Genomic DNA, 57671 nt, shown 5'->3' on the forward strand with positions numbered 1-57671 from the left:
ATCGGTGAGGTCTCCACGCGCCATGACGATGGCCTACCAGGACGACAAACCACCGCGCAGGCAATCCCGCTGATCTCAACCCCGTACAGGCCCTAACCCCGGCCTGACCTACCGGCCCAGTGCACCCGATTGAGCACGATCAGGCATCCGTCGCGCACTGCGCGAAACACTCGCCGCTCCGTGCGGGTCACCGACTGCACCGCGTCGCAGTTGGGGATAGGCTCCTCCACAACAGGCCTTTACCATGGGGCTCGCGATTTTCTACGCGCTCGCCGACAGATCCCCGGACGTCTGGCACTGGCAAGGTGTCATCACCAGCGTGCGGGTGGTCGCATCCAGGTGCGCCACCGTCTGCGCCCCCAGGCAGTAGCGGCACCCCAGGACGGCGGCGGCCGCGGAGCCGGACCAGATGCGGTGTTCCCAGGCCGGGGGTGGCTCGGTGGGCGGCGGGGGAGGTTCGGCGGGCTCGTGCTCGGCGCCGACCCAGCCACGGCCGTGGCAGAATCGGCACGCGACCCGCAGACGGCCCAGCCGCTGGCCACCGTCGCCCTTGCATTCGGGGCAGGTGATCGGGTCACTCATCGCCGCCCCGTCCCCGCGCACGAGGTACACGTCACCCAGACGCTCTGCTTGGCGCTGCTGCCGTTGCGGTCGATCCATTCGCCGCCCGCGCCCAGGCAGGTGCCGCAGATCGGCGCTTCCTGTTGCTTCTCGGCCTTACCTCGACGCTACGCCGTCCCGAGAATCCCGTCAGGTCCTTCCTGGTCACCTTGCCCGCTTTCCTCCCCGCGCCTTTGCGGCGTAGATTTATTTCCTCGTTTCGGGTCGCGTGGTCGTCGTGGTGGCCCGTAAGGCTGTCGGTGATTGCGGCGGTCAAGGCCAGGAGTTGAGCGCAGCGAAGGTCGTGGCCTTGAGGGCCGCGGAGCCGACGGCCATACTTCGGGCCGCGACGATCACGCCCCTGCCCCCACGCTCACATACGCAGCCCCGGGCCGGGGCCCCTAGCGGTGGGCGGGCGACGGGAGTAGGTCCGCTCGGCGGCCTGGGCGGCCTGGGCGGCCTGGGCGGCCTTGCGTTGTTGCGCTTCGGTGCGCGCACGGGCCTGCTCGTTTCGGGTACGGACCCGCTTGGCTGCGGCCGGATCTTGGCGGGCGCGGTCTTGGCCGCGCCGCACATCCTCGCTGAGCTGGCCGCGGTGGTCGCGCTCGGCGACCAGGGAGGCCAGCAGACGGGTGGCGCGCTCGCGCTGGCCGGCAGGGGAGTCGGCGATGGTGTGGAAGCTGAGCCGGGCGGCCGCGACGCGCTTCCGGTTGGCCAGGCCCGGCATCACCTGCTCCACGCGGTCAGCGATCGTCTTGTTCAGCACCTTGGCGAAGGACGTCGAGCCGGTTAGGAGGCGGTGGCGCGTCTGCAGGTCGGCCGCGCTCGTACACGAGGGGGAGGCCTGGCGGGCGGCGTGCAGCGCGGCCTGCTCGACGCGGGCGGCGGCCTCAGCCCGGCGGGCGGCTCTGGTCATCGCCTGGGAGGCCTCCTGCAGCTTCTCCTGCAGCCGGGTGCGCTGGCTGCTGGGCAGCAGGGCGCGCAGCCCGCTGTTCTTCTCGGCCAGCGCCGCCTGCAGCCGGGCAACGCGCTGCTGGACGCGCTGGTAGGTACCCCGGGCGTCGTGGCGCCGGTCGCCAGCGGTGCGGGCTTGGTCCAGGGCGTGGGCCAGGCGGTCGCGCTCGTCGACCAGCTCGGTCTTCACCTGGACGCGGATGGCGGCGATTTGCTCGGCCTCTTCGCGCTCGTTGCACCGTTGCTGGGCGACCTGCTGGGCCAGGGTCGTCGCTTGGGCGGCGATCGTCTCGATGCGGGCGTGCAGGGCCACATCGCTGAGCAGGCCGTGTGGGCGATCGGGGCGGGTGACCTCGTTCAGCGCCACGCGGGCGGCTACCACCCGGGCGGCCTCGGCCTTGATGGCCGCCAGTTCGCGGGCCTGGGTCACGACCTGGGTGGCCTCGGCTTCGATGGTGGCCAGTTCGCGGGCGCGCACCGCGGCGATCGGCTCAGGCTCAGGGGTGAGGAGATCGTCGGCGCGGTCGCCGTGCAAGGTGGCGGCGTAGGCATCCAGCGCGCGGTGCAGCTCCTCGGCCGCATTACGCGGCTCACCGTGGCGAGCCCGATCAGCATCGGACTCCAAGACGTTACGCGGCAGGTACAGGTGCGCCGACAGACGGTCGCGGCTCATCGCCGCATACAGGGTGTGGGGGTCCAGGCCCATGCCGTAGATGAGGGTATGGTGACTGGTCAGTCCTTGGGCGGCCGCCACCGTCATCGCGGTGCCGTGTGAAAGGCCTCCGGCGGCGATGTAGGCGGGCGTCACCCGCTCGACGACCGGGGCCGGGCCGTCAGCGCCGAGCCGTCGCCACTGCACGCTCACCGACCGGTCGCGGTGAATGGCGGTGACGATGCCGCGGTAGCCGTTGAGGACGTCCGCACGCCGCCCCTTGCTCTTGCGGGAGCGGTAGTCGTTGGCCCGTACCCGCACGTGGTCGCCGACCGCCAGCTCTAAAGTGCGCCCGCCAGGAAGCCGGTACCGGACATCTGGGCCCGCCAGCTCCCCGGCCGCGCGGCGGATCGCGCGCGCGGCGGCGTTGAGGCGTTCGGCTTCGGCGTTGCTGCCGGCCAGCACCAGGACCGCGGCGAGCTCGCCGTGCACGTCGTCGCGGTAGCCAGTGCGCACCGTGGCCCAGTGGGCCAGCAGCGCACCGAGGGTGTCGGTGGCGTCGCGTCCGGCGTGCACGCGCCCGCCGCGACTCCACGTTCGCAGCGCCTCGGTGCGGTCCCCATCGCGCCATTGGGCCAGCGCTTGGCGCTCGATCGGGTCACGCTGGCGCCGGTTCTCACTGAGCACCAGGCCGTCGACCTGGCGGTGGAGGGCGGCGAAGGTGCCGCCGACGCCGATCGCGCGCAGCTGCAGCGGGTCGCCGATCGCCACCACCTTCGTGCCGGTACGGTGCGCCTCGCCCAGGACCACCGCCAGGTCTCGGTCATCAACCATCGCGGCCTCATCGATGACCAGGACGTCGACGCCATCCAGGCCACGGCCGCCGGGGCCCTCGGGGTCGGTGATGCGCTGCATCCAGGTGGCGAAGGTGTACGCGCCGATGCCCGATTCGGCGGTCAGGTTCGCGGCCGCCACCGCGGCGGTCGCGGCGCCGGCCACCACCAGGCCGCGACTTTCCCACCCGGCCCGGGCAGCGGCCATCAGCATGGTCTTGCCCGCACCCGGGACGCCGATGAGCGCATCAACGCCATGGCCGTCACCGAGCAGGCGCTCCAGGACGGCGCGCTGGGAGGGGGAGAAGGTGACGCTGTGGGCGACCTCGAAGGCTTCTCGCGACAACGCAATCGCCGCGGTGTCCAAGACGGCGGCGCCTTCGGTGTAGCGCTGCCGGGTGAGGTGCAGGACCTGCTGCTCAGCTTCGAGGATGTCGGTGGAGGTGTAGCGGGCGGAGTTGACCAGGTGCCGCGCCCCAGCCTCAGCCAGGCGCACGGCGGGCTTGTGGGTCAGCACCGCATCCGTCAGCACCTGCAGGTCAGCCAGATCGGCGACACCGTCGGGGCAGGCATCAGCGACGGCGGCCAGGACATCGGCGTGGCTGACGGTCTTGGTGTGCGCGGTCAGCCCGCTGCCAGGGCGCCAGATCCACTCCGCGATCTGCTGCGCGCCAGGCCGCGGCGGGAGGCCTTCGCCGGGGTGCAGGCAGGAAGTCATGACGGCGGCCGCGTCAACGCCGTCGGCGGCGCACTGGGCGTGCCAGTCGCCGCGCCGGTCCCCGTCCAGCAGCTGGTGTTTGGCCTGGCGGCTGGTGGCGCTGGCCACCTTGCGCGCGTGCGGGTGCGCCTCGTCGTAGGCCAGGCCGTGTTCGGCGAGCAGTTCCTTGATCTGGCCGTCGCGTTTGGAGAAGCGGGTGCGCATCGTCTCGTCGATACCGACGATTTCCCACGCGCCGGTGTGCGCGTCGCGCTCCCAGCGCAGCCCGAGTTCCTCGGTTAACCGGCGCCGAAGGCGGGCCTTGAGGAAGGCGTCGGCGGCGTGGGCGTGGCGGTGCAGGTCCTTGCCGCCAGCTGCGATGGCCGACCATTTGCCGTCGACTCCGCGCACCATGTTGGCGATCTGGACGTGGGCGTGCAGGTGCGGATCGGGGACTTGGCCATCGACGGGGCGGGCGGTCTGGTGCCACATCACCCACCCCAGCAGGCCCCCGGTGGCCGCGCGGCCAGCAAGTCGGCCGTCGCCCTGGTGGCCGCGCTGGCCGTAGGCGACCCACCCCTGCACCGCATCAACGGTCTCGATGACCGACGCGGTGAACTCCTCGTCGACGACGGCGGAGACCGCCGCATCACCCAGGCCGTGCAGCACACTGACGCTCTTGGCGAGGTCCAAGGTGAGGTCATAGCCGCGGTTGCCGACGCGCACCCGGGCCTCGCGCCAGCGCCGCGCCTCAGCCAACTGGTCGGCGTCGTAGACGGCCGCCAGGTCCAGCCCGGCGGCCTTGGCGAGCCGGCGCGCGTCGTCGTAGGGGATCACGTAGGCCTCGCCCTTGCGCCGCACCCCGCGCTGCAGCCGCACCGCACGCTTGGCCATCTCCTCGTTACCGGCCACCAGCGCGGCGACGTCGGCGACGCCGCGCTCAGCCGCGGCCTTCTCCAGCGCGGTCAGCAGCGGGCCGCCGGGCAGCATCGCGCGCGGGTCAACGGCCCGTTTCGCCTCCATCAGCACCTGGCCGGTGTGCGGGTGACGGCCGTCCATGAGAGCGCGGGCCATCTCGTGCTGGTCGGCGGTGAGCGGAGTACCGGGGGTGAGGCCGACCTCGCGCAACCCGTCACCGATCCACATCAACGGGCGATCCCCGGCCAGCCGGTAGGAGATCTGCCCATCCTCCTGACCGCGCACCAGGTGGTGACTCTGACAGCCGGCGCCTTCCTGCAGGCGGTAGTCGACCTGCGCCATGGACGGCCCCAGCGTGCTCACCCACGCCACCAAAACCACCCCCTTCACGTCCGCGCAGCTCAGCGCCGGTTCCTGCGGCCGCAGGCCGTCCGTATCGCCAGATACCTTGGGTCCAAAACTTGAATTGATCTTGTAAGGAATTATGACATATTGTGTTGATATTAGGTAGATCGTAACTAGAGCTGGTGATAGCAGCGTTGAAGTAGTGGTTTCTAAAAGATCTTGCTTGAAGGTTGTTGCGCGTGGATTTGATGTCAGTAACTGGCTGCCGATCACCTTGGGCGGCCGGGGTGCTCGCTATCGGCTCAGGTGGTCGTGGAGCATCCGGTCGAAGGTGTCGCGCAGGTCGAGGTCGCGGGTGACCTCCAGCAGGGCGCGGGCCAGCCGCCGTCACCGCTTGGCGCCGCCACCTACTCGCCGCGGGCGCGTCGCCGGCGACGGTGAACCAGGCGCTGGCCGCAGTGACGCTGCTGTACAAACACGGACCCGCACTACGCTTGGCGGTCAAACGCGCCCGCGTGCCCAAACCCGGCGCCCTGGACGCGTTGTCACGTGCGCAGGAGAACCCGACCCGCCGCACCGCCGACCGCCGCAGCCCCCGCGACGCCGCCCTCATCGCCCTGCTGCTCGGCGCGGGCGCCCGTGCCGAGGAATGCCAACGCCTTCACGTCGGCGACGCGCCGATCACCGCGCGCAGTAGCACCGCCCGCCTGCACGGCAAGGGAGATGAGGTGCGCACCGTCCCGCTGCCGATTCCGGCCCGCGAACGCTTGACCGCCTGGCTGCAGGTGCGCGCCGAACTGCTGGCCGCCCGGCCCGCCCTGGCCAACGCGGTCGGCGAAGGACTGTGGGCCGTCCAGCGCGGACGGCTGACGGTCAACGGCGTCACCGACGTGGTCCGCGCGGTCGGCAAGGACGCCTTCCCCGAGGTTCCCCCTGCCCGCCTTACCGCGCCGATGCGAGCGAATCCGGAAAACCCTCCGAAGCGGCCTCATGAAGGCACCGCCCCGGGCGAGCAGCGCCCAGGGCCCGCGGTAAGGAGAACCGCTCATGATCGACCGCCCGTTACTGCGCCGCCTGGCCCGCGCCGCGCTGGCCGCCGCGGTACGCAGCGCGGCCGCGGCCGCCGCCTCGGCCCCCATCACCCTGGCCATCTGGTCTGCTGATTCACGTCCGAATCGACGCCTACGCGCAAGTGCTGGCCGCGCGCTGCGACCTCGATGCTGAACCCGCTCTCGACCTCGCCGAACTCCTGTCATAGGAGCCTGAGGTCACGCGGCGCAGAAAGGGTCGAAATAGCGCTCGTGACCCCCAGTTGTAGGTAGCGGTTGCAAGCTGACTGATCCACAAAATTATGGAGGTTTCCAGGGATTATTGGCGGGAGTCCCCAAAGGTCCTTGGCGACTGCGTCGGTACGCCTCTATATATCGATGCGGGCCAGCTCCAAGACCTCTCCTGGTGAGATCTCACGATCCCACGGGGTGGCCACCTCGGTCAGGAAGCGCACCGCACCCATCAATGGGTACGGAGCTTCGGGGCGCCCCGCCGCGTGCAGGACCCGCCAGGGGGAACGTACCGTTGTCCCGATCATCAGTTGAGGTTCGTCGCACGAGCCGGTGTCGGTGCTTTGGGTCAGGATGCCCACGTGCTGCCAGAACGCCAGCAGGTCCGCCATGGTCTCCACCTCCGGGTAGCCGCAGGCCTGAACCAGTGCGGAGAATCCGTTGTCCCAGTGGGCCCAGCTGTGCTCATCGCCGATCATCTGCAGCCGCAACGTGTAGATTCCGGGGTATTCGTCCAGTTCGGGCATCTCACCGGCAGCCGGTATGCAGTCCAGGGGCGGCTGGATACCGTCCCAGACGCAAGAGGTCAGCCACTGCTCGCCGTCGTCCCAGCGTGCAGGGGTCTGGGCCACGGCGTGTGCGGCGATCTCCTGCGCCGAGGCGCACGGGGTGTCGAGGAAGGCCCTGATGATCTCACCGGCGCGGGGGCAGATCGTCAGCCAGCCGGTCTCGTACACGCCGATGACCGCGTGCGGCGTATCCGCCGGCTGCGGGACGTCGGGGTGGGTGAGGGTGATCTGGTGCGGTCGCGAGGGCAGGGTGGGCAGTTCCACCCGGTGGGGGCGGCGGCCGTAGCGGTCGAGCCAGTCATGGGCCAAGGTCACTCGCTGGCACTCGATGGCGTCTTCTTCGGCCTGGCGGACCTTGTCGCGGGCGGCGCGCAACTGCTCGCGGCGCTGCTGTTCGGCGGTGGTCAGATGCACGTGGCAGTGCTCGGCGCCGATGCCGGTGAAGATGCGCTTGGCGCAGCGCGCGCCTTTGAGGTTGACGCCGGAGCACTGGGCGTGCGGGAAGAGGTCGGGGCGGGAGGCTTCGCTCAGCGCCTGCAGGTGTTCGGCGGGGATGTCGGGCTTGATGGGGGCATACATCTCCGGGATGACCGCCTGCGGGTCGCTGCCGGCTTCGCGGGCTTGGGCGAACACCGAGCGCGGGCGCGGTACCCCGCTGCTCCAGGAGGGGGCCAAAGGGAGGCGGGATTCGACGATGACGCCGGCGTGCGCGGCATTGATCAACGCTTGGGTCGCCTCGTGCTGGATGGATAGCTCTTCGGTGAGGTTGAGGCGTGCGCCGTGGATGAGGGACAGGATGGAGTTGATCTCCCACGACAGCTGGGCGGCTTGGACGAGCAGCCAGGCGGGTGAGTGGCCGCCGTGGTGGTTGCGGCGCGGTACGGCGACTGTGCGTGCGGAGCGACGCGACTCCGTTGTGATCATGGTTGCCTCTTCAGGTTTGCCGAGGTGAGCAAAGGGGTCGCCGTCAGCTTCCCGGCTGCGCGGGGGCGGGCACTGATCACCCTCCGTGATGTGTACCAAACTTGGTACAGACCTTTGAGGATCATGCACGCCACCGTGAGTAAGTGCCCGCCCCAATCCCGCCACGCCTCGCTGAGCTGCGCAGACAGTTCGGCCTGCGACTGCGTGACGTGCGGGAAGGTCAAGGACTCAGCCAGGAACGACTCGGAGAACTCGCCGAGGTCGACCGCAAAACCATCAACCGTATCGAGAACGGGATGTACAGCCCTCGGCTGGACAACGTCTTCCAGATCGCTGACGCTCTTGAGGTTTCGGTCGGCGAGTTGTTCGACCTCCGACCACGTGCGTGATCGCCCAGCGGGGCGATGGCGATCGAGGGAGTGCGAACCGATCTCCAAAGCCCGGCAGGGCTAGGCACCAGATCGGAGATCGTCCTCAAGAACTCGTCCGCGCAGGGCCTCCAGTTCCCGCCCTAGAGCGCCCGACCCGACAAGCATCAGGGCGTGTACCGCGCTCACCTCCCGGGCGGATGCCCATATGCCCGATCCGCAGGCCTGGAACGGGAGGACCTCGATCGAGTGGACCCGGAAAGCGGCCGGGTCCAGGTATCGCATGCCCCCGGTCCCGCACAGGTAGGTTGTGGCGCCTGTCAGCCAGGCCAGGTCGGCCAGGCGCTGCGAACGTTCACCGGGTGCGAGCAGATCGCTGCTGTGCAGGATCTGCCCCCGCCACCCGACCTCCTCCAGCAACAGGCGCGTGGACAGCTCCGTCACGTCCGCCAGTCGATCCGTGCTCTCAAACGCGGCGAGTACGAGTTCGAGCCCCCTCTTGAACGACGGCCAGTAGGCACTGTGCCGGTAGTGGTCGGCGAGGAGCTGGGCGACACGGCGCCGGCAGCGGGAGGGATCGGCCAGGCGCGCTCCGCGGATGGAGGTGGAGCGGCCGTGCGGCAGATGGGTGGAAATGGAGAGCCACTGCGGCTGCCGCGAGCCGTCGAGCGAGGCGAGGCGCGCGCGGTGCTGGTAGTCCCTGCGTGCGAACTGCACGTCGTCCAGGACGATCCAGTAGTCGGCGGTGAACAGCTTGGCCAGCGTCACCAGCCGGGGGAAGAGGTTGGGCTGGTGGATGGCGCACACCTCGCCGTATGGCAGGTCAGGGCGTAAGGAGCCTGCTGTCGAATCCGGCGCGGAGAAGAGCCTGGTAGGCGTCATGGACCTCTCCTGGGACGGGCTGCTTGATGGCGTAGCCAAGCTTGGGGTACTCGATCACGCGCTGGAGGTCGCCGACGAGCATGTCGATGACCAACTTCGGATCACCGATCGAGCTGACGTAGTCATCCAGCTCAAGCGGCTCGGAGGCGCACACCACCTCGACCTCGGGCCATACCTTTCGTGCCGTGGCGTAGGCCCGGCGCTCCATGTACGGCTTGGAGATCAGGAGCACCGAACCGGGCTGAATACCCGCATCGGCCAGCACCTGGCGGGACAGTGCGATGTTCTGGCCGGTGTTGGTGGCGTTCGGCTCCAGCAGAATCGCCTCGTCGGACATGCCGAGGTCGAGCGCGTGCTCGCGGTAGTGGACGGCCTCGCCTCGGGGGAAGCGGGCCGCGGTGGTGGGGCTGGTGGCACCGGAGAAGACGAGCAGCGGGAACCAACCAGCGCGGTGCAAGTCGACCGCTGCGCGTGCCACCCCCAGATCGTGGCTACCCAGGCCGATAGCCACGTCACACCGGCTCAGGTCGTGGTGCATCTGGTGGTAGTCCCAGATGGTGTAGGCGTGCTGCCACTGCTCGTCGGTGATGACCTGCTGCTTGACACTCACTCGATTGCTCCCTGGTCGCCGTGGCAGAGGAAGGCGGATCTCCCCCTGGATGGTCCGCTGAATGCCCTCGATGCTGCGCAGTTGGTGCGCGAGCCCGTGCTGCGCGGCCTCGCGCGCGGCACGGTCGAGGATCACCACCCCATCATCCACGGTGGCCCGATCCGAAAGCAGGACGTGCCCGTAAGCCGTCTCCAGCCGGACCCGCTGCATGGGCGCATCGGTGACTGCGGTAGCACGAGCGAGGTCGATCAGGCGTAGCGCCTCCGAGAGGTTCCCTGCGCCACGGTGGGCCAGAGCGAGTTTCTGGTGCGCGACGGACCAGTCCTCGGGTTCACCGAGATTCTCGAACTCGCGGATGGCGGTCGTCATCAGGCGGGCGGCGTAGTCGTTCTTGTCGTTCTTGCTCAGGGCGGTCCCCACCCACAGCCGGGCTCGCGCCCTGTCGCGTGGCGAGAGCCGGTCGTCCACCGCCAGCGCCTCATATTCCTTGGCGGCCTCGTCCAACCGGCCCCCCATCTCGGCGACCACCGCCAACGAAAGGTCAAGCTGCGCGATACGACGGGGGATGTCGAGCTGTCCGTAGATTGATCGGGCGTTGAGGTAGGAGCGGCGAGCGGACAATGGGCCGGCGACTGCTCCTTGGTCGCGCTGGAGGTCGCCGAACAGTGTCGTCGATCGTGCGAACAGGTAAAGACCCTTGTCGTCCAACGCGTGCGGGTCGTAGCGGGTGAGCCATCGGTTCAGCAGGTCGGTGGCGTAGCTGAAGCTCTGGCGGCTGAGCGCGACCACAGCCCGGTCAAGGTCGTCCGTCCAGGTCTCGTAGTCCCAGGCTCGTGGTCCCATCCGGGTGACTCTCAGCCCTTGGTCCACGTCCTGGCCGAGTTCCAAGAGCAGCGTCTCGAACCGCAGGTGAGTGGCCGAATTCGCGCGAGCGAGCGCGGTGTCCAGGATGGCTTGGGTATCCGGACGTGGCCGAGTAGCGGTACCGAGCTGGTCCCACTTCGCCACGGTGCGGGGAGCCACGCCGAGGTGCTGCGCGAACACCCGCACGCTCATCCGCAAGGCTCGGCGAAGTGCACGCGCTTCGAGGCCGGTCCACTCATGCACGGTCGTCACGTCGCTGCTCCCTTCCACGGCCATGGAAGCACGTAGAAGTACCGAGGGCTTACGGAAGTGCAACGCAAGTGCGACAGCGGGTCGTATCCAGCGGGGTCGGGGCTGGCCATGCTCGAAGAGCGGGCCATCAGCCCCGACCACGGTAAGGACGGCTACCTTGTGGACACTCACCGAACAACACGATGTGGACGGCCCGATCGTCTACGGGTACCTGCGGCTGCATCGTTCGACGCCCGAGCGGCACGCCGCCCTGACGGTAGCCCTCGCCCAATACTGCGAGCAGCACGAACTACAGCTCTGCGGCATCTTCACCGATCGAGGGGCCGCATCGTCGGACGACCCGGCCTTCGCCGGCCTGCTGGACGTCCTTCTCATGTCCGGCGCCTACGGGGTGGTTCTGCCTACTACGCACCACCTGGGCGAGAAGCTCATCGCGACTCGGCGGCGGGAACAGCTGAACGCGATTGGGGCGCGGCTGCTGGTCGTGCGGGGAGCCCTCCGTACCACTGGCTCTTCCGCCGGCCGACCAGTCGTGACTCTGGCCCGCGCCGTTCCCCATGGCCAGCTCGAACCAACTCGCCAAGGACCCCATGATGATTGACACCTTCGTGGTACCACCGCCTAGCAGCGAATTCAACCCGAACGTGCCAGCGGTAGAGCGCACGTACGCCCCGCTCGCAGGCTCCGACAAGGACGGCTTCGAGGCCGACCGTGCAGCCGCCGGCAGGCTGAAGGGGGCGATTCCTGGGGTAACCGAGGTCGTCCAGGAGAACGCAGCGGCTGTCGCCTCCCCGTACACCTTCGTGAAGTGCTCGATGCAGCCCCGGTATGACCCCGGCGCCGTCGAGGTCGCCAAACTGATACAGGCGCGGGCGCCCCGTTGGGTTGTCCTGTGGCGCCCGTACTGGCGGGTCCTGCAGGCATGGGAGTGCTCCGACCCGCGGCTATGTCGCACCGTCATGGGGCGCAGCGCCGCCGAGCTGTGGCAGCGCATGCAGGAAGCTGAACTTGATCTCTGGCGGGCCTCCCCGCGCGCCATGACCGCGGACCGGCCGCCCACCACACCCGTCCCGGGTGGCCGTGAGGATCTGCCAGAGGCGGCCCCGAGACGATCACCGGACCCGGCAGCACCCCGCCGGCCCGGAAGACCTCGGGGCCCCAGACCACGCCAGGAGGGAGCGCATCGTGTTCACGTACAGTGACGCGTTCCTGGTGGTCGCCGCCGGGTGGCCGTGTTGCTTCTCCTCGTCTTGGCGTGGACAGCCGAGCAGGCTCACAACGTACGGCCGTCCACGTACTCCGGCGCGGGCCCGTGCCCCTACCCAGCACCCATGCTGCCCCGCGCCGCCTACGACGCCGACGGGCGCGGGCACGAGCAAGCCAGCCGAGGCCGGGCCTACCGCGACGTCATCCAGATGTACGCCGCCCTGGTGCGCAAGCACCACCTTGACCACACCAGCCGCGACGAATGGTACGAGGCCGACCCGTACGTGAACCAGGCGGAAGCGGGCTGACTATGCCCCTGCCCGGCTGGCGTGGACACCCCACGTCAGGAACCCGAAACAGGACAAGGAGTAGAGACATGAGCACTCTGACCCCGGAGGAGACGGTCACGGTCGACACGGGAGAGACGTTCGACCCGTTCGCCCTCAACATCGAATTCATCGAGAACACCCCGGCGGCCGACACGGTGCTGATGTGCACCACCGGCGACAACTGCGGAACCTCCTGCCCGAGCGCCTGCACGACCTCGTAGTCCGCGAGGCGCGGGCCCGTACGGACCCGCGCCCCCCTTTTCCCCAGAACGGAGCGTGAGTGATGACGCGGTCGCGGCGGACCCTGTACCGGTGCACGGGCGCCGGGATGCTGCGCGCGGCGGTGAACCTTTCCGCCCCCGCCTTGCCGCAGTGGCCGGGGCCCGCCGCGTCCCCCGAGCAGTGGCGTTCCTGGCTCGGCCCAATCTGGGCCGATGACACGTTCCGGCGCGCGGTCTCCAGTGCCAGCCTGGACCTGGCCCGCCAGGTGGAGGCAGTCCTGGACGGGCGGTTGTTGAACGCTCGCCGGGCGCGTCGCGCCGCGCTCGCGGTCGCCCGGTACGCCATCAGGTATGAGCACCGGTCCACGCCGTTCGGCCTGTTCGCCGGCGTCTGCCTGGTCGACTTCGGCGAGACATCCGCCGTGCTTGTCGGGGATGAACACGAGATCGTTACCCGAGCCGACCCCCGGGCGCTGGACAAGGTGATCAGCGCCCAGGAGGCCGACTGCGCGTCGATGGCGGCCGTCGAGGTGTGCGTCAACAACCTGGCGCACGTGCGCGGCGGCCGCGTCTTCGTGCCGTCCGAGGGCTCGTCGGAGTTCTCCCTCGCACTGACGCCTGCGCTGACGCTCGTTCTCCAGGCGGCCACGTCACCCATCCGGTATGCGGCGCTCACGGGAAAACTCGCCGCAGAGTTCCCGCAGGTGGAGGAACACCGCCAGGCGGCGTTCCTCGCGGAGCTGCTGCGGCTTCGGCTGCTGCTGTCGGCGCTGCGTGCCCCCGCCACGATCGTTGACCCGGCAGCCGTCCTGCCTGCCGTCGCCTTGGACGCCCGCGATCGGGAGGCGTGCGTGGACCTACGGCTGGACGCCAGGGTTCGACTACCAGAGACAGTCGCGGTCGAGATGGAAACCGTGGCAACCGTGCTGGCCAGGCTCGCGGCCAATCCAACCGGCACCCGGGCGTGGCGGCGCTACACCGAGCAGTTCGCCGCCCGATGGGGCGAAGACGCCGAGGTCGGCGTGGAGCAGCTCGTTGACCCGGACAACGGGTTGGGCCTGCCTGACGGGTTCGGCTCGGTGTCCGAGCCGCCACGACCGATGTCGCGGCGCGACCGGCTGCTGTTGGATCTCGCAGGGGCCGCCGCCGTCGAACGCCACCGGACGGTGATCCTGTCCGAGCCGCTCATCGAGGAGTTGGAGGCGGCCGCAGGCGAACCTACCGCCCTGGCCCCGCACTTCGAGGTGTGCGCACAGGTCCAAGCCCGTTCGCTTCCGGCGCTCGACCGAGGCGACTTCCGCGTCCGCGTTCACACCGTCTCCAGGGCGGCAGGCACGATGACGGGACGATTCGGGCACCTGTTCCCGCAGGCCGCCGGGCAAGTGGCCCTTCCCACAGTTGACCCTGTGGCGGAACTGGCTCAGTTGTCGTTCCATCCCTCCCGCGTCGAGGCCGACCTGCTCACGCGCACCCCGCAAGTCTTGCCGAAGCTGGTCAGCGTCGGAGAGCACCGGGGCAGCGGCGCCACGGTGTTCGTCCCCTCTGATCTGGTCGTAGGTCTGCGCGGCAGCCACCTCTACCTCGCGGTGGCCGCCACCGGGGAGCGCCTGGAGCTGCTCGCGCCGACCGCGCTCAACTTCATGTGGAACAACTTCACCCCGCCGCTGGCCCGGTTCCTGGCCGAGATCAGCCGTGCCGCGGCTCCGCAGGTGACCTGGTTCGACTGGGGTGCGGCATGGACGCTGCCGTTCACGCCGGGGCTGCACTGTCGGCGCAGCATCCTCGTTGCCGCCCGCTGGCAGCTTCGGGCCCGCGTCCTGCCCGGCCGTGCGGCATCCCTGGAGGAGTGGGCCGCGCGGCTGCACGCCTGGCGCGGCCGGGCGGGTGTGCCGGAGCGTGTGCTCCTGGCCATGGACGACCAGCGCCTGCTGCTGGACCTCACCAGGGAGATGGACCTGGACGTGCTCCGTACGCACCTGCGCGGCTCCCCCATCGCAGTGCTCTACGAGGCGCCGCCGCCGGACGTGGATGGATGGATCGGCGGGCGGGCCCACAGCATCGTCGTCGCGGTCAAGGCGGGCCGATGAGCCCGCCCACGACGCAGGCCCTGGCCGAGGGCGCGCTGGGGATAGCGTTGCTGCACATCGAGCGCGGCAACCTTGCCGCAGCCCGGCCCCTGCTGGCCGAGGCGGTCGCCGGCGGCGTCAGCACCGGCTCCAACGCTTCTCTGTTCCACGGCGCCCCGGCCCTGGAGTTCGTGCTTGGCCGTGCCGGGCGCGTCGACCAGACCGTTCAGGCGGCCGTCGACCGGGTCGTGGCCGCCCGGCTCGCCGCGGCCCGCTGCCGACGAAAGGCGACCCGGCTCCCGACACTGGCAGAGTTCGATCTCATCCGGGGGCTCACCGGGCTGGGGGTGGTGCTGCTTGCCCGAGCAGGCTCGCCGCCGCCGCTGCTGCAGGAGGTGCTGGCCTACCTGGTGACGCTGGCAGTCCCGGCCGAAGCCGATGCCCAGGTCCTGCCCGGGTGGTGGTCGCCAGACAGCCCCACGCATGAGGAGATCACCGGTGGCCACGCGAACAACGGGGTAGCCCACGGCATCGCCGGCCCGTTGGCGCTGCTATCTCTCGCCGCCCGCCGCGGCCTCCTGGTGGAAGGCCAGATAGGCGCCATCAAGACGTTCACGGCCTGGCTGGAGAAGTTCGGCTCCTTCTACTGGATCACCCTGGACCCGCTCGCCGCTGAGGCGTTGCAGGCGCCGCCCCTGCGCCCCTCCTGGTGCTACGGGGACCTTGGTATCGCCCGCACGCTGCAACTGGCAGCCTGCGCGCTCGGCGACGACGCCCGCAGGCAGAAGGCCGAGGAACTCGCCATCGCCGCCCTCACCGACCCGGCCCGCCTGAGCCGGGTCACCGATGCGTCCCTCTGCCACGGCTGGGCCGGGCTGCTGACCGTCACGATCGCCCTCGCCGCCGACAGCCGTACCTCCGACCGGTTCGCCGAGCCCATCCGGCAGACCCGCCAGAGGTTAGAAGCGGGGATCCCCGCACTGTCCAAACCCGGGTTCATGGAAGGCCGAGCCGGGGCGGTCATGGCGCTGAAGGGCTCCAACGTGACTGGCTGGACCCGCGCCCTGTTGATCAACTGATCCGCCGCCACAACCGAGCAGGAGCGAACCGAGGACATGGACTGGAACGACGAGAACCTACCGCTGCCCGACGAACCAAAGTGGTGGCACGCCACCATCCGCTTTCCCGGCGACGCCGGAGCGACCCCGAAGGCTGCGACCGCACTCGCGGCCGCGCTGTCCGGCTGGCGTTTCCACTTCCTGCGCAAGGAAGGCAATCTCCGGCTGCGCACCGAGAGGCCCGCTGCCGACCTGCTCGATCAGCTCGTCGCCGACGAAGTCGCGGCCGGTTGGGTTGGCGGCATCTACGAACCGGAGATCGAAACCTTCGGCGGCGAGCAGGGTATGGCCATCGCCCACGAGGTGTGGTGCGCCGACAGCCCCGCGGCCTTGGCCGAGACCGGCAGCCCGTACGCCCGCGAGCGGTGCATCCTGCTGCTCTCCACCATGAACCGCGCGGCGGGCCTCGACCCGTTCGAGATCAGCGACGTGTGGGCGACATTCGGCAACCTCCGCCCGGCAATCGACCCACCGCAGGCGGCCTACCAGGCGTCTGCGATCACTGCCATGCGACGCCTCGTGCACGCCGACGCCGCCAAGCGGGACACCACCGAACCCGGCTGGCTTGACCGCGTCGCCGCGTTCGAGGACGCCGGCCGCCGCCTGGCCCGGCTCGCGACCAGTGGGCAACTCCGGCGGGGGCTGCGCGCGGTCCTCGCCCACCATGCGATCTTCGCTTTCAACCGCGCGGCCACACCCGTGGCCGAGCAGGCTGCCGCGGCCTGGCTGGGCTGGAACGTCGCCTTCGGAGACGGCGACCCAGCCACCGTGTCCAGCAGTCAGTCCGCACCCGTAACCCTTGTTTTCAAGAGGATGGAGAGCACCATCACTACGACCGACCTCGCCGAGCTGCGCAACACTATGGTGGACAAGCTCACCGGCTCCGGCCACCTGCGCACTCCCGCGATCATCGACGCCTTCCGGGACGTCGAGCGCCACCGGTTCATCCCCGACGTCGAGGCCGTCGCCGCCTACGTCGATGACGCCGTGTCGGTGAAGAACGACCGAGACGGCGAGATGATCTCCTGCATCTCCGCGCCGTCGATCGTCGCCACCCAACTGGAGCAACTGGGCGCAGAGCCCGGCCACAAGGTCCTGGAGGCCGGGGCGGCCACCGGCTACAACGCCGCCCTCCTCGGGCGGCTCGTCGCCCCCGGGGGCCGCGTGTGGACGGTGGACGTCGACACTGACCTCGTCAACACCGCCGCGAAGCATCTGGCCGCTGCCGGCGCATCGAACGTGACCGCGCTGCTGGCCGATGGCGCGACCGGTCTGCCCGAGCATGCCCCGTTCGATCGGATCCAGTTCACCGTGGGCGCCGGTGACATCCCCCTCCCTGTCCTGAATCAACTGGCCCCGAACGGCCGTCTCGTCATCCCGATGCGGATCCGCGGCAGTATCTCCCGCTCCTTCGCCTTCGAGCGCGACGGAGACGGCGAGACCTGGAAGACCGTCTCCTGCGAGATGGCCACGTTCGTCCCGCTGCGCAAAGGCGTGTGTGATGACGTCCGTACGGTGGTCCCCATGGCCGGGGAGGGCAATGTCCGGCTGGAAACCTACAGCGAGCAGCTCGTGGACCGGGAGGCGATGCGGACCGTCCTGGACGAGTCCTCCCACCAGGTCTACACGGGCGTGAAGTTCCGGCAGGGTTCAGCCTGGGAGTGGGTCTATCTGTGGTTGGCGTGCGTCCTGCCCAACGGCCTGTCTCGGGTACCTGGCCGGCGGCCCGGGTTCACCCCGCATTTCGGGTGGGGTTCGATGGCGGCGCTCGACGGCGACAGCCTGGCCTATCTGACCGTCCGCGAGGGTGAAGACACCGTGGGCCGGTTCTGGGAGATCGGCGCCATCGGTCACGGCCCGCGCGCCGCCTCCCTCGCCGAGCAGGTCGCCGCCGCGATCCAGGAATGGGACCGCGACTACGGCAACGACGCCCCGGCCCCCGGCTTCCGCATGGCCACGGCCGCCAACCGCGACCTGCTGAAGGCCGCTGACTCACGCTTCGTCATCGACAAGACCAACAGCCGACTCGTCATCGACTGGCCGTAGGAAGGGGAACAGCGTGATGAACCCTGCGATCGCCGCCCGTATCCCGCTGGTCTGCCGCCCCAAACCCCCCGGGCTTCCACTGGACAAGCGCATTGCAGAACTCACCGCGCTGACCGCCGAAACACCCGGCGCGGACCACTCCAAGCGGGTGGCCCGCGCCTGCGGTGTCCTCAACTTCTCCGCTCTCATCGCCTCCGACAGCGGCATGCCCGACCTGGCAGCCGAACTGTGCTGGCGGCAGCACAAGGTCTTCACCGAAGCCGAGAGCCTGGACCAGGACATCGCCGTGATGTCGCTGATGCCGCTGGTGAACATCGCCCGACTCCTGATCCGCGAAGGTGAAGGTAGCGCTGCCTTCGCGGTGCTGCAGCAGTTGTACCGGGCCGCCGAGCAGCGCGGCGCCACCGTCATCCGCGATCACGCCGTCGACCTGTCGCCGTTGATCCGGACCGTCGCAGACCACCGCACGATCTGTACGGAGCTGTGGGTCGCCCTGCTGATCGACGGCGCCAGAGCTCTTGCGAGCGTCGGCCGTTGGACCGAGGCGGCCGAATCCATGGCCGCGCACCGCGGCGTCGGCCAGCGGCTTCTCGACGGCCGCCAGCTCACGATCATGTCACTGATGGAACAGGGCCTCCCGCAGCAGGCCGCCGCCATGATCGACTCCAGCGTTCCCACAGAGCCCTGGGAGAACGCCGTCGCCGCCATCCTGCGCGTCTACTGCCGTCCTCCGACCACGCCGACACCACAGAACGAACTGGACCATGCGGGGCGGGAAACTCTCGCGCTGATCACCGACCCCGACCCGATGACCGCAGCGTTCCGGACCCGGCTCGCCCTGACCGTGCTCGACCTGACCGCCGACCGACCCACGGCATATGACTCCGACCTGCGGTCCACTGTCGTCGGCGTGGCCTGCTCGGACGCCTACGCTGCCCGAGAGGTCATGGGGCACCACGGGATGCGCTCCCGCATGACCCCGCAGCAGGAACAGGAAGTCGCCGACGTGCTCACCGCCTCGGGATTCGGCGCCGGACACCTCCCAGCAACCCACCTGGATGCCCTCACTGCCGCAGTCCGTCACGGCGAAGACAACCTGCGCGCCCTGCTTGCCGAGCTACACGAAGCGGCCTGATCCGACCCATGATCGCTACTCCGGCCGTGGTTGCGAACCCCGCACTCCAATCACGGCAACCGCCCGGCGCAGACTCGAACCGGGTTTCGGTCATACAGCCGCCGAACCTCTCCCGCCGTGCTACTCCTGCCCCAGGCACAGCGAAAATCGCCTGCTGAAGATCCCGAACTGGCGGCTGCTGGGGTTCCCCGGCATAGGCGTATGCCACGCTGTTAGACCCGATTCTGTCGAGTTGAGTCCGGGAGTCGCCACCTTGCGCGCTCATTCCGGGCATGAGACGTCCATCCGTGGGGCATCGACCCTGCTCAGGGGATAAGCGAACAGTTCAAGTCCCCCTGCATGCTCCACGCCAAGAAGGTCGACAAGCTCGCCGACGCGACGCAAATCCTGAAACCACTTGCCTGCGGTGACATTGCGGTGTGATCTGGTGACGTGCAGCGATGGGGCAGGTTAAATGATCGTCAGTTGACGGTGTTGCAGCGGATCGGGAAGAGCCAGGAACCGGTCAGCGCAAAGACGCCGGAGCTGGCTATAACGGTGTACGCGCTTCGTGACCGTGGCTTGGTCACCACGCCGCGAAAGGACGGATTCTGGCAGGCCGAGATCACTGAGGCTGGCCGCTTCTATCTGGAGCATGGCCATCACCCGGACCGGCCAACTCCAGGCACAGTGAGCAGTGCCGTCGTTGCCCGTACACCAGGCGCCTCCAGAACACGCGATGCCGGTCAAAGCCCCCTCGGCCTGGCCGAGGAGTTGATCGAACGCCTACAACACAATAGGGGAACCTTCGAGATCCAGAACCCTGACCAGGAGACACGCGCGTCCTACCGGCGGGCGATGCACGCGGCCAAACAACACAGCCTGGTACCCGCAGGTTTCCATCTACGGCACACCGGCCGAAATGGCGGCGATCTGATCATCCGGCTCTTCGACGACGCGCATCCGGACGAGACGGACTGGAACCGCATCCGCCTTAGTGCACGCGACAAGGTCACCGATGCCGACGCGCTGGTCAAGCTGCTTCGGGATCATCCCGAGGTACTGGCCGTCTCCGAGGCACTCATGCCACGGGCCATCGACCTGGTCAAGTCCCTTGCAGAAGAAGCCCGCCGACGCGGCCACAAACTCGCGATGTCCAAGAAACGCAAAGCTCGCGGACTGTACATGCAGGTCGGTACAGGGCAGCACCCGATTGCCGTCAAAGAGGAACAGGACCAGGTGGTCCGCGAGCCAGATCCCGAGGAAAAACGCCGAAGACCTTATGCCTGGCAGCGAGTCCCCGTGCAATACGAATCCGTACCAACGGGACGCCTTCGCCTGGAGTTACCCCAGTCGCCGCATAGCCGACGCGACCAGTGGACGGATAGTTCGCGCTCGCTGGTGGAAAGCAAAGTACGCGAGGTCGTCAAGGAGATCGAGCATCGCGCTGGGGCGGAGGAACAGGCTGCCCTCGCCCGAAGACAGGAATACGAGGAGTGGCTCGCCAAAGAAGAACGAGAAGAAGCCGCGAAGCGGGCGCGCTGGGAGGCCGCGATGGTGCAGGCCCGGAGCCGCGCAGTTGACGACTACCGCAACACGACATTCGCCAATGCCTTGGATGCCTGGGGGGCGGCCAGCGAAATCCGCGAGTTTTGCGCCGCTCTCGACCAAGCCGCGGCCGGCTGCCAGGAGCCAGGGGAAGCCGAACTCCTGCGACCCTGGATCGAGTGGGGACACGCGATCGCCGACCGCCTGGATCCACTCCGCGGTCCATCTCGTCTCGCCCACGCGGGCTTTGACAAGGACCCGGCCCCAGACGACCTGCGCCCTTACCTCGGGGACTGGAGTCCCCATGGCCCCCAAAAGGAGTATTACCGGCCTCAAGCCGAACAGCGAACACAGGTCAGCGATGCCTACCGTGAAAGCTGGTCGTATGGACGCCGAGGTCGGCCTCAATGGTGGCGGCGATAGCGTGACACTTGCGGGCCCTCAACTCCGACACTGCGCGCTGGACCAGCCCACCCAGACGTTCGACCTCGGCTCGTAAGGCCTTGAGCTCATCATAACGGTCGATGGCTTCCTTACCGCACCACTCATAGAGCGTGCCGACGACGGTCTCCAGCCGCTCCAGTTCGCGGTTGGTCTTCTCATGTCCGTACCAGGACTCGCTCCGGCGTTGTGTCTTCAGCGCTTCTTCCTGCTTCGCCATGGCCTTGAGGATGTCTCCACCCAGAACCTGGGCCACTCGCATGGCCACCTGACGAGTCGTCGGCCACGAAGCGACATAGGTTCCGAACCTGTCCTCAAAGGCCAGCGCTTCCTTACGCAGGTCCTGAGGGTCGAGACCAAGCCACGACGCCACCCCATCGAGATCGGCGATCTCCATCACTCCGGCATCCGCGACAGCATGCCGGAGACGAATCTTGTTCTTCGGCCGAACATGACCGAAGAGCAGCTTGGCCACTTCGAATTCCGCGCTACCTCGAACCTCACGTGAGCTTTCAATCGCTGCCGCCCACCGGCGATCGTCATCAAGGAACGCCCCGACGTCAGCCCACGGAGCGACCAGTTGACCACGCGCCACCCACTCCTGCAGCCCGGCCTCCTCGCCATCGAGGAAACGCACATGCAGATCGCCGTGTTTTCGCGGCCCATCGACCCGGACCACCTCCACCTGGTACACCCGCCCCCCGACGGTCTTCGGCTGATCCCTGAACCCCCAGACATCACCGACGTCCATAAGCCTGCTCACCTTTCAAATCCGGCAAATGCTACCCTTTCAAGACATCCACCCTTAGCGCTTTGGTGAATCAGCCCGGTAGCGCACCCTCGGATGAATGTAGCGACAGCTCATGTCAAATTACGGCATGAATGCCCCCGTCAGTTCATCTGAACAGAAATACAGAGCCGCTCGACGAGAAGATGCGAGAGAGAGGCATTCACGGATGGGTGCTATCGCAGGGGCGAGCAGCCTTTGATGATCATTTACTGTGCTGGCATTGATCGTTCCCCCGAGATGGGGGTCAGACTCGACTCCCCTGTCAACATAGCGACACGTGGCCTCGGCGGATCCCGGTGGTGCACGTCCACGCCAACGGGAGCGGACGAGTGAACATCGCCGCCTTGGTCTACTGCAAGAGCGGCGAACGTTCGCGGCTCATCTACCAGCCGCTGAAGGGTTGTATCCCGACCGAATCAGAGCTTCTTCCAGCGCCGGGTAGCTGTAGTACTCACCTTCGCCTTCCAGTGCTCGAACGTTGGTCAGGAACTCGCCGAACACGGGGGCGCGTTGGGGACCGAGGTGTGATGTGCCTTGGAAGAGGAGTACGGCGAGGTTCGGCATGTCTGCCGCGGTCCGGCACTCTGAGTTTTCCCACCAGCCGTTCAAGGCTTCTCGCAAGGTCTCGATGGTCAGGAAAGGAGCGTGTTGGACGAGTATCCGCCCAGCCTGCTCACCCATACGCCAGCTGCCAGCTTCGTCGATGAATTGGACCACCGCCGACACAAAGTACGGGTCGGGATGCATGGTGGCTACCCCGAGGCGATGGGTCCAGGACAGCTCGGTGAACCGCGTTTCCAGTACTGACAATCGTTCGCGCGCGTACGGGCTCCGAACCAGGGCAATGGCAGCAGCCGTCGCCGGGGGAAGCGGCTCCCACTCGACGGGGGTGGACAACTTGGCCACCATCTCCTGAAGCCGTGTGGCCAGCGCCTGGTCCACCATGCTCCAGAAGAAGTCCTGGTCTCCAAACCGCACCGAGGCACGCAGCTGGGCGGCACCTTCGAGCACCTGGAACCTCTCGCTTTGCGCGGAAATGGCCGAGCGGACCAGCTCTCGGTCCCGCTGTGCGAAGGCGATCAGGGCCAAAGCCATCCTGTCGGAATGTTCAGCAGCAGGCAGGCGCCCGTCGGGATCGATTTCAAGCAGGGCATGCTTGGCGGCGAAACTGACGATGGTTTTGCGAGTCGCAGTTCGAACCCGATCGAAAAAGGTGGCCTGCATGTGCGGATACGTAGGCACGAAGAACGGGTCGCAGATGTAGGTGCTGAACTCCTCGACAACCTTGCGGCCCTGCGTTGGAGGATGGGTGAGCAGGGTCGCCAGTGCGACGGCCAGGTGGCCACGGGCGACTTCTGGGCGAGGCTCGTAGACGTCCCCGAGCGTGCGCAGCGAAGGATGCGCGCACAGGTTGCGATCCTCGCGTATACGCTCCAGCTCACGTGACCCGATCGAGTCGATGAGCTCGAACTCCACGGCCTTGTCCAGCAGGCTCGCCTCGATGGCCTGCATGGCCCGTACGCCTTCCTTGCTTAATCCCTTCTTCTGAGCATCGGATAGCGCGGTACGGAACGAGACGGCCTGACTGTCACCGTCATCGGCCAGCCGCACGAGCTTGGTGATGACGTCGGCGGTAATGGCGCTCCACGTCGTGGTGATGCAGGCGCGGATCGCGCCGGCGTTGTAGCAGCGCCAAGCCTCCTCGACCAGCGGTCGAACATCCGGACCCCATACCTGGCCGATCAAGCTCTCCACGTCTGCCACCATGCCATTCTTCACCCAAGCGGACCACACCAAGAACATTTTGGGCATTCCACGCACTTGGACTCTGGCTCGTTGGTACAGCCAGCCCCCGGCTCACCACATCCTTCATCCACTGACGGAACCGTGAGCCGTCATGACTTCTCCGGCAGGTGTCACAGTGACAGCGAACTCGCGCACCGAGTCGCCACGACGTCATTGAGCAGGTTGGTCGCGATAACGGCCAGATTCGGCATCGATCAGTAGTTGCAATGAAGTCTTCATTGAAGTCTGCTGAGGGTATGTCGAGACGTCTGCTGTCCGTTGAGCACACCAAGATCCGGGCGCTGCGCGAGCAGGCTGGACTCACGCCACAAGAGCTTGCTGATCGCGTGGGGGTCACATATCGCCTGGTGGTGTACTGGGAGGAGGGCAGGTATGCGCCCGAAGCCAGAAACATGAGACGTCTCGCTCATGCTCTCGGCTGCGCCACTGCCGACCTCACGGGTACGCGCAGCGGAACCGAGATGTTGGTTGACCTCCGGTATGCCGCTGGTCTCACGGCAGAGGAGGCCGCCACCCGACTTCGCGCCACTGCCGTCGGCGGTGAGCTATTCGTGGACGCCCACAAGATCCGCAGCCTGGAGCGGAATCGTCAGGTGTCTGGGTGGAACTGGAGAAAGCCGGAGTGCACAGGACGGCTTGTACAGCAGTTGGCCGCCTTGTACGAGGTGCCAGTACGTATGGTCATGGATGCCTGGATGCGTACTCGGCCCATGGATGAGCCTCCGAGCCTGCCCGAACATGAGCGGCACGGTCCGCCGACCTCAGCAGTCGTGGGCTGGGACAGTTTGAACGATCGGCAGCGGGTCTATCTCGGTGAGATCCTGCGGGACGACCGGATGACCGAGGCTGAAATGTGGATGCGCCGTCAGAACCAGGCCCGGGTTCCACCGGCCAGGCTGTGGCGGAGGCTACCGTTTTCTCTCGACGCACCCGCCAAGCTGGTCGGTCACACTCGCCTTCAGTTACGCCTGCGGAGCGCCGGCGTTCACGATCAGGGCGCCGGAGCCACTCTCCATGCCCTGGAGCGACTGGGCTTGGTCAAGGTGGCCAAGGACCGAGTGGAGATTCCCGGGGTCGGCGAGGTGGATCGCACTCTGGTGGAGATCACTCGCCGGGGCCGTGCCTGCGCGCGTGCTGGGCTGGGGGAACCTGCAGAGCCGGCGACACCCTCACATCTTCTGTCCGAATGGCTGTGGAGTGTCCTGCTGCGTGTCGCCGACGCCGGCGTGGAAGGTCTCCATGAGAGCGAGTTGGCTGGTAAGTCTTTATTCTATCTGGCTGTCGGTTACCGGCCCAAACGGCAAGCACATCCCAGTAGAGGATTTATCGAACTGCGCCCCCGGATGGCACCAGGTGATACGCACGTCCTTGAATACCGGTGGCACGCTACCGCACTCGGACGACAGCATATTGCGGCTTATCTGCACATATACACAGACATATACCCGAATGTCACACCTCCACCGTAGTGATCATTTAGGGCGGCCCGAAGCTGTTCCGGTTTTTGTCGGCCCCGTGCCCTACGGTGTCTCTGGTGACGACCCATGCCGACGATGACGGCCTGACGTTCTCTCATTTCGAGGCGTTCCGCTTAATCAACTTCACCTTTATCAAAGCCTGCGAGACGATCGCGACCCCGGGCCTGAACCCGAGGCGCCGGGCCGAAAAGCTGATGCAGTATCACGGCGACCTACTCGCCGCGTACGGCCCTGGAGTGCCGTTATCGTTCGGTGAGTTCCGCGAAAGACTGCGCGGTCCGATCGACGGCCTGCTCCCTCCGTGGCTGGACCGCTCCGGCTTCGACGATCTCGATTTCCCTGTTGTCGATGCCGAGGGTTGCGTCACCGCCGACGCCTTCGACCTGCAGTGGGAGATCTCTCAGCTGCACCGGATCTTGAAGCGGCTTCAGAGGACCGGCCGGATGCGATTCACAGAGGAGCAGCTCCAGGACGAGATCGATCAGGATCAGATGTACGAGATACTCAAAGGCCGCGGCGACACCCAGTACGTCAAGGACCGTTCCACACTGGTGGAATGTCCTGCCGGCACGGTCGCTGAGCTGAACGGGCGCGGCCTACCTCTCAACGCGATCGCCTACTACGAGGCGATCCCCTACCACGCCATCTATCGCACCTGGTGGTTTCCCTGCACGGTGTGCAAGTGGCCCATGAAGATCAGCAAGCGGATGAGCGCGGGCCGCGAGTACTATCGCGTCGGTTGTCTCTACGCCCGTCACGCCGAGATCGGTGCCAGTTTCATGTTCCGGCCGACATCCGGAGATGCGCCACAACTGCACTCTGACAGCCCCGACACTCCCGCTCCGCGCGAGGCGGCACTCGCGCTCGGCGCTGTCGGTGCCGTGCCGGAGGCGAAGCCAGTGGAGGGACATCTGGCCCTCAAACGCGGAGTGTGGCGTTACACCTGTGTGCCGGGCCTGCACGAGTTGCGTTTGCACTCCGTCCTGCGTGAGCGGCTGGCCGCCAATCAGGCAGATGTGAACGAGGCCGTCAGGCTTTGGCCGATGAGCGATGCGTACGACCATCGCATCGAGGTCAAAGGCCCCGAGGGGAGCACTCACGTCTTCACCGTGGATGTGAAGGACTACACCCACGGCCGTGTCCTGGCGCAGAGCCTGCATCGCAATGAAGGCGACAAGGGCGGCGCCGAATGGCTCGTCATTCCCGACCACCGGGCCGACCAGATCCCTCTTCTCACTGTGACCTGCGACAAGTACAGAATGAAGGTCGCGACCATGACCGACTTTGCCCAGATGGTCTGCCGGAGCGCCGGGGTGGAGTGGGCATGAGTCAGATGACCGCCAAGGACGCTTTCATCTATGCCGCGCTGACCCTCGCCGCCGAATACTTCCCAGAGCAGGACGACAACGGCAAGCCTGTGGCCTCCTTCCGCCATGCGGCTTTCTTCGCCAGCTGCAAGCCACAGGCGTGGGAGCGATGGAACGAGCTGAGCAATGAGGAACGGCTGCTCGTAGCGGAGGTGATGAACCTCAGCAACCCCGACCTCGTCGACGAAAACCGTTTCGCCACCGCCGCGCGGATTCTCCTGGGAGCCCTGGACTCCGAGCACGAGGATGAGGAGATCCCCCTCAACCTGTTCACCCTGGTCGGGGATCCGCTCACCGCGACAGCGGCCCATCCCCATCTGGGAGCGGACTACCGCGGCTATGCCAACCGCCTTCTCGCTCCCTTCCGTCGACCCAGCAGCCGGCGCAAGCCCCACGACTTCGCAGCGCCGGGCAAGACATACGAGACGAGCGAACGCACCGAAGGCCACGAGGTCGTTCACGGGCGCGTCACCATCCCCCGCTTTCCCGCTTTCACCCAGCCGCTGGGCCACGACTCACTTCCCGCCATCACTACCCGGCCTGGCTTGGATTCGGTCCCAGTGCCCGTTCAGGAGCTCAAGGACATCGCACAACTCCTGGACACCCAGTACAACGGCACGAAAACAGGCCCCTGGTTGTACGAGGTGCTGACGGGGCTGCTCGACCGGCTCAAGGCTCGCGATACAGACAACGTCAACATGCTGGACCTCCTGACTGGCCGAACACAGATCTTCCATGCACCCACGGGAACCGGTAAGTCTGTACTGGTTCGCCTCTTGGGCTCCTGGGCCGCGCTTAACGACTACCGCGTCACTCTCCTCGTCCCCGACGTCAAAGCCACGCTCGCCTCAGCCTGGGATATCAACCGCGACCTCGAGATCCTGCACAGGGAAGCCAAGACCAACCATCTCGCGACGTGCGCCCCACTGATGTCGCCGTCCTCGCGGTACGAGCGGGCCCTCAAGCATGCGTCTTTGGTCAAGGAAAACCCTGAGGCTCCCGGGGAATGGGGCAAGCGAGGGCACCGTGACGTCGATCACCTCGCCTACGGATGCGCACAGCAGCACTGGCTCGAATCCGCCGGCATCTACCGTCCCGGCAAGGAGAACTGCCTCGGCCTCCACAGCGGCGGACAGATATTGGCCTGCCCCTGGATCCCGACCTGCGGCAAGTTCACGCCCGCCTACCAGGCCGCCGATGCCACAGTGATCGTCACGAATCACCATAACTTCATCCAAGGCACCATGAGGGTGGGCATCCAAATCGATGGACGCCCGGTCCGTTCTGTCACCGTCCGCGAGTTCGTGCTCCGCGTCAGTGACTTTGTCATCATCGACGAGATCGACGCCTTCCAGTCCGTCGCCGTAGATCGGTGCGCCACCACAGTCGACCTGCACTCCCGACGCCCGTGGACCGCGGAACCGCAAATTCTCGACACTGCGGCCAAGCATCTTCCCCTGCGATACGAGGACCAGCTCATCGAACCGGTCAGCCACGTCCGGCTCATGGCCGAGTCACTGCTGACCGGACTGTGCACCAAAGTATTCCGGCTCAACCACCGCGACGACTCTAAAGTCGCGAGGCTGCGTCACGAATATGACTACGAAGGATGGCGCCTGGCTCGCGCCAAGGACCGCGAACTCATACGCCTGCTCTTCCCCGAACATCAGGTGAGCGACGGAGAACCGCTTCCGCGCGAGGCTATCGATCGGCTCAACGCTCTCGTCCCGGCCCCCGACTTCGGTGCAGACGACGAGGCGGCTCCCACCCCCATGCTTCTGGACCCCGAATGGGAGCGCGTCGGGCGCATCCTCGAGACAGCCGTGTCACCACGCGGCATCAACCAGCGCGACGAACTCAAACTCAGGCTGCACGAGGCACTCGCACCGATGATCAGTGACGGCCGTGCACGCAGCCGGGCCATCGACCACCTCCTCATCCGCACCTTGATGAGCGAACTGGACTGGTCTCTTGCTCGGCTGCGCGACACCGCCCAGTCTCTGCGCCACTCCGGCCTACTTTCCGCCAACCGCATCATCAATACCATGCAGTCTGGCGGCATCGCCGACGTCCTACCGCATGGAATGATCGGCAGGCCGATCAACGGATATCGGGTCACCGGCATGAAAAACCCGGAAAAGGACGCCAAGCTTTCCACGCAGCATATGGCTGGCGACCCGCACACCTATGTATCAGAGCTCGGTGGACTGGTCTCTCTGATCACTGCCGGCGTGGAGCGGCCTATCTTCGGCCTTTCCGCCACCGCCTACTTCCCGCAGGCGGTCAAGGAACACGTCCACGCGCCCGTCATGTGGTGGATGACCGACGCCCAAGAGGAATCGATCTTGGTCGAGTCCTCAGCTGTCACCTATGGGGATGGCCACAGAAAGGCTGGGGAACGCATCCCGATCGCTGGCCGGTTTCCTTCGGACAAACCCGAAGCCTTGCGAGAAATCGGCGAGCGCCTGTACGAGACGAAATTGTCCAAGAAACTCGCACGCCTGGCCAAGACCGATGAAGATCGTGCACGAGTGATCCTTACAGCCAACAGCTACGAGCAGTGCGGCCACATCGCCACCGGCCTCGCCAAGGCGAAAGGGCTCTCTCACAAGGTGTGCGTCCTCGTCCGGGAGGAAGACCGTCTCAGCAACGTCCGTTATCTCCCCGACCCGTCGCTGGTCCGCCGCATCACGGTCGAAGAGGTCGAGGAATTTCCCCAATTCGGCGACATCTTGATTGCTCCACTGGCTAACATCGCCAGAGGACTTAACATCGTCGTCAATCTTCGTTCAGCAATCCACTCCATCTATTTGTGTGTGAGGCCCCCGCTGATCATCGATGATCCTGCTTGGATGTACGGCAGCGTCAACGCAGCGGGTATCAACTCACTACCCACGTCAGGCGCCGCAGATCCAACTGAGGTTCTACAAACGGCCCGTACTGCAGCACGAGATCACCTGGCCACCATCATGCGTTCCTCTCCGCAGCTGTCGACCATGGACCTCATCCTTCAAGAGCAAATGGTCGCCGGAATGCTGGTGTCCCTCATCCAACTCGCTGGCCGAGCCCGACGCGGCGGCACCAATATGGAACTGCACTTTGTGGACTATGCCTTCCACGATGAGACCTGGAGTTCCGACCTGGCCAGCATCATCGAACGCATGGCCTCACGGTGGCTGCCGGAAGAACGCCGGCAGATGGCCGAACTGTACGGCGAAGCGGTCAATGCCTTCCTAACCTACGCGGGCGTTGACCTCACCCTTTCCGCATAGCCCAGCGCTTTATCCTGAAAGAGTCACAGCATTGAGCGACAGCACTGCTGCCCTTCCGCGGGCCCTCACCTTGCGCTGTACCCCCGAACTCGTTCAGGGTCAGAAGGTGTACGTACGCAACTTCTCGCGGAGCGTGCGTGACGAATGGGAGAAGCTAAGAGGGGACGGGGACGATGAGAAGAGGAACCTGCCTTACTCAACCGCCATCACTTATCTGAAGATCAAAACCGGCGGTTACGTCCACCTCGACCGGGGCCTCGACTTCCTGGTCTCGCTGGAGAAGATCGACGACGACACCCTGCGCCATGTTTTCCGGTGCATCGTCGGCTACAACAAGGGGCTATCCACCGATCAGGCCATCCTCCTAGACGTCCCGCCGGTGGCCGATGCCATCGCGAGCACGCCTGAGGTGGAGTTCGATATGGCACGGTCTCTCAAACCGATGCATGGCAGGCAGCCTAAGTGCCCTGACTGGATGTACGTGGCTGTGCCTTGGGTGGTCTCCAAGAAGCTCGCTGAGCAGAAGTTCACCATCTATGACCTCGTCCCGATCACTAAGCAGGTTCCTGCCAAGGAGACGGACGGCTCTCTCAAATTGGACGCTGACGGCCAGCAAATCTTCAAGAACCGTACGATGGGCTGGAAGGCCAACCCGAACAAACGGGAGGTCACGTACCTCCCCGACAGCAATGGTGGGTTAATCGCGTGGAACCACCCTTTCGGGCGCAAGTACAACATTCGTGACGACGGGACCGTGGTAAACGACGCCACCGCGGCCCAGTACGCGATGTCCAGATTCTCGGTGGTCATGAAGACCGTGCCCAACATCGTCGACCCCGTCATCTTCCTGGACGCGCACGTAACCCGCGTTCACAGCAACATGGTCTTCGCCAAGTCGACGAACATCTACCAGGGCAGCGACGGTCTTCCGATCCTCTACACCGAACTGGTGCGCAGCGGTAGCGTCCGAGAAGTCAACCATCGGGCGCTGGAGTTGCTCGCGCGTGACAAGATGGACGTCAGTCTTTTGCAAGAACTTCAGGCACGCGTCACGCAAGAACGGACTGTGCTCGAGAAGGCCGCCGCCAATGGGGAATTCCCGTCGTTCATCACTCCCGACGCTGGGATTATCCGCCCCCTCATGCCGAAGAACGACAACTTCGCCGTGGGCACGGGACCAGGAACCCTTCACCTGCGGCTTCTAGCCGAGCATGTCACCAAGGTGCTCGGCGAGAAAACCAGCTGGGTGAGCTTTGCGGTGGAACCGATGATCTTTGAGCCGCGCCCCACAGACAAACAGAAGATGTCTCCTCAGGAACGGGCTCAACGGATCGAAGCCGGTGAACTCCTTCACACCATCGGCTTTCCCTCACCCGAGGAGATAGCCGCTTCCGTCAATGCTCAAGGCTTCGATCATCTGCGGATCGTATGCCTCTGGTATCGCCACAGCACCCGCCTGCGCATGATCAATGCGCTGTCCCTGGCCTTCCCTGACAGCCCGTCAATCGGTGATCCGCAGTCAGGCGAGGAGGTTCTCCTCGTTCCCGGCATCAGCGTGGTATTCCGCAAGGCTGAGCGCTTCCTGTCACACGGCGACGACATCAACCGGGTCGAGGAGTTCAGATCCTTCGAAGGCGACTTCGCTGGTGGCGACTCGAACGTGATAGTCGCTGCCTGGTGCGAGACCGAGATCCCGCTTGTGAAGAGAAGAGAAGGAGAAAAGCGGAACGCCTACTTACTCCGCAAGGAGCGGTATGACGGAAAATTCCAAGTCCGCCGCCTTCTGGCCAAAAAGGACTTCGTCTGCCAGTTCACGAAAGGGATGAAGCAGGGGGCGTTCGGAAATCCCAGCACAGAGATCAGCCCGCCGATGCTGGGGAAAGATCACGCCGCTTACATGGCGCTAATGGATCTGTATCGCTCGCTTGGCATCATCGACCAGCGCCTAGCGCGAGCCATCGCCAAGGACAAGAAGGGGAAAGAGGCCGGAAGTATCGTCTACTGCGGTATCCACGTGCGCCGACAGGCAAAGACAGTCGACGACAAACAGACCAAGCGAATTGTCATCGCCACTGCCCTGTTCCCTCCTGAAGAGGAGGGCGGTGTCTGGACAATGCGAGCGTGGACGCCACTAACGGGTTCATGGCTGCCTTACCGACAGGCGATCAACGCTTTCCACGCCAGTGACTACGCACTTCATGTTGATGGAAAGGCCAAGACGGACAAGGAACGCTGGGCAGAGGCAGCGGCCCACGTCGAAGACGCGCTCGCCAGTCTCGTCCGAGACGAATTGGAACCCGACATGAGCTACGTCGTCATGGTCGACGGGCTTGCCTGCCGTCGAATGTGGACGGGCCTGCACAACGAGAACCAGAGCTACAACGAAGACAACATCACCGATCCGCGCACCTGGCTGCCAGGGCATGGCAAGGGCAAAAACGCACCGCGCAAGAAGCCGAGCGCTGTCATCCGGATGAACGTCAAACCCGAAGAGGTGCCTCAGTACGTTCCTGTTGCTCGTGAGAGCGAATCGGACACCGAGCCGGATTCGATCGATTTCACATCGGCCAAGCTGCACCGCGCCGAGGTGGACTTCGGAGACCCCTTCTGGGTCCTCTTCAACATTCCGCGCAACTACCAGGCAAAGGGCGGAGACTTGGGCAGGACCTTCACACGCTGGGACGCAGATCCGGGCCGGGCCGGCGACGTCGGGGAACGGGAGGCTAACCAGCTCAAAACCCCGTGGTATGCCATCACGGCAACCGAGATCTACCCTGTTGGTATCGGCAAGGGCGTCGACAAGGCGATGCTTGCTCGGACGACCGCACGTCTGTGCCACCAGACCATCGCTTGGTCTGACCGTTCCCGCTATCCCGTTCCTTTGCATGCAGCGAAACAGATGGATCTCGACCATCCCCAATACCGACGGTCAGCACCGCCCGAGGAGCAGGAAGACGATGCTGCCGACGAATAGGCTGCGATAGCCCGACTGCCAAACAAGTCACATTCGGAGGACTTGCCTGCGGCTTCGGCAGTCCAGACTGCAGATGAAACAGCCAGATCACACGATCTCGTTTCGACAAAGGCGGGCCGGTAATGACTGATTGCTCGGCGGCTGCTTATTAATGCGCAGTATGGGAATGATTTATTGCGGCCCTGAACCTTGATCGTTTCAGAATGGGAGGCCGCCCGATGGCCGAGCTTTACGACTGGAGGACGGCCTGACCACCCCGTTACCGATGTCCTTTACTACGCGCCACAGGCCTCGCTCGTGCCAGTTGAACGGAGGCCTCCCGGCGGCGGCACGACACTCTCTGAATCGGCCACCTCGGCGATGGCGTGGGCCCGCTCCTTCTCCACCTCGGCGATGATCTCCTCGGCCTCACGCTGTTCCAGTCCCCATCGGCTCATCAGCGGGCGTCGGCCGACCCGCTGATTGCCCTCACTGAGGCTCTCGATATAGGTGAGCCGCGCCGCCTCGTACCGGTCGGTGGGCAGCACCGGCAGCACACGTTCCACCTCAACGAGAGTCTCAACGGGCTGGCACACGTGGTCCTTGGCCGGCGTCTCGGTGGACGGTTGCCGGGTGTTCCGGACGATCCACATGAGCAGTTCGTACGCTCCCGCGAAGGCCAGCGGTGCCAGAGCGCTGACCAGGCGCGATCCGAGTCCGCCGGACCAGCCGTGCGCCACGTTCGCCGCCAGTGTCACCGCCCCGCCCAATGCGAGCGCCACCCATGCCAGCACCGGCACACGTAGCCGACGACGCGAGCAGTAGACCATCACCAGCGACGCCATGACGATCACACCGTCGGACATCGCCGGATACAGAATGGCCATGTCGTGTCGCTCACCCAAAGCGATCGCCAGACCGTAGAAGTGGTGGTACGAGACGTAGGCAGCCGCGCCGGCGACCCCCAGCAGGACAGCCACCGCACAGCCGAGAATGACCCGGTCCCCAACCCGATCTCGCCGAGTACGCTCGACCCAAGCCCCTTCGATCGGAACCACCTCCCCGGCAATTTCTGGTGTCGAGGGGTGGCGCACGGCCCGGCTTCCGGGTTGATCAGGTTGCCGGGATGCAGGAAGGGGTTCGATGCTGCGATCACCGAGCTCCTGCCCCCTTACCACCGCTGCCCTGAGCGCAGTTGAGATCGTCTGCTGAGGATCCTGAACTGGCGGTTGCCGAGCTTCCCCGGCATGAGCGTGTGCCGCGAGGTAGGACCCGATCTCGTTGAGGCGGGCGTGGGCACCGCCCCCTCTCCGCGTGCCTATTCCGGGCATGAGAGGTCCAGCCACGGAGCGTCGGTGCTGCTCAGGAGATGGGCGAACGGTTCAAGTCCCCCCTCGGACACCAGGGAAACCCTGAGTCTCAGAAAGTCGGAGACTCAGGGCTTTTTCGTTTTTGCCCCCGAAACGGGTTCCTGATCCTGCTCCGAATACCTCCGGTCCGCGGATCATGGTTTTCAGGCTTCGGCGACAAGCGACGCGAACCGATTGGACGCCGGGTTCGACGTCGCCCGCATCACGATCCGCAAGGTGACCGCACAGCTGCGCGAGGACGAGCCGATCATCATGACGCCCGGCACGGGCTCGTTCGTCGCACCTCGCGGGAAGCCGGTTGTCGAGTGCACCTGTCCTCATCCGGCCCATGCCCAACGCGTCTGTAACGCCCTCCCCACCCGTCTCAGGCACGTCTCCTGATGTCACCGATACATCACAGACCGAGACGGAGAGTCACATGTCCCACCCACCGGAGTCCGGGGCGCACCACCAGACCCATCCCGGCCATCACCCCTCACCCGGGTACTCGCCGCACCACCATCCCGGCCCGCCGCCGAAGAAAAAGGGCGGCGCCCTGAAGTGGTTGCTCATCATCGGCGCCCTCCTGCTCCTACCGGTCGGGTGCGTCGCCCTCCTGGTCGGCGCCGGCAGCGATCAGGCGGGCACGACGAGCGCAACCCCGGAGAAGCCCGGCGCCGCCGGCGGGGCACGGCAGGATACGCCCCCCGGGATCGGCGACCTCGTGAAGGACGGGAAGTTCGCTTTCAAGATCACAAAGACCGAGAAGAGGACCACGATCGGTGGTGAGTTCCTCAACAAGAAGGCCCAGGGCGAGTTCCTGCTGGTCCACGTGACGGTGAAGAACATCGGCGACGAGGCGCAGGCGTTCACGGGGGGCGCGCAGAAGCTGTACGACGACCGTGGCCGGGAGTTCGAGGCCGACGACGGCGCCGCGATCTACCTTGAGGACTCCAAGTCCTTGTACGAGGACATCAACCCCGGCAACAGCGTGAAAGGCATCGTGCTGTTCGACCTGGCGAAGTCCGTGAAACCGGTATACGTGGAGCTGCACGACTCGGTGTTCTCCGACGGGGTGAAGGTCGAACTGAAGTAGCCGGCATCCCGGCTGTGGCACCCTCCCGCCGGGGTGCCACGGATAGGTTCCGCCGAGCGAAAACCCCGCCGCTTTCCACAGAGTGAGAACGGGGACCCCGGGATCTCGGCTGCGGGCTCGCAGACTGGTGCCCGTGCTTCGATTGCCCTCCGTACTCGCGTGCTGCGCCGTACTTCTCACCGCCTGCGCGACCGCGGACGCCGAAAGGCGCGCCGACGCCGTGGAGGCCGCGGCGAAGGCGATCCTTTCCGGCGGCCACGGCATCCTGCTCTTCGAGCAGGCGTCGTCGGTGGGGCTCGCGGAACGGGTGACAGGGATCCGCCTCGACGCGTCGGGGCGGCCGATCTTCCAGGACGCGGAGGTAGGCGCATGACATGGAACGACTTCGCCGGAGGCCGTGCGGTGGATCCCGCGACCTTCGTCGCCGCCGCGAGCACGCTGCTGGAGTCGGCGGTCGCCGCCGCGGGCGGCGGCGAGGCCACCAAGGCCGACTTCGTCGCCGGGCTCCAGGCCACCCTGAGCACGTCCGGCCCCTATGGGACGCTGCGGCTGGACGCCGGGCTCGCCGACCGGGACGTGCGGGGCGAGCTGCGGGAGAACGCCATCGCGGTGTCCGAGGTGGTCCTGGACCTGGTGAGAACCGTGCCCGGCACGGAAGCGCCCGGCCCGTCGGACATCCACAGCAGTTGCGTGGGGTATGCCTGGATTCCACCGGTGGTCGAACGGCTCATCGCCGGTCCCGGCCTGCACGCCGCACGTAACCTCTACAACGAGTGGCTGTGGCAGCTCGTGCTGCTGCGGGACGCCCTCATCCCGTTCACCGACCCGTCGCGGGTGCGGGTACTCGCCGACGCCGATGGTCTGACCAGGCTCCAGGACGCCCGTGATTGGTTCGTCGTCCAGGTGATGACCCGGCGGATCGCCCACGCGGCGATCGTGCGATTCGCCGCCGAGGCCCTGACGGGCGGGCACGCCGAGGGGGCCTACGGGTTCCAGTACGGCGGCGCGGTGGTCCTGCCGCCGGTGGCCCTCGACGGTGAACTTCTCGGCCCGGCGTACCTGCTCGGCCTGCGCGAGGGGACGCTGGTCGAGCAGGACACCGCGTACTTCGTCCAAGGGCTTCAGGACGACGTGCCGCTGTTCCCCGCCCGAGGCGAGGACGGGCTCGCCGGTCTGGTGTTGCCCGCCGTGACGCTGGCGGTGCCGTCGTCGGCTTTCGTGGCGCAGGTGCTCCTCGAACGACTGACCGTCGAGATGCGGGACGGCAGGATCATCGAGTCCGGCCCGGCGGCCGATGTGCTCGCCGCCCCCGAGGCGCCGTTCACCCGCGAACTGCTGGCCGCCATCCCGGGCGGGCCACCGGTGGGCCGCCGTCCGGCGTGACGGGCATGGTCGTCACCGTCGTACCGGGGCGTGGTGGATGATGTCCGCCACCTCGGCCGGGGCGCCGGCGAAGACCGCGTGCCCCGCGTCGAGGGTCACCTGGACGAACTCGGTCGCGGGGGCCAGCTCGTCGGCGTGCCGGATCATCACGTCCTGGAGCGCGACGGGCAGCGCGCGGTCGCGGGTGGTGCGAACGTAGGTCCGGGGCACGGTCCCCCAGCGCTCGGCCGTGGCCCCGGTCGGGGTGGTGAGGAACGCCATCGGCTGGTCGGGGGTGAGGAGGGCGGCCATGGCCTGGAAGCCGGGGCGGTCGAGGTCGCTGAAGTAGGCCGCGTACAGTTCGTCCTGATAGGCGGGGTCGGTGCTGCGCGGGTCGATTCGCACCGCGCCGACGACCGCGGGATCGCCCAGGTAGAGCCCGCCGCCGAGCGCGCTCCGCGCCTCCGGCAGTGCCAGGTACGCGCCCGCAGGACCCAGCGAGGTGGGGACGAACGCGGTGACGTACACCAGGCCGGCCACCAGCTCGGGGGCGAGTTCGGCGACCCGGGTGGCGACCGTCCCGCCCATGCTGTGCGCGGCGACGATCGGCGGGGCGGCGAACCCGCGCAACCTGTCCACCACGTCCGCGGCCACGTCGTCGAGGCTCAGGTCCGCGAGCGGGGACACCTCCGTAGGCAGCGCGGCGACGTCTCCGCTGAGGTAGCTCGCCGGGAAGCGGGCCCGGGTGCCGTGGCCCACCAGGTCGAGCGCCAGGACGCGGCGGCCCGTGGCGGTCAGCGCCCCGGCGAGGGCCACCAGGTGCCCGGCCCCGTGCCAGGCCCCGTGGATCAGCACCACGTCACTCTTTTCGTTCACGCGACTCGACCTCCCGCCACATCTCCGTCAGCAGCCGCGTCAGTTCGGCGGGGCGCTCCTCCGGCACATAGTGCCCACACTCTTCCACCCAGTGGGCCGACACATCCGCGACGGCCTCCTGGACGGTGTCCAGCCAGCCGAGCCCGACGCCCTGCCGCGCGCCCACCACCAGCGCGGGCACCCGCAGCGGCCCGGCGGCGCACAGCTCCCGATTGTCGGCGATGTCGGTCGGCAGCGCCCGGTAGTAGCCCATGGTGGCACGCACCGCTCCGGGGGCGGCCAGGGCACTCGCGTAGACGTCCATGGCCGCGTCGTCGATCGCCCCGGTCACGTACAGGCCCACCGTGTCACGGCGGAACATGAACTCCAGATAGCCGCGCTCGCGGCCGGCGAGCAGGAACTCCGGCAGGTCGGGCACCATGTTGAAGCCGAAGTGCCAGGACCCGCCGGTCAGCGGGTTCGCCGCCGCGAGGCTCCCGCCAAGCCCGGGGATGCCCGCCTCGACGAACGTCAGGCTGCGCACCGACTCCGGGTGCAGCGCGGCGAGCGGGTAGGCGACCTGGCCGCCGACGTCATGGCCGACGAGGTGGTAGCGGGTCAGCCCGAGGGCGGCCATGAGCCGGGCCAGGGTGCCCGCCACCGTGCGCTTGTCGTACCCGCCGTCCGGTCGCGAACCGGCCCCGAAGCCGGGCAGGTCTGGGGCGACGACGGTGTACCGGTCGGCGAGCAGCGGCACCACCTCGCGCCACGCGTGGGCGGTCTGCGGCCACCCGTGAAGGAGGAGCACGGCCGGCCCCTGCCCCGCGACCACGCAGTTGATCACATGGCCCGGCAGCCGGACACGGATCGGAGAGAACCCTCTTGCCATGGCGACCATGGTGCCGGACCGAGGCCCGCTCGATATGGAGGCGTTCCCACCCAGCGGGAACGCGACATTGGGGCTGGAGCCGTGCGTTCCTACGGTCGCACTGCCGGGTAACCGCTGCTGGGAGGGTACATGATCGACTCGATGAGGGTGCTGAGTTTCTCGCACTTCGTGCAAGGGCCCGCGGCCTCGCAGTATCTGGCCGACCTCGGCGCCGACGTCGTCAAGGTCGAGCCGCCCGGCGGGTCGTGGGAGCGCAGGATCGGCAGCGCGGGGATCCGGGTCGCCGGGCGCAGCGTGACGTTCCTGTCGGTCAACCGGAACAAACGCTCGATCGCCGTCGACCTCAAGCACCCGGATGCCCTCACCGTGCTCCGACCGCTCATCGAGCGGGCCGACGTGCTGCTGGAGAACTATCGGGGCGGCGCCCTGGAACGGCTCGGCCTCGGGTACGAGGCGGTGCGCGCGATCAAGCCGGACATCGTCTACGCCTCGGCCAGCGGCTGGGGCTCTCGCGGTCCGATGGCCGGGCGGCCGGGGGTGGATCTGCTCGTGCAGGCACGCACCGGACTGGTGAACGTCACCGGCGACCACCCCACCGCGGCCGGCACACCCGTCGTGGACCAGCACGGCGCGGCACTGCTCGCGATGGGCGTGCTGGCCGCCTACGCGCGCAGGCTGACCACCGGCGAGGGCACGCGGGTCGAGTCGAGCCTGCTCGGCGCGGGGCTCGACCTGCAGGCGGAGTCACTCGCGCTGTACTACTCCGGCCGCAGGACCGAGGCGGACGTCCGTCGTCCCGCCGAGTCGGCGTGCTGGTCGATCGACGCCCCCTACGGCGTGTACCGGCTGCTGGACGCGTCGATGGTGATCGCGCTGAACGGGTCGGAGGACGACCTCGGCGACACGCTCGGCTCCCCCGCGCTGGCCGGCTACGACCAGGGGGCCAGGCGGTCCAAGCGGGAGGAGTACACCGCGGCGGTGGCCGGGGTGCTCGCCGGGATGACCTACGCGGAGGTGGCCTCCCGGCTGGAGCCGCGCGGATTCTGGTTCGAGCGGGTGGCCACCTACGACGACGTGCGTGACGACCCCCAGGTGGCTGCGGAGGGACTGCTCGCCGAGTTCCCGGTGGGCGAGGAGCGTGCGACCGTGCTGCGGCACCCGGTCCGCTACGACGGCGAGTTGCCCGGCCTGCGCACAGCACCCCCGGAACTCGGCGCGGACACCGTGGAGGTGCTGCGCGCGGCGGGGTTCTCCGCCGCCGAGGTGGACTGCTTCCTGTCTGCGGGCGTCGTGTCCGCCCCCGGGGGCGGCGAGTGAACGGGCGCGCGCTGGTCTGCGCCCGGCTCGGTGTGCCCGAGGACCTTGAGCTGGCCGACGTGGCGACGCCGAGCCCGGGGCCGGGCGAGGTGGTGGTCGCGGTCAGCCACGTGGGGCTGAACTTCCACGACACGCTGATCATCGCGGGCACACACGTGGTGAGGCCGGAGCCGCCGTTCTCTCCCGGTAGCGAGTACGCGGGGACGGTCGTGGCCGTCGGCGAGGGGGTCACGTCCGTGCGGCCCGGCGACCGCGTGGCGGGCAACGAGGAGTACGGGTGCGCCCGCGATGCCGTACTGGTCCGGGCGGACCGGGTCACCACGGTGCCCGGCGGCGTCACCGACCGGCAGGCCGCGGCGATTCTGGTGGCCTACTCGACCGCCTACCACGCACTCGTCCAGCGGGCCGGGCTGCGCGCGGGCGAGACGCTCGCCGTGCTCGGCGCCGCGGGCGGGGTCGGTTCCGCCGCCGTGGACGTGGGAAACCTGCTCGGCGCCCGGGTGATCGCGGGCGCCTCCACTTCGGAGCGGGCGGAGTCGGCCCGCCGACAGGGCGCGCACGAGACCTTCTCCTACGGCGGCGACGGCGACGCCAAAGTCGCGATCAAGGAGCTGACCGGCGGAGCGGGCGCGGACGTGGTATTCGACCCGGTGGGCGGTGCGGTGGCGGAGGCGGCGGTGCGCGCCGTCGCGTGGGGCGGCCGGTACCTCGTGGTCGGGTTCGCCTCCGGCGGCATCCCACGCGTCGGGCTGAACATCCCGCTGGTCAAGGGCTCCTCGGTGGTCGGGGTGTTCTGGGGCGAGTTCGTCCGGCGGGACCGGGCGACCCAGGAGCGGAATCTGCGCCAGATCTTCGACTGGGCCGCGGCCGGTCGGCTGCGCCACCACGTGCACGACGTGCTCCCGCTCGACCAGGGGCCGCGTGCCCTGCGCGAACTGGCCGACGGCCGGGTCCGGGGCAAGCTGCTGCTGCGGGCGGGTGGCCCTGCGGGATGACGAACGCCGTCCGACCGGACCGCGGGGCGACGACGACGCCGGCGGCGCTGACGGCGCTGCTCGCGGGCACCCTGCTCGCCCCGCTCAACTCCTCGATGATCGCGGTGGCGCTCGCGCCCATCCAACGCGATCTCGCCCAGCCGCTGGCCACGACGACGTGGGTCGTCACCGTCTTCTATCTGACCGCCTGCGTCTGCCAGCCGGTGCTCGGCCGGGTGGCGGACCGCGTCGGCCCGCGCAGGCTGTTCGTGGCCGGGATGGCGGTGGCGGCCGTCGCCTCCGCGGTGGCGGCCACGGCCACGTCGCTGCCACTGCTCGTGCTGTGCCGGTGCGTGCAGGCCGCCGGCGTGTCGACTGCGTTCCCGTGCGCGATGGTCGTCATCCGGCGGAACGGCGACGCGACGCGGCTGTCCACCGTCGCGACGGTCAACACCACCGCGGGGGCGGTCGGCCCGGTGCTCGGCGGACTGCTGACGTCCTGGGCCGGGTGGCAGGCCATCTTCTGGGTCAATCTGCCGGTCATGCTGGGAGCGCTGGTGCTCGCCTGGCGCGCGATCGGCCCCGAGGAACGGCGGCCCGCACGCGGAGGCCTGGTCCGCGCGATCGATCCGGCGGGGGTCGTCCTGTTCGCGGGGACGGTGATCGGCCTGCTGGATCTGATGCTCGCCCTCCCGAGGGTCTCGGTTCCCGGCTTGGCGACCGTGGTCGTCGCCGGGACCGCGTTCCTGTTCTGGGAACGGCGTACCGCCGAGCCGTTCGTGGACGTCCGCGCGCTCGCCGCGGCACCCGGGCTGGTGCCGGTGCTCGGCACGTTCACGCTGTTCAACCTGGCCTACTACGGCGCGTTCTACGGGCTGCCGCCGTGGTTGCAGACCGCCCTCGGGTTCGACGCGGCACACACCGGACTGTTGATCATGCCGATCGCGGCGACCAGCGTCGTGGCGACCGTGCTCGGCGGTCCCGTCATGCGCCGGCTCGGCATCGGACGGACCCTGCTGGCCGGCGGCGGACTGCTGCTGGCCGGCGTCGCCGCGATCACCACGTTCGACACCACGACGCCCGCGTGGGCTGTCGTGGTCGACGGCGTGGTGCTCGGCGTGCCGTACGGGTTGTGCAACCTCGGGTTGCAGAGGCTGATGTACGAGCGCGCGCCCACCGGCATGTCCGGCGTGGTCGGCGGTCTGTTCCAGTCGGCCCGCTACGTCGGCGCGATCCTCGCGGTCGGGCTGGTCGGCGCGTCCGCCCCCGGCGACCCCGCCATGCCCGTCGACCCGCGTGCGCTCGCGGTGGCGATGACCGCCGTCGCGACGGCCGTGATCGTCATACTCGCCCTTGACCTGCGGCGATCTCGAAACGATGAGGTACTATCCATGCACCGGACGGCTGATCCGCGATGACTCGACCCACGATTGTCCCCATGAGCGCACCCCGAGACGCCCACAAGCCTGGCCGGACGGTGTCCAGCCGGGTCTTCGCCCTGCTCAACGCCTTCTCACCGGAGCGGCCCGCGCTCCGCCTCGTCGAACTGACCGCCGTCACCGGGCTGCCGGTCTCGACGGTGCACCGTATCGCGGCCGAACTGGTCGAGCTGGGGGCGTTGAAGAAGGAGCGCGACGGCGTCTACCGGATCGGGCTGCGCATGTGGGAGCTGGGCTCGCTGTGCCCGCAACCGCGCACGCTGCGGGACGTGTCGCTGCCGTTCATCCATGATCTCTACGAGACCACGGCGGAGAACGTCCACCTCGCGGTGCTCGACGGCGACGAGGTCCTCTACGTCGAACGCGTGTGGGGGCACCGCTCGGTCGACGTGGTCAGCCGCGTCGGCGGGCGCTCTCCGCTGCACGCCACGGGGGTCGGCAAGATACTGCTGGCCCACGCGTCGCGCGAGCTGCAGCAGGCCGTGCTGACAGCCGGGCTGAAGCGCTACACCCCGCACACCATCGTCATGCCCGGCCTGCTGATGCGGTCGCTCCAGGAGATCCGCGCGACCGGCATCGCCCGGTGCGCCGAGGAGCTGTCGCTGGGCACCGTGTCCGTGGCGGCCCCCATCCACGGGCCCGACGGCAAGGTCGTGGCGGCGCTCTCCGTCGTCTCGCACACCGTCACCCGTACGCGGTCACTGGCGGCGGTGGAACCCGCGCTACGGCTGGCGGCGAAGTCGATCTCCCGTGAGCTGGCCAAGGGCTACACGAGCGGGCAGGCCGGCACCGTCACTCCGATCCGGTCAGCAGCGCGGTAGCCGTCCCCGCCAGGACGGCCGCGGCGTTCCCCGGCGCGAGCCCGAGCGCCGCGACCGTACCGAGCGGGTCGGTGTCGGCGAGTTCGAACGGATAGTCCGTGCCGACGAGCACGTGGTCCACGCCGAAGTCCTCGACGAGCCGTCGCAGCAGCGGGGTCGAGAAGGTGGCGGTGTCGTAGTAGAGGCGGCGCAGATAGTCGCTCGGTGGACGCGGCGTGGTCCTGGCGACCGGTTTGCGCGACCAGCCGAGGTCCAGCCTGCCGAGCAGGGACGGCAGGCACCCGCCGCCGTGTGCCAGGCACAGCGACAGGTCGTGCCTTTCCAGGACTCCGCCGAGCACGAGCCGTGAGACGGCGAGCGCGGTTTCCATCGGGAAGCCCGCGAGCTGAGGTAGCCAGTAGTCGGCGAGCCGCGGGCCGCCGGGGGCGCTGTTGGGGTGCAGGAAGACGAACGCCCGGCGCTCCGCGAGGAGCTCCCACAGCGGCTCGTGCACGGGATCGTCCAGTTCCGCACCGAGGCCGCGGGTGCCGATGGCGATGCCCGCGCATCCCAGCTCGTCCAGACAGCGGCGGGCCTCGTCCGGTGCGGCCGGCGTGCCGAGCGGCACGTACCCGAGCGGGTCGAGCACCCCGCGGTGCCCGGCGAGGAGGTCGGCGAGCGCGTCGTTGCCTCGGCGGACCACGGTGAGGACGTCCCGCTCGTCGGCGACGTCGGCGCATGTCACGAACGGCGGCACCGACACGAGCTGGCGGGTGACGCCCATGCGGCGCATGTCCTCCAGCCGCTCGGCGACGTCGTACTGGGCGGGTGACAGCGGGATCGGCGCGTCCTTCGGTATCCCGGAAACCAGCGGGTCGATCCTGACCACGCCCGCGGCGAGGTCGGACAGGTCGGCGAGGCCACGGCCGGACAGCCAGGTCAGCAAGGACATCGGCAGCGCATGGGCGTGCACGTCGATCACCGGAGCGGGCACCGGCGTAACGTCGCTCATCCGGCCACCTCGGCGAGCCGGGCGCGGTCGAGCCGTCCCATGACGTCGCGAAGCAGCCGCTCGACCGGGAGGACCGCGTCGATCACGACGGGGGCGTCGCGCAGCGCGTCGCGCACGGCCTTCTCCGTCGTGTCCCACGACGCCGTGTCCAGCGACGCGACGTCCTCCACGAGAACGGCGACGCATCCGGGGCCGGTCGGGACGACCGCCGCCGGATGCCCGGTGTGTCGCGACACGGCGGCCTCCAGATCGTCCGGGCACACGTAGGCGTCTCCGATCCGCAATACGTCCTGGACGCGGTTGACGTGGTGAAGGCGGCCGTGGGCGTCGCGCCGGCAGACGTCGCCGGTGCGCAGCCAACCGTTCTCGACCGGCGTGCCCGAAGGGAAGGCGTAGGCGCGCGCGGTGGTCGGGCCCCGTACCCACAGCTCCCCCGCCTGCCCCACCGGGAGGTCACGGCCGCCGGGACCGCACACGCGGACCTCGGTACCGGGGAACGGCACGCCGAGCGAGGAGCGAAAGCGCGGGTCCAGGTGGTCGGCCGGGCGGGTCCACGCGATCGTCTTGGGCACCTCGACCTGGCCGAACACCCCGCACAGCACCTCGCCGAACAGCGCGTGCGCACGGTCGATCTCCTCGCCTGTGAACGAGGCCCCGCTGTAGACCACCAGCTCCAGGGACGACCAGTCGTGCCCGGCGGCACCGGGGTGGGCCAGCAGCGCGCGCAGCGCGGGCGGCATCGCCATCAGCACGGTCGGACGGTGCCGGACGGCGGCCTCCAGCAGCGCGTCAGGGCCGGGACGTTCCGGGACGACGAACGTCCCGCCCAGCATCAGCGTCGGCAGCACCATGTTGCCGAAGCCGCCGGACACCGACTCCGGGCACAGCACGCGCGGCCGTTCCGGCCACGGAAGGGTGTCGCGCAGCACGGTCGCCACCGCGCCCAGCGCACCGCCGGACAGCTCGACGCCCTTGGCAGGGCCGGTGGCGCCGGAGGTGAACGCCAGCCGTACCACCGCGCTCGCGGGCGCGGGCGTGCGTACGGCGATGCCGGGCTCCCCCGCGGCCGTCAGGTCGCGATCGGTCAGCACGCGTACTTCCGGACGTGCCCGCAACCACGCGTCCAGATCCGGGTCGCCCGGCTCGGCGAGCACGGCGTCCGGCGCGACGAGGTCCAGCCGCTCGGCCAGTGCCGCGCCGCGCAGCGCCCCCGGCGACAGCGCGGCCGAACGATGGCCCGCCACGTAGCAGGCGGCGTTCACCAGCCACTGCAGCGGGTCGTTGGGCCGGATCTGCAACACCGTGTCACCCGGCCGCAGGCCGGCCCCGGCCAGCGTGTCCACCACGCCCAGCACCAGCCGCTCCGCCTCGCGGTAGGTCAGCCCGGCGCTTCCGTGCAGGAACGCGACGTGGCCGGGACGCGCGCGCAGCGCGTCGAGCACCAGGTCGCCGATCGCCGTCACAGCCGTTCGTCCGGCATGACCGTGCCGCAGGATTTGCAGGTCCTCGCCACGACGTCGCCGTAGAACCGCTGGTAGGCGCCTGCCACCGGGTCGGTGCGGTAGTCGCTCACGTGGACGGCCTCCTCGTGGAGGAACTCATCGCAGGCGGGACAGAACCAGCGGAAGCGGTCCAGCTCGCCCGGCCGCCGCAGCCGTTCGATGACCAGCACGAACGCGTCCGGCGCGAACCGGGGCGAGTGGGCGATGCCGGTCGGTGTGAAAATGGTCCCGCCCTCGGGGATCACCGCGATGTCCGAGCCACCCTCCGGCTTGCGGTAGTGCAGGTCCATGGAGCCTCGCACCATGAACATCACCTCGTCGCTCGGGTTGAGGTGGAACTCGCTGCGGTATTCGCGGCCACGGGCGAGGAAGGCGAGCGACTCGCTCTCCTGCCACAGCACCTTGACCCGTTTGCCGCTCTCCTGCAGTTCGCCGGCCGCCTTGCGCAACTCGACGATGGGCATCTGGCTGGGGTGCATGGTTACCTCCTGATGTGCTGCTCAGCCGAGCAGGCCGGTGTCGTACACGATCTGGCCGCCGACGACGGTCATCAGGACCTCGGTCGCGCGGAGTTGGTCGTCGGGCGCGGTGAGCGGGTCGGCGCCGAGCACGGCCAGGTCGGCGAGCGCGCCCACGGTGAGCCGGCCCTTCACCTCCTGCTCCCCGGTGTGCGCGGCGCCGGACGTGGTGTAAAGGCGCAGGGCCTCCGCCCGGGTGACCGCCTGCGCGCGCCCCACGACGTCGTCGGCCGCGTCTCGCCTGGTCGTCATGGCGTAGATGTTCTGGAACGGGTCGAGGGCGTTGATCGGATAGTCGGTGCCGGCCGCGACACCGTCGAGCCCGAGGCCGTCCACGAGGTCGCGCAGCGGCACGGCGGCCTCGGTGCGGGCGTCACCGAGGTGACCGGTGATGGCCGCCCGGTTGCGCCACAGGAACGGGATCTGCGCGGCCACCTGGACGCCCAGCGCACGGGCGCGGGCGATCTGGTCGGGCTGGATCAGGCTGGCGTGGATGAGCACGTCCGGCAGGAGGCCCCGATGCCGGGTGGCCGCATAGACATCGAGCGCGACGTCGATCGCGGCGTCGCCCACCACGTGCGTGCCGACCGGCCAGCCCGCGCGGTGCGCCGCGCCGACCAGCTCGGCGAGCCGGTCCCGGTCGGCGATCAGCTCGCCGTGATAGCCGGGACGGGAGCGGTACGGCTCGCGCGTGGCCGCCGTACCGAGCGTCATACCACCGTCCACCTGGAGCTTTATACCCCGGGTGAGGTAGTGCCTGCCAATGGGCGCGGGCGGGCCAAGGGCCAGCGCCGCCTCCCAGTCCGCGATCTCGACCGACGGGTTGAGCTCACCGGTCGGCGTGACCATCGCGGCCACGCGGAGCGTGGACCGTCCGTCCACGGCCAGCCCGCGCACCGCCTCGACGTCTTCCGGCGGTAGCGCGCCCGCCACGACCGAGGTGACGCCGCACCGGTTGAGCGCTCGCATGGCGACGGCGAGCTGGGCGGCCCGCTCCTCGCGGGACCAGGCCGGTACCACCCGGGCGACGGTGTGCATGGCGCCCTCGACCAGCCTGCCGTCGTGCCCCTCCGGGTCGATGCCGGCCCGTTCCAGCGCGGCGGTGCTGGCCGTCGCGGCGTGCCCCTCCGGCAGATAGACCGGGCGTCCGCCCGCCGCGCGGTCCAGCTCGCGCCGGTCGGGCCCACGGCCCTCGGCGAGCTGGAGCGCCGGGTTCCACGGCTGTCCCCGCACCCATGCGCCGGGCTCGCGGGTGGCCGCGAGGGTGGCGATCCGGTCCAGTGCGGCGTCCAGCGTGCGGACGCCCGCGAACGACACGGTGTACCCGTCCATGCCCGCGTTCTCGAAGTGGCAGTGCGAGTCGATCAGCCCGGGGATCACGGTGCGGCCCGCGAGCCGTACCACCCTGGTGGACGGGCCGGCCAGGTGTTCGACGTCGGCGCCCGAGCCGACCGCGGACACCCGGCCACCGGTCACCGCGACCGCCTCGGCGACCGTGCCGCGCGCGTCCAGCGTGTGCACCCGGCCGCCGAGCAGGACCAGGTCGGGCACCACGGTCATGGTCGGATCACGGCGGCGACGCACTCGACCTCGACCTGCACGCCGGTGCGGTGCGGGGTCGCGACGACCGTGGTCCGCGCGGGGAAGTGCGGGGCGCCCTCGAAGAACTCGCGGTAGACGGCGTTGAACACCGGGAAGTTCGCCACGTCCCGCACGAAGCAGGTGCACTTGAGAATGGACTCCCGGCTACCGCCCGCCGCCTCGACGACCGCGACCAGGTTGACGAGCGTCTGCCTGACCTGCTCGGCGAAGTCGTCGGAGACGACGGTGCGGGTCTCCGGGTCAAGCGGCCCGGTGCCCGAACAGTAGATGGTGTCGCCGTGCACGATCGCCTGGGAGAGCGGTGCGGCCGTACCCGTGGAGAAGCCCACGGTGGGTGCGTTGCGGGTGCTGACGGCTCGGATGTCGGTCATTGTCTGCTCCTTGCGAGTCGGACGCGCGGGTCGCGGTGAGGCGGCCCCCGTCACGAGATCTCCATGATGACGGCCTTGGGTTCGGTGAAGAACTCCCGGCTGTACGTGCCGCCCTCGCGTCCGACGCCGGAGTTCTTCGCGCCGCCGAAAGGCGCGCGAAGGTCTCTGACGAAGAAGCAGTTCGCCCAGACGGTGCCGACCCGCAGCGCGCGTGCGACACGGTGGGCGCGGGAGAGGTCCTGGGTGAACAGCATGGCGTTCAGGCCGTACGGCGTGTCGTTGGCCGCCGTCACCGCCTCCGCCTCGTCGTCGAACGGGAGCACGACCACGACGGGCCCGAAGATCTCCTCCTGGGTGACCCGGTCGCGCTGCCCCGCGTCGACCACCACGGTCGGCCGCACGGCCCACCCCTCGCCCAGACCGCCCGTGTGCAGCCGCGCGCCGGCCGCCGTCGCGATGTCGAGGTAGCCGGCCACCTTCGTGAAGTGCTCGTGGGAGGACAGCGGGCCGATCTGCGTCGCCTGATCCTTCGGGTCGCCGAGCACGAGCGCGTCGGCCGCGGCGGTGAACCTGGCCAGGAACTCGTCGTACACCTCGCGCTGCACATACAGCCGGCTGCCGGCCAGGCAGACCTGCCCGCTGTTGCTGAAGATCGCCCGGATGGACCAGTCGACCGCCTGGTCGAGGTCCGCGTCGGCGAAGACGATGTTGGCGCCTTTGCCGCCCAGTTCCAGGCTCACCGGGGTCAGGTTGGCCGCCGCGGCCCTGGAGATCAGCCGGCCGGTGGCGGACTCGCCGGTGAAGGTGATCCGGTCGACCAGCGGCGACTCGGTCAGCGCCTGGCCCACCGAATTCGGCCCGAACCCGTGGACGACGTTGAGCACGCCCGACGGCAGGCCGGCCTCGATCGCCAGCCGGGCCAGGATGGTGGCCGAGGCGGGCGACTGCTCGGCGGGCTTGAGCACGACCGTGTTCCCCCACGCCAGCGCGGGCGCGACCTTCCAGCTCGCCATCATGAGCGGGAAGTTCCACGGCGCGATGGCGGCCACCACGCCCGCGGGATCGTACTGGGTGTAGGCGTGATGCCCTGCCGGCATCGGGAACGTCTCGGCGGGGGTGATCTGGGCGTGGTCGGCGAAGAACCGGAAGTTCCGCGCCGCGCGGGGGACGTCGTGGCCCGCGGTCTGGGTGATCGGCTTGCCCATGTCCGCGGTGTCGGCCGCCGCCAGCTCGTCGACGTGCTTCTCCACCAGGTCGGCGAGGCGGTGCATGATCGCGCCGCGCTCGGCGAAGCTCATCCGCGGCCACGGGCCCTCGTCGAAGGCCGAGCGCGCGGCGCGTACGGCTCGCCCGGCGTCGCCGGCCGAGCCGAGAGCCACCGTGGCCCACGGCTCCCGAGTCCACGGGTCCACGGACTCGAACGTCGTCCCGTCGGCCGAGGCGATCTCCTCACCCGCGATGACGTGCCCGAACGATTCCACTGCCGGTCCTCCTCTTTCTCGCTGTGTCGTAAACTCTCGGCGTGCGACCGGCGCACGCTCAACGGGCGCTTTCCACTCGGTGGGAAACCCGGTGTGAAACACGGTCAGCGGCCACGCACCGCGCGCGACCACTCCGCCCACCGCCGCCCGAACTCGGGCGAGCGCACCGCCCGGATCTGCTCGTCGATCTCCCGGTCGACCGCCTCCGCGAACCCGCCGTCGACCGCCGCGGCGATCAGGCGCTTGGTCGCCCTCGCCGCCTCGGGCGGCGCCGCCGCGAGCTGCTCGGCGCGATCGAACGCCTGCGTGAGCGGGTCGGCCACGACGACGTCGAGCAGGCCGATCCGCACGGCCTCCTCCGCCGCGACCTTCCGCCCGGACAGTGCCAGCTCCGTCGCCCGCGCCGCGCCGACCGCCCGCGCCAGCAGCCACGACACGCCGAAGTCGGGGACCAGCGCCATCTTGATGAACGGGCTGGCGAACACCGCGCCCGGCGAGCCGATCCGCAGGTCGCACGCGAGGGCGAGGGCCATCCCCGCGCCGACGGCCGCACCGTCCACGGCGGCGACGGTCGGCGCGTGGAACTCCAGCAGCAGTTCGGCGATGCGGAACTCGCGGGTCATGCGCTCCCGCGCGTCCTGCGGCGACTCGTTCCCCAGGTCGCCGATCGCGTCCAGGTCGCCGCCCGCGCAGAACGCGCCGCCGCGACCGGTCACCACCAGGACCCGGACGGCGGTGTCGCCGTCCAGCTCGCGCAGCACCTCGGGCAGCCCGTCGAGCAGCGTACGGTCCAGCGCGTTCCGGCGGTGTGGCCGGTCCAGTTCCAGCAACGCGACCCCCTCGGCGGGGAAGGTCACCCGTAGTCCACGTACGTCCATGGCTCAGAGCTGACCGGACGGGAGGCCCGGTGACCAGGACCGGTTCTCATTGAGCGGAACTCCGCAGGTGGCCGGGCACCGTGCCACCACGCATGATCGGAGCGCATCACGCCCGGTGCACACCGGGTGCACATCAAGGTTCGGGAGGAAATTCGTGAACGAGCAGTTGCGCGGCAAGACGGCGATCGTCACCGGGGCGGCGTCGGGTATCGGACGCGCGACCGCCGCGCTTTTCGCCGCCCGCGGCGCGGCGGTGCTCGCCGTGGACCGCGAAGAGAAGGGCCTGCTGGACCTGCGGGACGAGGTGGCCGCGGCGGGCGACGAGGTGGCCGTGCTGGCCGTCGACCTCGCCGCGGCGGGCGCGGCGGAGCGGGTCTTCGACCACTGCGCCGAGGCCATCGGCGCGCCGAACGTGCTCGCCAACATCGCGGGCAAGGCCGGGGACCGCTCGGCGGCCGACACCACGGACGAGGACTTCGAGTTCTTCCTGCGTGCCAACCTCGGTACGACGTTCGCGCTCAGCCGCCGCGCGGTGATCGCGTTCGGCAACGCGGGCGGGGCGATCGTCAACACGTCCTCGGCGTTCGCGCTGATCGGGGTCGCCGGGTCCGCGCCGTACTCGGCGGCCAAGGGCGCGGTCTCCAGCCTCACCCGCCAGATGGCCGCCGAGTACGGCCGGCGCGACATCCGGGTCAACGCGGTGGCGCCGGGTCTGATCGAGACCCCGGCCACCCGTGCGAAGATCGCCGCGGGCGTCTTCGACGACCTGGTGACCCGGTCGCGCCCGCTGCCCAGGGTCGGGCAGCCGATCGACGTCGCACGGGTCGTCGCGTTCCTCGCATCCGACGAGGCGGCGTTCGTCACCGGCCTCACCGTCCCGGTGGACGGCGGCTGGACCAGCACGCACTTCCGCGACTGACGGCGACAGCGACGACGCGGAACGGGCCGGGGCCGATGTCGGCCCCGGCCCGTTCCGGTTCCCTACGAGCGCGCCCTGCGCTCCGCGATCGTCTCGCCGTCCACGGCCCAGTGGGTCGGCGGCAACTCGCGCACCAGGACCCGCACCGACTCGGACGGGACCCCGAGACTGCGCACGACCGCGTCGTGGACGGCCGAGATCATCTCGCGCAGTTCGGGCTCGGTACGGCCGGTCAGCAGTGAGATGTCGATGATCGGCATGATGGCTTCCCTTCTGGTCGGGATGGGACGGTCGACCGTCCTTACGTGCGGCTCTGCTCGGGACGGAACGGTCGACCGTCCCTACGTGCGACTCCGGTCTGGATGGGACGGTCAGCCCTCCTTGCGTGCGACGGCTTCCTCGGCCGTGTCACCGGCCAGTCGCACCTCGGCGAGGTCCACACCCTTGGTCTCCGGCAGGGTGAACAGCAGAATCAGCAGGCCCAGCGCCATCGCGCCGACCGGATACCACAGGGCGGTGGTGATGCTGCCCACCTCGGCCCCGATCGCGACCATCGTCGCCGGCAGCAGCCCGCCGAACACACCGACGCCGAGCTGGTAGGGGATCGAGAGGGCGGTGGCGCGTACCCTGGTCGGGAACACCTCCGCCATCGCCGTCGCGGCCGGCCCCTGGGCCATCTGCGCGAACGCGACCAGTGCGAGGAGCAGCAGCGCGACGGTGAGGACGGGCCCGTCGAAGAAGTCCCCGATACTGGCGATCTTGAGCGTGCCGCCCGATCCGTCGGCCGGGTACCCGGCCGCCTTGAGCGCCGCCGACAGGTCGTCCGTCAGCCGCGGACCGCCGGAGACCTGGGTGTCGTTCACGAGGACCTTGGTGGGGCCGGTGGTGTCCTGCCGCTCGAAGATGACCGAGTTGCTCTGGAGCACGTTCCGCGCCCGGTCGCAGTCGGAGGTGAAGGTGGCGGTGCCCGCGGGATTGAACTGGAAGGAACACTCGGCCGGGTCGGCCTGGATGGTGACCGACACGTTCTCCTGCGCCCGGGCGAGATCCGGGTTCGTGGTCGAGACGATGGCGCCGGTGACCGGGAACGTGAGCAACGCGGCCAGCCCGAGCCCGGCGAACAGCACGGGGCGCCGCCCGACCCGGTCGGACACCCAGCAGGCGAGGACGCACAGGAAGAACCCGATCAGCATGACCACCATGAAGATCGCGTTGATCGTGAACGAGTCGGCCTTGAGGTAGGTCTTCATCGTGGTCACCATGTACACGGTGGACAGGTAGCCGATGAACGACTGCGTCGCGGCCATCACGAACACGATCGCCACCATGCGCACCCGCGCCCGCGAGCCGAACGCCTCACGCAGCGGCGCCTTGGTCTGGGTGCCCTCCTCCTTCATCTTCAGGAACAGCGGGCTCTCGTGCAGCTTGGTGCGGATCCACACGGAAAGCGCGAGCGGCACGACGGAGATGAGGAACGGCACCCGCCAGCCCCACGCCTCGAAGGCCTCCACGCCCACGATGGCCTGCACCAGCAGTTGCACACCCAGCGACATGCTGAAGGCGAGCGCCGTGGTGCCGGTGAGCCAGCCGACGAAGAAGCCGCGCTGCCGCGCGGGGGCGTACTCGGAGACGTAGGTGACCGCGGCACCGAACTCGCCGCTGACCGCGAGTCCCTGCAGGATGCGGCAGGTCACCAGCAGGATCGGGGCCAGGATGCCGATCTCGTCCGCGGTGGGCAGCAGCCCGACTGCGACCGTCGAGACGCCCATCAGCACCAGCGTCATCAAGAACACGATCTTGCGGCCGACCAGGTCGGTGATCCGCGCGAACACCAGCGCGCCGATCGGACGGACGACGAACCCTGCGGCGAAGGTCAGCAGCGCGAACACGGTCTGCGCCGACGAGCCGTAGTCACTGAAGAACTTGCTGCCGATCACGGGGATGAGTGCGCCGTATAGGAAGAAGTCATACCACTCGAACGCCGTGCCGACGGCCGACGCGCCGACGACCTTGAATTCCTGTTTGTTCATCGACGGTTTCCTCCAGCTGGGATGTTTCCCTCCGCCTCGGGGGCATGACGGTGGGTTGGAGTGACCGTAGGACCAGCGACGACGGAAACGACCACCCGATTTCCGGTGTGTGGGAATACCGGCTGAAAGTCGTACCCGCCAAGATCCGCTACCGCTACCTCCGCGACCCCGACGAGGACGTCATCGAGCCGATCGACACGGCCCGACCGCAGTCAGAACGCCCGCGCCGACCGCCGTCCGTGGTCTCCGCGCGCTGGCGAGGGTGCGCGCCGACGCCGTCGACTGCCCGGGGGGGTGCGCGCCGATCAGATCCAGCAGCACCAGGTCCGCCCTCTTGCCGATCTCCAGGGACCCGATCCGGTCGGCCACGCCCACGATGCGCCCCGCCGATTGTCGCCATCTCCAGCTCGTGGTGATGCCCAAACCAGTGCCTCCAGGCTCCACAGCCTCACAGCCAGTTATGACCCCTCGCAGGGGCGATGAGGACCCGAACGGAACCCGCATGTCTCCCTTCGCCAGGTTGCGGTTGTGACCCCTCGCAGGGGCGATGAGGACTGGTCGGGCGCTCGTCTTTCGGCGCGAGCCCGGCAAGTTGTGACCCCTCGCAGGGGCAATGAGGACGATCGGGCTCCGGCGGCAGATCCGGCATCGGGATGTGTTGTGACCCCTCGCAGGGGCGATGAGGACCCCGGAGACCGGCCTCACCTACGCGGAGTGGCTGCGGTTGTGACCCCTCGCAGGGGCGATGAGGACATCCAGCCCAGCGTCCAGCATGGTCCGTCGCAGCTCGTTGTGACCCCTCGCAGGGGCGATGAGGACGTGGCACGAACCGACGCCGAAGGACGCCGTCCTGACGTTGTGACCCCTCGCAGGGGCGATGAGGACGGGTGCTGGCGGCGGCGGCCGGGGTGGAGATCCCCGCGTTGTGACCCCTCGCAGGGGCGATGAGGACCTGGCCATGGACGCGCACCGACACTAAGGCCGCTGACATCGTTGTGACCCCTCGCAGGGGCGATGAGGACTATGAGCACACCTCGCGGATCCGGGCCCGGCTGGTGTTGTGACCCCTCGCAGGGGCGATGAGGACCGCTGTATGAGGTGATGCGCGCCTACCGCGCCAAGGCGTTGTGACCCCTCGCAGGGGCGATGAGGACGTCTCGGCTCCCAGCGGCGCGCTGGTGCTCAGGCCAGTTGTGACCCCTCGCAGGGGCGATGAGGACTCGCCGGTTCCCCGCCGAGCAGATGCAGCCCTACGAGTTGTGACCCCTCGCAGGGGCGATGAGGACCTCCACCCCGGCGCCAACGACATCGCCTGGAACATGTTGTGACCCCTCGCAGGGGCGATGAGGACCCCGCCGGCCGATGTCCGCGTGCCGCTCCTCCGGCAAGTTGTGACCCCTCGCAGGGGCGATGAGGACGGCACATAGACGTAGGCGCTGGCGGTGTAGACATTGCGTTGTGACCCCTCGCAGGGGCGATGAGGACACGCCCTCGCGGTCGGGGTTGAGCTGCTCCCACAGCTGTTGTGACCCCTCGCAGGGGCGATGAGGACCCCAAAGTAAAGCCGCAGGTCATCTACCGTGCGATCAACCAGTTTCAGGCCTGATTTTCAGCAGACCTTCGGTTGTGCAAGAGACCCGGGAGTGTCGCTGAAATTCTGATGCTATTTGGAAGTCAAGAAGCAGCGACCTAAGGCTACTGGCCGCTGCTTCCGATGGCCCCTCAGAGGGGCGATGAGTGTTGAAGTCCCATGCCGTGGATGGCGAGGACCAATCTGTTGCGACCCCAGGGAACCTCGTCGGATCCAGGGAACGGCTACACCCGATAGTAGCAACGTCACCTGTGGGCTATTTGTCGCAGTTGCGAACATGCATCGAGATTAGTCTTAGCCATCTCAAGTAGACACGCCTGGAATACGGCGCTACCTTAAGAGCCCTCACACAGAGGTACGTAGTGGTCACTGTCTCAGCGACCACTGACATTTCCGCCTTGGCCCTGTTGGGCAACTAGGGAGGGCACGGTGCGGGTGCAACTGGATGTCCACACGGAGGCACGGGAGCTGGCCTGGTCGTCGGTAGTGCGGCCGGGGAGGGCGTTGGCGTACTCGCTGCTGGATCGTGAAGCACCCGAACTGGGAACCGAGCTACACGCGCAGGGGATGAAACCCTACGGAATGGTCCCGTTCGGCTATTCGGCTCCTGTCTTCCCTCTGGCGGAGCGGCGCAGGGGGGTCTACAGCCTGGGGGGTCCAGGTACGTGGGAGTTGGGGAGCCCGGTGCCGAGAGTCGTGCATTCCTTCGGGTCCGCGCTCGCCGGGATGCCGGTCATTGCGTGGGGCGCGACGGCGTTCTTCGTCGATGCGGTCCGCGTGGTGGAGGCGCCCACGTTCTCCTCTGGCGGGGCTGTGTTTCGAACCAGCACGCCTGTGGTGGTGAAGGGGACCGGGATCGGGAGCTCGGGAGTGCGTGAGACGCGGCAGGACTGGTTGTTGCCGGGAGAACCAGGCTGGGATCTGGCCTTCGAGCGCAACCTTCGCCGGAAAGCGGAGACGCTGAGCCTGAATCCTGATGTCACGCTGGAACGCGTCACTTGGGTCGGCCCCAAACGGTCCTTCACTGTCGCGGGAAGTACGGGAAAGGGCGGGAGCAAGCCTGGCGCCTGTGTGGAAGTGACGGTCAGCGCCGACCCCGAGGTGCTGCAGGCCCTGTGGAGCTGGGGTTTGGGACAGGCCAACAGCGCTGGCTTCGGCTGGGTGATCGCATGACCGGCGACAGTTTGACTCAGCGGCTGGCGCTGACAGCGCATCCCTTGCAGCGGGTCGGAGCGTACGCTGTGGCCGCACTGGCCGGCGATCTCCAGCCGGAGGAGCTGTCCGCCGATGACTTTGAGCGGGTCGTCAAGACCATGACGCGGGATGCCGTCCGCGCCGCTCTGGTGCGGGACAGCAAGAGCGCGAGGGGGTTCTGGCTCAAGGCGAGCTTCTCCCTGACCCCGAACTCGCCGATGAACCATCCGAGTAACGCCAAGAAGTCGGATGCCGCCGTCAAGGCGCGGGTGGAGGAGTGGCGAAACGCTCCTGGAGAAGGTGCTAGCCCGGATGTCGACTGCGTTCTGTGCGGGCGCCCGGCGATCGGGTTCTTCGGGAAGCTTGATGTCCCGCTCGCGGAGAGCAATGCCTACCGCAACAGTACTCCGCGTGGGCATGAGGGGATGGCGTTGTGCCGTCCGTGCGTGGTGAGTTTCCACGCGCTTCCTTACGGCAGTCATCTCACGGGCGGAGCCTCATACGCGTTGCACAGCTGGGACGCGGGGTTCATGCGAAGGACCATCCAACGTCAGGTCGACCGCAATCTGATCATTGCCGAGACCGGAAAGGTCGCCGAGGGCTACGCGGAGGTCCGTGAGGTGGTGGCTCTGCGGGCGCTGAGGGGATACGCGCAGCGGATCACCGCCGGCGTCGAGCTGCTGGTGTACAACAACAACAACCGTGGCCAGACGCTGGAGACCCATTCGCTTGACCAGCCGCTCGCCGAATGGCTGCGCCGCACTCTCCGGCCGGCGAGCAGGCCGGGCTTCAAATTCCTGGTGCGGGCCCATGTCACGCCGTACTCACCCGGAGTCGTGATGCTGGCCCGCAACGCTTTCGGTGAGCCGACGCGACTGTTCAACACCACGGTCCGCCATCTGGGACGGGTCGTCTCGCTTCCCGACTACAACCGTGAGCAGACGATCTCCGCATCGGGTTTGCTCTATTCCTTCGTCACCGAGGTGATGCAGATGAACGAAAAAGATCTTAAAGAGATCAGGACGGCCGCACACAAGGTCGCTGGTCTGCTGAGCCACCAGGAGACCGGCGGAAAGCTGAACGCCCTGCGCGCGTCGATGCGCGATCCCCGCAAGATGCGGGCTTGGCTGACCAAAAACAGCCTGGAATGGGCGATTCAGCCGCCGAAGGACGCCGAGGGCCCCTTGGTGACCGAGCGGGCGTTCGTCTTGCTGTTCGGCCCCGGCCAGGACAACCCCGCCTGGTTCCACCGTGACGTGTTCCTGTTCGGCGTGCTGGAGAGGCTGTCGGAACTCGGCTGGAAGTCGAAGAAGGCCGAGGAGGACCTGGAAGAGATCGAGAACGCCACCGACACCAAGTTCATCAACGAGGAGGAAGAACCGTGAGCTACCTGGCCGGAAAGATCGTTCTCGACATCGTCGCAGGCGCACCCAACAACGGTGAGGGCGAGGACAACATTGGCAAGGCCAAGCAGTTGCGGGTTGGCCGGGATGTCTATCCATACGTCTCGGCGCAGGCGGTGCGCCGCTGGCTGCGTGACTCCCTGCCACGTGAGGAGCCCCGGTCGGGAGTGACCCGTTCGGGTTCGGGCAAGAAGCAACAGGCTCACACCGAGGGGCGTCCGGACCGTTACCTGGACGACGACCTCTTCGGCTACATGGTCGCGGTGAGCAAGCAGAACTACCAGCGCGACACCGTGCTGGCGACCGGGACGTTCGTCTCCCTCACACCGCAGCGGCCCACCGAGGACTTCGGAACGATGAGCCGGGATTTCCCGGCCGGTGAGCATCCCGTCATCCACCAGCATGAGCTCTACAGCGCGGTCCTGGCCGCCGACATCCTGCTGGACGTCCCCCGCGTAGGCGTGTTCGAGACCGACGGAAGCGGGCTACGGGTAGCGCTCAGCCCGGCCGCCGCGCAGGAGGCCGAGACGGAAGGCTCCACGCGTACGGTTCTTCGGCGCACCGAAGCGCTGCGCCTTCCCCAGGA

The 57671-nt window shown here is 68.1% G+C and carries 45 protein-coding genes and 1 CRISPR repeat array (1 of these 46 running past the window's edge); of the genes, 25 read left to right on the plus strand and 20 right to left on the minus strand.

Annotated elements, in window-relative coordinates:
• Window positions 1-261: 261 nt before the first annotated feature.
• Both ACIBH4_RS24745 and mobF read right to left on the minus strand, forming a co-directional pair.
• Window positions 262-582 (minus strand): hypothetical protein, encoded by a 321-nt coding sequence (locus tag ACIBH4_RS24745; protein ID WP_362517330.1) that lies wholly within the window; start codon window positions 580-582, stop codon window positions 262-264.
• A 391-nt stretch (window positions 583-973) separates the two neighbouring features.
• Entirely contained in the window at window positions 974-5026 is a 4053-nt protein-coding gene (gene mobF / locus ACIBH4_RS24750; protein ID WP_399172895.1) for a MobF family relaxase, read from the minus strand.
• 467 nt (window positions 5027-5493) lie between these two features.
• Between mobF and ACIBH4_RS24755 the strand changes: the two genes are divergently transcribed.
• Complete coding sequence (locus ACIBH4_RS24755) at window positions 5494-6162, plus strand: tyrosine-type recombinase/integrase (RefSeq protein ID WP_362517336.1); 669 nt, start codon at window positions 5494-5496, stop codon at window positions 6160-6162.
• A 254-nt stretch (window positions 6163-6416) separates the two neighbouring features.
• On the opposite strand, the gene ACIBH4_RS24760 is transcribed toward ACIBH4_RS24755, so the two are convergent.
• Window positions 6417-7772 carry a hypothetical protein gene (locus ACIBH4_RS24760; RefSeq protein ID WP_362517340.1) on the minus strand — a complete coding sequence of 452 codons (1356 nt, stop codon included), beginning with the start codon at window positions 7770-7772 and terminating at the stop codon, window positions 6417-6419.
• Between the two features lie 143 nt (window positions 7773-7915).
• Here ACIBH4_RS24760 and ACIBH4_RS24765 point away from each other — a divergent pair, with 143 nt between their 5' ends.
• Window positions 7916-8161 (plus strand): helix-turn-helix transcriptional regulator, encoded by a 246-nt coding sequence (locus ACIBH4_RS24765; RefSeq protein WP_362517343.1) that lies wholly within the window; start codon window positions 7916-7918, stop codon window positions 8159-8161.
• 60 nt (window positions 8162-8221) lie between these two features.
• On the opposite strand, the gene ACIBH4_RS24770 is transcribed toward ACIBH4_RS24765, so the two are convergent.
• Window positions 8222-8947, minus strand: coding sequence for a WbqC family protein (locus tag ACIBH4_RS24770; protein ID WP_399172899.1), 726 nt, complete (start codon window positions 8945-8947; stop codon window positions 8222-8224).
• A 16-nt stretch (window positions 8948-8963) separates the two neighbouring features.
• On the minus strand, window positions 8964-10748 hold the full coding sequence (locus tag ACIBH4_RS24775) for an ElyC/SanA/YdcF family protein (RefSeq protein ID WP_362517349.1): 1785 nt from the start codon (window positions 10746-10748) through the stop codon (window positions 8964-8966).
• 157 nt (window positions 10749-10905) lie between these two features.
• Here ACIBH4_RS24775 and ACIBH4_RS24780 point away from each other — a divergent pair, with 157 nt between their 5' ends.
• From ACIBH4_RS24780 to ACIBH4_RS24815, 8 genes are all read left to right on the plus strand, one after another.
• Entirely contained in the window at window positions 10906-11349 is a 444-nt protein-coding gene (locus tag ACIBH4_RS24780) for a recombinase family protein (protein WP_362517352.1), read from the plus strand.
• 730 nt (window positions 11350-12079) lie between these two features.
• Entirely contained in the window at window positions 12080-12262 is a 183-nt protein-coding gene (locus ACIBH4_RS24785; protein ID WP_362517357.1) for a hypothetical protein, read from the plus strand.
• A 68-nt stretch (window positions 12263-12330) separates the two neighbouring features.
• Window positions 12331-12504 (plus strand): FxLD family lanthipeptide, encoded by a 174-nt coding sequence (locus tag ACIBH4_RS24790; RefSeq protein ID WP_362517360.1) that lies wholly within the window; start codon window positions 12331-12333, stop codon window positions 12502-12504.
• 62 nt (window positions 12505-12566) lie between these two features.
• Window positions 12567-14591, plus strand: a complete 2025-nt coding sequence (locus ACIBH4_RS24795) for a lantibiotic dehydratase family protein (protein ID WP_362766482.1) — start codon at window positions 12567-12569, stop codon at window positions 14589-14591.
• Window positions 14588-15649, plus strand: coding sequence for a lanthionine synthetase C family protein (locus ACIBH4_RS24800; RefSeq protein WP_362517366.1), 1062 nt, complete (start codon window positions 14588-14590; stop codon window positions 15647-15649). Before ACIBH4_RS24795 ends, ACIBH4_RS24800 begins: the two co-directional genes overlap by 4 nt.
• 36 nt (window positions 15650-15685) lie before the next feature.
• Window positions 15686-17734, plus strand: a complete 2049-nt coding sequence (fxlM, locus tag ACIBH4_RS24805; protein WP_362517369.1) for a methyltransferase, FxLD system — start codon at window positions 15686-15688, stop codon at window positions 17732-17734.
• Window positions 17735-17750: 16 nt separating this feature from the next.
• The gene (locus ACIBH4_RS24810; RefSeq protein WP_362517705.1) at window positions 17751-18869 is read left to right on the plus strand and encodes a hypothetical protein; all 1119 of its coding nucleotides are present in this window, start codon (window positions 17751-17753) and stop codon (window positions 18867-18869) included.
• 465 nt (window positions 18870-19334) lie between these two features.
• On the plus strand, window positions 19335-20819 hold the full coding sequence (locus ACIBH4_RS24815; RefSeq protein WP_362517372.1) for a hypothetical protein: 1485 nt from the start codon (window positions 19335-19337) through the stop codon (window positions 20817-20819).
• On the opposite strand, the gene ACIBH4_RS24820 is transcribed toward ACIBH4_RS24815, so the two are convergent.
• Together ACIBH4_RS24820 and ACIBH4_RS24825 are read right to left on the minus strand one after the other, a co-directional pair.
• A complete protein-coding gene (locus ACIBH4_RS24820) occupies window positions 20752-21588 on the minus strand; it encodes a hypothetical protein (protein WP_362517375.1) in 837 nt (278 codons plus the stop codon). The genes ACIBH4_RS24815 and ACIBH4_RS24820 overlap by 68 nt on opposite strands.
• 417 nt (window positions 21589-22005) lie before the next feature.
• Window positions 22006-23394, minus strand: a complete 1389-nt coding sequence (locus ACIBH4_RS24825; protein WP_399172903.1) for a hypothetical protein — start codon at window positions 23392-23394, stop codon at window positions 22006-22008.
• Window positions 23395-23639: 245 nt separating this feature from the next.
• On the opposite strand from ACIBH4_RS24825, the gene ACIBH4_RS24830 reads away from it, so the two are divergent.
• The 4 genes from ACIBH4_RS24830 to ACIBH4_RS24845 all read left to right on the plus strand — a co-directional run bounded on the left by ACIBH4_RS24830 (window position 23640) and on the right by ACIBH4_RS24845 (window position 32524).
• A complete protein-coding gene (locus tag ACIBH4_RS24830) occupies window positions 23640-24902 on the plus strand; it encodes a helix-turn-helix transcriptional regulator (RefSeq protein ID WP_362517381.1) in 1263 nt (420 codons plus the stop codon).
• Between the two features lie 65 nt (window positions 24903-24967).
• Window positions 24968-26239, plus strand: coding sequence for a hypothetical protein (locus ACIBH4_RS24835; protein WP_362517384.1), 1272 nt, complete (start codon window positions 24968-24970; stop codon window positions 26237-26239).
• Window positions 26236-29550, plus strand: coding sequence for a hypothetical protein (locus ACIBH4_RS24840; protein ID WP_362517387.1), 3315 nt, complete (start codon window positions 26236-26238; stop codon window positions 29548-29550). Before ACIBH4_RS24835 ends, ACIBH4_RS24840 begins: the two co-directional genes overlap by 4 nt.
• A gap of 31 nt (window positions 29551-29581) precedes the next feature.
• A complete protein-coding gene (locus ACIBH4_RS24845) occupies window positions 29582-32524 on the plus strand; it encodes an RNaseH domain-containing protein (RefSeq protein ID WP_362517390.1) in 2943 nt (980 codons plus the stop codon).
• 275 nt (window positions 32525-32799) lie between these two features.
• Here ACIBH4_RS24845 and ACIBH4_RS24850 read toward each other — a convergent pair whose 3' ends face one another.
• A complete protein-coding gene (locus tag ACIBH4_RS24850) occupies window positions 32800-33483 on the minus strand; it encodes a DUF2637 domain-containing protein (protein ID WP_362517393.1) in 684 nt (227 codons plus the stop codon).
• A gap of 533 nt (window positions 33484-34016) precedes the next feature.
• Complete coding sequence (locus tag ACIBH4_RS24855) at window positions 34017-34184, minus strand: hypothetical protein (RefSeq protein ID WP_362517395.1); 168 nt, start codon at window positions 34182-34184, stop codon at window positions 34017-34019.
• A gap of 107 nt (window positions 34185-34291) precedes the next feature.
• On the opposite strand from ACIBH4_RS24855, the gene ACIBH4_RS24860 reads away from it, so the two are divergent.
• From ACIBH4_RS24860 to ACIBH4_RS24870, 3 genes are all read left to right on the plus strand, one after another.
• Window positions 34292-34948, plus strand: a complete 657-nt coding sequence (locus tag ACIBH4_RS24860; RefSeq protein ID WP_362517398.1) for a DUF4352 domain-containing protein — start codon at window positions 34292-34294, stop codon at window positions 34946-34948.
• 133 nt (window positions 34949-35081) lie between these two features.
• Window positions 35082-35321, plus strand: a complete 240-nt coding sequence (locus tag ACIBH4_RS24865; protein WP_362517401.1) for a hypothetical protein — start codon at window positions 35082-35084, stop codon at window positions 35319-35321.
• Window positions 35318-36331, plus strand: coding sequence for a hypothetical protein (locus ACIBH4_RS24870; protein ID WP_362517404.1), 1014 nt, complete (start codon window positions 35318-35320; stop codon window positions 36329-36331). Before ACIBH4_RS24865 ends, ACIBH4_RS24870 begins: the two co-directional genes overlap by 4 nt.
• A gap of 12 nt (window positions 36332-36343) precedes the next feature.
• Here the strand turns inward: ACIBH4_RS24870 and ACIBH4_RS24875 are convergent, their stop codons facing one another.
• Both ACIBH4_RS24875 and ACIBH4_RS24880 read right to left on the minus strand, forming a co-directional pair.
• Window positions 36344-37186, minus strand: coding sequence for an alpha/beta hydrolase (locus tag ACIBH4_RS24875; RefSeq protein ID WP_362517407.1), 843 nt, complete (start codon window positions 37184-37186; stop codon window positions 36344-36346).
• Window positions 37170-38054, minus strand: a complete 885-nt coding sequence (locus ACIBH4_RS24880) for an alpha/beta fold hydrolase (RefSeq protein ID WP_362517411.1) — start codon at window positions 38052-38054, stop codon at window positions 37170-37172. The genes ACIBH4_RS24875 and ACIBH4_RS24880 overlap by 17 nt, the downstream gene beginning before the upstream one ends.
• A 129-nt stretch (window positions 38055-38183) precedes the next feature.
• Between ACIBH4_RS24880 and ACIBH4_RS24885 the strand changes: the two genes are divergently transcribed.
• The 4 genes from ACIBH4_RS24885 to ACIBH4_RS24900 are packed head-to-tail and all read left to right on the plus strand — an operon-like array spanning window position 38184 to window position 42605.
• On the plus strand, window positions 38184-39371 hold the full coding sequence (locus ACIBH4_RS24885) for a CoA transferase (protein ID WP_362517414.1): 1188 nt from the start codon (window positions 38184-38186) through the stop codon (window positions 39369-39371).
• Window positions 39368-40366, plus strand: a complete 999-nt coding sequence (locus ACIBH4_RS24890; protein WP_362517417.1) for an NADPH:quinone oxidoreductase family protein — start codon at window positions 39368-39370, stop codon at window positions 40364-40366. The genes ACIBH4_RS24885 and ACIBH4_RS24890 overlap by 4 nt, the downstream gene beginning before the upstream one ends.
• Entirely contained in the window at window positions 40363-41763 is a 1401-nt protein-coding gene (locus ACIBH4_RS24895; protein ID WP_362517420.1) for an MFS transporter, read from the plus strand. The genes ACIBH4_RS24890 and ACIBH4_RS24895 overlap by 4 nt, the downstream gene beginning before the upstream one ends.
• A 20-nt stretch (window positions 41764-41783) precedes the next feature.
• On the plus strand, window positions 41784-42605 hold the full coding sequence (locus ACIBH4_RS24900) for an IclR family transcriptional regulator (protein WP_362517423.1): 822 nt from the start codon (window positions 41784-41786) through the stop codon (window positions 42603-42605).
• Here ACIBH4_RS24900 and ACIBH4_RS24905 read toward each other — a convergent pair.
• From ACIBH4_RS24905 to ACIBH4_RS24935, 7 genes are all read right to left on the minus strand, one after another.
• Window positions 42577-43596: an amidohydrolase family protein gene (locus ACIBH4_RS24905; RefSeq protein ID WP_362517426.1), complete on the minus strand. Its 1020-nt coding sequence runs from the start codon at window positions 43594-43596 to the stop codon at window positions 42577-42579. The two genes, ACIBH4_RS24900 and ACIBH4_RS24905, sit on opposite strands and share 29 nt — an antisense overlap.
• Complete coding sequence (locus ACIBH4_RS24910; RefSeq protein ID WP_362517429.1) at window positions 43593-45059, minus strand: AMP-binding protein; 1467 nt, start codon at window positions 45057-45059, stop codon at window positions 43593-43595. The genes ACIBH4_RS24905 and ACIBH4_RS24910 overlap by 4 nt, the downstream gene beginning before the upstream one ends.
• The gene (locus ACIBH4_RS24915) at window positions 45056-45577 is read right to left on the minus strand and encodes a hypothetical protein (RefSeq protein WP_362517433.1); all 522 of its coding nucleotides are present in this window, start codon (window positions 45575-45577) and stop codon (window positions 45056-45058) included. Before ACIBH4_RS24915 ends, ACIBH4_RS24910 begins: the two co-directional genes overlap by 4 nt.
• A gap of 21 nt (window positions 45578-45598) precedes the next feature.
• On the minus strand, window positions 45599-47176 hold the full coding sequence (locus tag ACIBH4_RS24920; protein WP_362766488.1) for an amidohydrolase: 1578 nt from the start codon (window positions 47174-47176) through the stop codon (window positions 45599-45601).
• Entirely contained in the window at window positions 47173-47589 is a 417-nt protein-coding gene (locus ACIBH4_RS24925) for a RidA family protein (protein ID WP_362766491.1), read from the minus strand. The genes ACIBH4_RS24920 and ACIBH4_RS24925 overlap by 4 nt, the downstream gene beginning before the upstream one ends.
• Before the next feature lie 50 nt (window positions 47590-47639).
• Window positions 47640-49070 carry an aldehyde dehydrogenase gene (locus ACIBH4_RS24930; RefSeq protein WP_362766494.1) on the minus strand — a complete coding sequence of 477 codons (1431 nt, stop codon included), beginning with the start codon at window positions 49068-49070 and terminating at the stop codon, window positions 47640-47642.
• Between the two features lie 104 nt (window positions 49071-49174).
• Complete coding sequence (locus ACIBH4_RS24935; protein ID WP_362517445.1) at window positions 49175-49948, minus strand: enoyl-CoA hydratase-related protein; 774 nt, start codon at window positions 49946-49948, stop codon at window positions 49175-49177.
• Window positions 49949-50102: 154 nt separating this feature from the next.
• Here ACIBH4_RS24935 and ACIBH4_RS24940 point away from each other — a divergent pair, with 154 nt between their 5' ends.
• Complete coding sequence (locus ACIBH4_RS24940; protein ID WP_362766497.1) at window positions 50103-50867, plus strand: SDR family NAD(P)-dependent oxidoreductase; 765 nt, start codon at window positions 50103-50105, stop codon at window positions 50865-50867.
• A 62-nt stretch (window positions 50868-50929) separates the two neighbouring features.
• Here ACIBH4_RS24940 and ACIBH4_RS24945 read toward each other — a convergent pair whose 3' ends face one another.
• Window positions 50930-51127: a 4-oxalocrotonate tautomerase family protein gene (locus tag ACIBH4_RS24945; protein WP_344749865.1), complete on the minus strand. Its 198-nt coding sequence runs from the start codon at window positions 51125-51127 to the stop codon at window positions 50930-50932.
• A 111-nt stretch (window positions 51128-51238) separates the two neighbouring features.
• Window positions 51239-52897, minus strand: a complete 1659-nt coding sequence (locus tag ACIBH4_RS24950) for an MFS transporter (RefSeq protein ID WP_362766499.1) — start codon at window positions 52895-52897, stop codon at window positions 51239-51241.
• Between the two features lie 457 nt (window positions 52898-53354).
• A CRISPR array of direct repeats spans window positions 53355-54449; the repeat unit is 30 nt; unit sequence GTTGTGACCCCTCGCAGGGGCGATGAGGAC.
• Window positions 54450-54917: 468 nt separating this feature from the next.
• Between ACIBH4_RS24950 and ACIBH4_RS24955 the strand changes: the two genes are divergently transcribed.
• The 3 genes in view from ACIBH4_RS24955 to cas7i are tightly spaced (each overlapping or abutting the next) and all read left to right on the plus strand, a layout consistent with a single transcriptional unit that may run on beyond the window.
• Window positions 54918-55661, plus strand: a complete 744-nt coding sequence (locus ACIBH4_RS24955; protein WP_362517455.1) for a CRISPR-associated endoribonuclease Cas6 — start codon at window positions 54918-54920, stop codon at window positions 55659-55661.
• The gene (locus ACIBH4_RS24960; protein ID WP_362517458.1) at window positions 55658-57067 is read left to right on the plus strand and encodes a hypothetical protein; all 1410 of its coding nucleotides are present in this window, start codon (window positions 55658-55660) and stop codon (window positions 57065-57067) included. Before ACIBH4_RS24955 ends, ACIBH4_RS24960 begins: the two co-directional genes overlap by 4 nt.
• On the plus strand, window positions 57064-57671 hold the 5' portion of the coding sequence (gene cas7i / locus ACIBH4_RS24965) for a type I-B CRISPR-associated protein Cas7/Cst2/DevR (protein ID WP_362517461.1). 418 nt of this gene lie beyond the right edge of the window; only the first 608 of its 1026 coding nucleotides appear in the window; it begins with the start codon at window positions 57064-57066; its stop codon lies beyond the right edge, outside the window. The genes ACIBH4_RS24960 and cas7i overlap by 4 nt, the downstream gene beginning before the upstream one ends.

The sequence above is a fragment of the Streptosporangium sp. NPDC050284 genome, from assembly GCF_044459525.1.
Taxonomy (GTDB): Bacteria; Actinomycetota; Actinomycetes; order Streptosporangiales; family Streptosporangiaceae; genus Streptosporangium.

Excerpts from the sequence above, each read along its gene's own strand:
- ACIBH4_RS24745 (WP_362517330.1), bottom strand. The coding sequence starts at position 582 with ATGAGTGACCCGATCACCTGCCCCGAATGCAAGGGCGACGGTGGCCAG.
- ACIBH4_RS24760 (WP_362517340.1), bottom strand. The coding sequence starts at position 7,772 with ATGATCACAACGGAGTCGCGTCGCTCCGCACGCACAGTCGCCGTACCG.
- ACIBH4_RS24785 (WP_362517357.1), top strand. The coding sequence starts at position 12,080 with ATGCTGCCCCGCGCCGCCTACGACGCCGACGGGCGCGGGCACGAGCAA.
- ACIBH4_RS24790 (WP_362517360.1), top strand. The coding sequence starts at position 12,331 with ATGAGCACTCTGACCCCGGAGGAGACGGTCACGGTCGACACGGGAGAG.
- ACIBH4_RS24795 (WP_362766482.1), top strand. The coding sequence starts at position 12,567 with ATGACGCGGTCGCGGCGGACCCTGTACCGGTGCACGGGCGCCGGGATG.
- ACIBH4_RS24800 (WP_362517366.1), top strand. The coding sequence starts at position 14,588 with ATGAGCCCGCCCACGACGCAGGCCCTGGCCGAGGGCGCGCTGGGGATA.
- fxlM (WP_362517369.1), top strand. The coding sequence starts at position 15,686 with ATGGACTGGAACGACGAGAACCTACCGCTGCCCGACGAACCAAAGTGG.
- ACIBH4_RS24810 (WP_362517705.1), top strand. The coding sequence starts at position 17,751 with ATGAACCCTGCGATCGCCGCCCGTATCCCGCTGGTCTGCCGCCCCAAA.
- ACIBH4_RS24820 (WP_362517375.1), bottom strand. The coding sequence starts at position 21,588 with ATGGACGTCGGTGATGTCTGGGGGTTCAGGGATCAGCCGAAGACCGTC.
- ACIBH4_RS24825 (WP_399172903.1), bottom strand. The coding sequence starts at position 23,394 with ATGGTGGCAGACGTGGAGAGCTTGATCGGCCAGGTATGGGGTCCGGAT.
- ACIBH4_RS24830 (WP_362517381.1), top strand. The coding sequence starts at position 23,640 with ATGAAGTCTTCATTGAAGTCTGCTGAGGGTATGTCGAGACGTCTGCTG.
- ACIBH4_RS24840 (WP_362517387.1), top strand. The coding sequence starts at position 26,236 with ATGAGTCAGATGACCGCCAAGGACGCTTTCATCTATGCCGCGCTGACC.
- ACIBH4_RS24860 (WP_362517398.1), top strand. The coding sequence starts at position 34,292 with ATGTCCCACCCACCGGAGTCCGGGGCGCACCACCAGACCCATCCCGGC.
- ACIBH4_RS24870 (WP_362517404.1), top strand. The coding sequence starts at position 35,318 with ATGACATGGAACGACTTCGCCGGAGGCCGTGCGGTGGATCCCGCGACC.
- ACIBH4_RS24880 (WP_362517411.1), bottom strand. The coding sequence starts at position 38,054 with ATGGCAAGAGGGTTCTCTCCGATCCGTGTCCGGCTGCCGGGCCATGTG.
- ACIBH4_RS24885 (WP_362517414.1), top strand. The coding sequence starts at position 38,184 with ATGATCGACTCGATGAGGGTGCTGAGTTTCTCGCACTTCGTGCAAGGG.
- ACIBH4_RS24895 (WP_362517420.1), top strand. The coding sequence starts at position 40,363 with ATGACGAACGCCGTCCGACCGGACCGCGGGGCGACGACGACGCCGGCG.
- ACIBH4_RS24900 (WP_362517423.1), top strand. The coding sequence starts at position 41,784 with ATGAGCGCACCCCGAGACGCCCACAAGCCTGGCCGGACGGTGTCCAGC.
- ACIBH4_RS24905 (WP_362517426.1), bottom strand. The coding sequence starts at position 43,596 with ATGAGCGACGTTACGCCGGTGCCCGCTCCGGTGATCGACGTGCACGCC.
- ACIBH4_RS24915 (WP_362517433.1), bottom strand. The coding sequence starts at position 45,577 with ATGCACCCCAGCCAGATGCCCATCGTCGAGTTGCGCAAGGCGGCCGGC.
- ACIBH4_RS24920 (WP_362766488.1), bottom strand. The coding sequence starts at position 47,176 with ATGACCGTGGTGCCCGACCTGGTCCTGCTCGGCGGCCGGGTGCACACG.
- ACIBH4_RS24925 (WP_362766491.1), bottom strand. The coding sequence starts at position 47,589 with ATGACCGACATCCGAGCCGTCAGCACCCGCAACGCACCCACCGTGGGC.
- ACIBH4_RS24935 (WP_362517445.1), bottom strand. The coding sequence starts at position 49,948 with ATGGACGTACGTGGACTACGGGTGACCTTCCCCGCCGAGGGGGTCGCG.
- ACIBH4_RS24945 (WP_344749865.1), bottom strand. The coding sequence starts at position 51,127 with ATGCCGATCATCGACATCTCACTGCTGACCGGCCGTACCGAGCCCGAA.
- ACIBH4_RS24950 (WP_362766499.1), bottom strand. The coding sequence starts at position 52,897 with ATGAACAAACAGGAATTCAAGGTCGTCGGCGCGTCGGCCGTCGGCACG.
- ACIBH4_RS24960 (WP_362517458.1), top strand. The coding sequence starts at position 55,658 with ATGACCGGCGACAGTTTGACTCAGCGGCTGGCGCTGACAGCGCATCCC.